Below are 56,423 nucleotides of genomic sequence, written 5' to 3'. Positions count from 1 at the left end.
CGATCTACACGGAGATCCGCGAGGGCCGCGGCTGCGGTCCCGAGGGCGACCACGTCTACCTCGACCTCACGCACCTCCCGCCGGAGCAGCTGGACGCCAAGCTGCCCGACATCACCGAGTTCGCCCGCACCTACCTGGGCATCGAGCCGTACACGGACCCGATCCCGATCCAGCCCACCGCGCACTACGCGATGGGCGGCATCCCGACGAACGTCGAGGGTGAGGTCCTGAGCGACAACACGACCGTCGTCCCCGGCCTGTACGCGGCCGGCGAGGTCGCGTGCGTGTCGGTGCACGGCGCGAACCGTCTCGGCACGAACTCCCTGCTGGACATCAACGTGTTCGGCCGCCGGGCCGGTATCGCCGCGGCGGAGTACAGCCAGAAGGCGGACTACGTCGAGCTGCCGGAGAACCCGGCGGAGCTGGTCGTCTCCCAGGTGGAGGCGCTGCGCTCCTCCACGGGTACCGAGCGGGTGGCGGTCCTGCGGCGCGAGCTGCAGGAGACCATGGACGCCAACGTCATGGTGTTCCGCACCGAGCAGACGATCAAGACGGCCGTCGAGAAGATCGCCGAGCTGCGCGAGCGCTACAAGAACGTGTCGATCCAGGACAAGGGCCGTCGCTTCAACACGGACCTGCTGGAGGCCATCGAGCTCGGCAACCTGCTTGACCTCGCCGAGGTCATGGCGGTCTCCGCGCTGGCCCGCAAGGAGTCCCGCGGCGGTCACTACCGCGAGGACTACCCCAACCGCGACGACGTCAACTTCATGCGCCACACCATGGCGTACCGCGAGGTGGGCGACGACGGCACCGAGTCCATCCGTCTCGACTACAAGCCGGTCGTCCAGACCCGCTACCAGCCGATGGAGCGTAAGTACTGATGGCAACCCCGACTCTGGAGAAGGCGGACGCGGCCGGAGCGCCCGAGCCCGGCTTCGCCGACTCCCCGTACATCACGGTCACCTTTCGCATCCGCCGCTTCAACTCCGAGGTCTCGGCGGAGGCGGTCTGGGAAGACTTCCAGCTGGAGATCGACCCGAGGGAACGCGTCCTCGACGGCCTCCACAAGATCAAGTGGGACCTGGACGGCACGCTGACCTTCCGCCGCTCCTGCGCCCACGGCATCTGCGGATCCGACGCCATGCGCATCAACGGCAAGAACCGCCTCGCCTGCAAGACCCTCATCAAGGACATCAACCCCGAGAAGCCGATCACGGTCGAGCCCATCAAGGGCCTCACGGTCTTGAAGGACCTCGTGGTCGACATGGAGCCGTTCTTCCAGGCGTACCGGGACGTCATGCCCTTCCTCATCACGAAGGACACGAACGAGCCGACGCGGGAACGCCTCCAGACGGCGGAGGACCGCGAGCGCTTCGACGACACCACGAAGTGCATCCTCTGCGCCGCGTGCACGTCCTCGTGCCCGGTCTTCTGGAACGACGGCCAGTACTTCGGCCCGGCCGCCATCGTCAACGCGCACCGCTTCATCTTCGACTCGCGTGACGAGGCGGGCGAGCAGCGCCTGGAGATCCTCAACGACCGCGACGGCGTCTGGCGCTGCCGCACCACCTTCAACTGCACGGACGCCTGCCCCCGCGGCATCGAGGTCACAAAGGCGATCCAGGAAGTGAAGAGGGCACTGATCACCCGCCGCTTCTGACCGCCCCCTCGCTTCACCTCAGGGCCCTGTTTCCGTCACTTCGGAAACGGGGCCCTCCGGCGTCCTAGAGCTGGCTCAGAATCGTACGATCCGTGATCTTCAGGTCGTTCGCCAGCAGCAGCGCCTTGCTCAGGATCACCCCCAGCATCCGGTCGCCCTCGTACGGCAGGTAACCCGTCTGTGGGGCGGTTGGGTTGGAGGCGGGGACGATGCACAGGTACTGGTCGTTCGGGGTCATCAGGATGTTGCCGGAGCCCAGGTGGATCTTGTAGGTGTGGCGTTCGCCCTTCACGTGCAGGAAGCGGCCCTCGACGGAGCAGCGGTCGGCTATCGCGAGGCGGGGTATCAGGCGTTCGAGCAGGGCCCTGCGGGTCTCCGCGCTCTGGCCCAGCGCGCCGAAGCTGTAGCCCGACCAGTACTCGCGGAAGCGGCCGCCGGGGCCGCCGTCCTGCCAGGTCGGGTCGTTGCCGACGCTGGCCACTCCGACGAACAGGTCGACGTCGCGCAGGACTTCGGACAGGACGAGGGGTGGGATGGCGGTGAGGGGAAGGGCGTCGACGGGATCGGCGCCGTCCCGCAGCCACATGCGGTACTCGCCGCCGCAGCAGTGCGCCCAGTTCTGCGGCGCGTCGAGGGGGTAGAAGCGGACCTGGTCGGTGCGCAGGCGCAGGAAGCTTCCGGACCCGTGGGTGATGTCGTCGCTGTTCTCGCCGTCGCCCTCGATCCAGTACTCGGCGCGCAGCCCCCACCGCGGCAGCTCGCGGATGGCCGGCGGCAGCTCGTCGTCGACCATCAGGCGCAGCCTGTTGCGCCAACCACGGATCGCGGCCAGTGAGTTGAACTGATGCTGGCGCAGGATGTGCGCGGCGAAGCGGTTCGAGTACGTGCCTGTCGCGCGCTCGGCGTCCGTGAGGAGGTACACCTCACGGTGGGCCTGCTTGAACGGCTGGGTGATGCCGTGCCGCTCCAGCCAGTCCCGCCAGGCGACGATCTCGGCGGGCTCATGGCCCACGGGATGCCAGAGCCGGACCTCGGCCCCTTCGGTGACGGGGTCGTCGGTGAGCGTGCGCAGAGCGCCGTCCGCGTATCCGACGGTCCTGTCGTCGACCGTCCACAGGAGGCGGCGGGCGAGTGTGCCGACCAGGGGATGGTCCAGGTAGCGCTCGCGCCAGGTGTCGTAGGACCAGGTGCGGTCGGCGAGGAACTGGCGGTCCAGCCGTTCGCTCTGCGCCGAGAGCATCTTGTCGATGTCCTTGACGGCGGCCTTGAGCTCCTTGAGCTCCTCCGGGTGGTCGCGGCGGACGGCCGCGGGGACGCTCTTCAGGGTCTTGCCGGCCGCGCCGCGCCAGCCCAGCAGGCACCTCGTGCCGTCGATCCCGAGGACGGCGGTGACGTCCCCGAGCCGGTGCTCGGCACGGCCGACCTCCGTCAACCCGTAGGCGGGGACGGCGAGTTCCTCGATCTCCTCGCGGCCGAGGCCGAGGGCGGCGGCCCGGTTCTCCAGAGCCGTGTCGACGAGCTTCGCGGTGGCCTTGTACGTCAACCGGGTGCCGAGGCGCGCGAGTTCGGCGAGGGCGGCCTCGCCGTCCAACCAGGAGAGCGCGAGCACGGCGGCGTTGGCGACCTTCGGGTTGCGCGGGCCCACACCGGGGACCTTCCGAAGGGAGGTCTCGACGAGGACGCCCAGGGCGCGGGCGGTGTCGGGGTGCGGCGGGAGGAGGGAGACCAGCCAGGCGAGGCCGCGCAGCGCGTTGGCGTTGTACGGGTCGTAGGTGTGGTTGACCGGGTCCGACTCGTACCCCTCCTCCAGGGGGAAGGTCCTGGGGCGGCCGACGAGCGCGAGCCAGGGCAGGGCGGTGGCGCGGACGCGGTCGGCGCCGAGCGCCTCCACGAGGGTGCGGGCCCGCTGGTCCCACTTGGGGCTGGGCTTGGAGGCGGTGGCGGTGACGAGGTGGGCGAGCAGGGCCTGCCAGTCCGCTCCGACGGCGTCGCCGAGAGCCTGTTCGGCCCACTGCTCGCCGACGTTGAGGACGGGCTCGGTGAGCTTCTTCGACAGCAGGACCACCGGGTCGTCGCGGTCGAGGTACGCGTCCAGGGCGGCCCGGCGGTAGAAGGCGACGACGGCGGGCGCCAGGGGGCGGCCGACGGCCAGTTCGCCCTCGGCGAGAAGGGCGGAGTGCGAGCCGTACCAGTGGCCGTGCTGTCGCGAGAGCCGGTCGAGGGCCTTGAGCCGCTCCGTGGAGAGGCGGTCCTCGGGCAGTCCGCGGGCCAGGATGCCGACGAGCGTCAGGGCACGGTCCCTGGCCGGCGACTCCTCGCTCAGCGAATGGTGGAGCGCCACGAGGGCGTCGGCGAGCGGTCCCCGGACCTCGGCCGGCAGTTGGCGCAGGCGGTCGAGCACTCCGGCCCACAGGCCGTTCCAGTGGCCGTCGTTGGCGGCCGCCGCCTTGAGCATGTCGACGGCCAGCTCGCCCAGCTCACCGTCGGCGACCCGCCGCCCGATCAGGTCCTTGTACTTCTGGATCTCCCCCACCGTCATCCCCCCACCAGCGGTACCAGCTTGAGAAACGTGACCTCGGTGCCCGGCGCGAGCTCGATCTCCTCGTCGAGCTCGGTGGTCTGGCGGTCGCCGACCAGCACCAGGAATCCGTTCCCGGCGAAGGCCCGCAGCGCCAGCTCCGTCTGGGTCTCGGGGTCTATGCGGCGCGGCGTCCGCAGCGCGTACCCGTTCAGCACGCGCTCCGCGTCCTCGGGCTGCACCAGCCCCTGGAACACGCCCGGTGTGCGCGCGTTGTACTCGGCGACCTCCTGGAACACCCGGCGCCGGATCAGCTCACGCACGGCGAGCCGCTCCTCGGCGACCTCGAGCTCCCAGCCCGTGCCCCGCTCCCCCGCAGTCGTCTCGTCGACGAACGTCACGATTGCCATGCCGACGACAGTACGGGCCGCCACTGACAATCACGGGTTCCGGGTGACTCGGCACCTATTCTGACGGTATGTCAGATGACGAGTCGTACGAACTGCTCGGGTTCGACAACCTGCTGCTGCCCGTCGGCGACCTCGGCGAGGCCGTCGGGTTCTACGAGCGGGCCGGGTTCACGGTGGGATTCCGCTTCGACGAGGCCGGGATCGCCCTGCTGAAGGTCGGGGCCGAGACGCCGGGCGTCCTCCTGCGACAGGAGGACGGGCTGGGGCACCGGCCGCCGCCCTGGCCCTCCCCACGCCTGTGGATCGAGGTCCCCGACGCGCGGACTGCGGCCAGGGCGCTCGCGGCGGCGGGCATCACCCCCCTCGACGAACCCTTCCCCGCGGCCACCGGCTGGACGGTCGAGATCGCCGATCCATGGGGGAACGTCCTCGGCTTCACGGACTACACCAAACGGCCGGAGCTGGGGCGCCGCCCCTGAGGAGACGCCGGGGAGCGCGACAGGGAGCGCAACGGGGAGCGCGCGACAGAGCGCGCCGACCTCTTGGTTGAACACGTTCAAAAATAGGTCTAGAGTCATCCCTGTCAGCGTTTTGAACGCGTTCAAGAAGGGGTGGGGCATGGACCGCACGGTCATCGCCTACGTCATCTACCTGCTGGTCAGCATCAGTCTGACCATCTGGGTGGCCCGCACGCTCAGCCGCAACGGACGGGTCTTCCTCTCCGACGTCCTGCGCGGCAACGAACAGCTCGCCGACGCCGTCAACCACCTTCTGGTCGTCGGCTTCTACCTCGTCAACCTCGGCTTCGTCGCCCTGTACCTGAGCGGCGACCAGACGATCGAGGACACCCGCGGCATCTTCGAGGCCCTGTCGACCAAGCTCGGCGTGGTGCTGCTGGTGCTCGGTGTGATGCACCTGGGCAATGTGTACGTCCTCAACAAGATCCGCCGGCGCGGTGTCATGGAGCGCGAGCAGATGCCGCCGGTCGGCCCGCAGGACTGGGTCGCCCCGCAGGCGGGGGCGTGAGCGGGGGTACGGCGGACCGGGTCCCGATGGTCCCGGTCCGCCGGCTCACCGTCCTCTACGACGCCGACTGCTCGCTCTGCGCCTTCCTGCGCGACTGGCTGACGCGGCAGCCGCAGCTGGTGCCGCTGGAGTTCGTCCCCGCGGCGTCGGAGCGGGCCCGGCAGCGCTTCCCGGCTCTCGACCACCGGGCCACCCTGGACGACATCACCGTCGTGGGTGACTCGGGGCAGGTGTACCGGGGCACCGCCGCCTGGATCGTCACCCTGTGGGCCCTGCGCGAGCACCGGCCGCTCGCCCACCGGCTGAGCACGCCGGCGGGGGCGCCCTTCGCCAAGGGGGCGCTGCTGGCGGCGGCGAAGTGGCGGGGCGCGCAGCAGAAACAGAGGCAGCGTCAGTGGGGCGGGAAGGGGTACCGGCGGGCGGACGGATGGTCGTACGACCCCGCCCATGGCTGGACCTACACCGCCCCGGGCTGCGGCGACGGCGCCTGCGTCACCCCGTAGGCTCTCTGTCCGTGTCCGCAAAGAACGAGCCCCCCGACGAAGGCACCTCGCCGTCCACGAAGTCCGAGCAGACTCGCGCGCTGATCCTGGAGACGGCCATGAGGCTGTTCCAGGAGCGGGGTTACGACAAGACCACCATGCGGGCCATCGCCCAGGAGGCCGGGGTCTCCGTCGGCAACGCGTACTACTACTTCGCCGGCAAGGAACACCTGATCCAGGGCTTCTACGACCGTCTCGCCGCCGAGCACCGGGTGGCGATCCGGGAGGTCCTGGACCGGGAGACCGAGCTGGAGGCGCGGCTGGCGGGCGTGCTGAAGGTGTGGCTGGACATCGCGACGCCGTACCACGAGTTCGCCGTCCAGTTCTTCAAGAACGCCGCCGACCCGGACAGCCCCCTCAGCCCCTTCTCCCCCGAGTCGGAGCACGCGCGCGTGGAGGCCATCTCCGTCCACCGCGAGGTCCTCGCGGGTGCGACCAAGACCAAGGTCCCGGAGGAACTGCGCGACATCCTCCCCGAGTTGATGTGGCTCTCCCAGATGGGCCTCGTCCTGTACTGGATCTTCGACCGGACCGAGGGACGGGAGCGCAGCTACCGGCTGGCCGAGCGCGGGGCGCGGATCACCGCGCGCGGGGTGTCCCTGGCCCGCTTCCGGGTGCTACGGCCCCTGGTGCGGGAGGTGCACGAGCTGTTCACGGACTTCCTGCCGGGGATGACCAGGGTGCTGCCCACCCCCGGCAAGTCCTAGGGCGACACGCCCTGGCGCCGCGGCATCAGTTCACGGCGTCCACCTCGTCCTCGGCGAGCTCGACGTCGTACACCAGGGGCGCGTCCGCGACGACCACTTGGGTGGCCTTCGAGCCGTACGAGGCCGCGCTCGTCGCCAGCAGGTACGTGCCCGGGCCCGGCACCGACACGATGTACGAGCCGTCCGCCAGTGAGGTCACGCGGTCCAGCTGACGCCCGCCCTTCGTCCGCAGGGTCACCGAGGCGCCCTCCACCGGGTCGCCGTCGACGGTGCGGATGAAGCCGTGGACGACGGAGGAGGGACCGTCCGAGCCAAGCGGTTCCGCGTCCTCCTTGGGCTCCACCGCGAGGTGCGGGAGCCGCTGCTCCAGCCAGCCCGGCAGCCACCAGTTGGACTTGCCCAGCAGATGCATCGCGGCCGGCACCAGGGCCGTACGGAGGATGAAGGCGTCCAGCGCCACCGCGGCGGCGAGGCCCACGCCCGCCACCGCCCCGCCCGAGTCGCCGCTGAGGACGAACGCCATGAACACGCACACCATGATCAGGGCCGCGGAGTTGATGACCCGGCTGGTCTCCGCGAGGCCGACGCGCACCGCGCGCGCGTTGTCCCGTGTGTGCACCCATTCCTCGTGCATCCGGCTCACCAGGAAGACCTGGTAGTCCATCGAGAGGCCGAAGAGCAGGGACAGCATGATGACCGGCAGGAAGGCGTTGATCGGGCCCTCCTTGCCGAGGCCCAGGAGGCTGAGGCCCCAGCCCCACTGGAAGATCGCGACCAGGACGCCGAAGGACGCCGCGGCGGCGATCAGGTTCATCAGGGCCGCCGTCAGCGGGACGACCAGGGAGCGGAAGGCGATGAGCAGGAGCAGGAAGCCCAGGCCGATGATCGTCGCTATGAAGAGGGGCAGACGGTCGCCGGTGACCGACGCGAAGTCCTTGGAGACGGCTGTCACACCGCCCACGTGGGCCTCCGCCCCGGCCTTGGGGATCACCTTGTCGCGCAGGGTGTCGATCAGGTCGTCGGTCTGCTTCGACTGGGGTGACGTCGTCGGGACGACCTGGATCACCGTCACGCCCTGCGCGGGCGGCAGCGCGGCCACGCGCGCGACGCCGGGTGTCGACTCGATCTCCTTGACCAGCGGGGCCGTGTCGCCGCCCGCGGTGACCACCTGGAGCGGGCCGTTGAAGCCCGGGCCGAAGCCCTCGGCGAGGAGGTCGTACGCCTTCCTGGTGGTCGTCGAGGCGTTGTCGTTGCCCTGGTCGGTGGCGCCGAGGCGGAGCGAGAGCACCGGGATGGCGAGGACGGCCATGACCACCAGGGCGAGGGCGGCGATCCGGCGCGGGCGCTTCTGGACGTTCTGCGACCAGCGGGCCGCGAGACCGCTCACATGCTCCGTCTCGGGGCCGTCGGCCGCGAGACGCCGGCGCTGACGGCGGCTGAGGACCCGCGGGCCCAGGAAGCCCAGGAGCGCCGGGAGAAGCGTCGTGGCCGCCAGGACGCTGAGCACCACCGTCAGGGACGCACCGATGACCACGCCGTCCAGGAAGCGCAGCCGGGTGACCAGCATGCCGGCGAGGGCGATGCAGACCGTGCCGCCCGCGAACAGGACCGCGCGGCCCGAGGTGTTGAGGGCGGTGACCGCCGATTCCTCCGGGTCCAGGCCGCGCAGGATGCCCTTGCGGTGCCGGGTCACGATGAAGAGCGCGTAGTCGATGCCGACGCCCAGGCCGATCAGGGAGGCGAGCAGGGGGGCGATGTCGGGGATGTCGGTGGTGTGGCTGAGCAACTGGGTGGAGAACAGGCCCATGCCGACGCCGAAGACGGCGATGGCGATCGGCAGCAGCATCGCGAACAACGAGCCGAAGGCCAGGAACAGCACGACCGCCGCCGCGACGATGCCGACCATCTCCGACAGGCCCTGCGGCGGCTCCTGGACGCGCTGGATGGCCTGGCCGCCCAACTCGATCTGCAGACCGCTCCGCTCAGCGCCCTGGGCGGTGTCCACCACGTTCTGGACGAGCTCCTTGGGCAGTTCGTTGGCGCGCTTGACGAAAGTCAGCTGGGCGTACGCGATCTTTCCGTCGCGGCTGACCTGCGCCGATCCCCGGGCGCCCGCGTAGGGGCTGGTGACCGCGCCGACACCCTTCATCTTCGCGATCCTGTCCAGCGCGGGCTGGACGCGGTCCTTCACCGCCTGGTCCTTCACCGAGCCCCGGTCGACCTTCCAGACCACCGTGTCGGTGTCCCCCGAGGTGTTGGGGAAGGCCTTCTCCATCAGGTCGTACGCGCTCTTGGAGTCCGTGTCGGGGAGGGAGAAGACGTTCGCGTAGTTCGTCCCCGCCGTCGAGGCCGAGAACCCCAGGCCGAACAGTGCCCCCACCCACAGCAACAGGACCACCAGCCGGTGCCGATAGCACCACCGTGCCAATGCCGCCACGTTCAACGCTCCTTCGTCGGTAATCGGTCGTCGGTCGGTCCCCCAGGTCCTGGGCAACAGGATCGGGACCGTCACGCGCGCGTGGAGCGAACACGTCATGACTCTCAAGGAACTCCAAAGACCGATCCGGCCCGACTGTCAGTGGCCCGTCCGATACTGGGGGGCATGACGACGGCTCCAGGCACCGTGCTGGTGGTGGAGGACGAGCCGAGCATCGCGGACGTCCTCGCCATCGCCCTGCGCTACCACCGCTTCGAGGTGATGGTCGCGGGCACCGTCCGCGAGGCCCTCGCGCTCGCCGAGCGCACCCGGCCGGACGCGGCACTGCTCGACGTCATGCTCCCGGACGGCGACGGCCGGGCGCTGGGCCGCGAACTGCGCGCCAGGCAGCCCGACCTGGCGCTGGTCTTCCTCACCGCACGCGACTCGCCCGCCGAGATCGTCGGCGCCCTCGGCTTCGGCGACGACTACATCACCAAGCCGTTCAACATCGACGAGGTGGTCGCCCGGATCACGGCGGTGCTGCGGCGGACCCGGCCGGCCGACGTCCTTCCGCAGCGGCCACCGCTGCGCTACGGCGACCTGGAGCTGGACGACACGACGTACAGCGTCCACCGCGCGGGCCGCAGCGTCGAGCTCACCCCCACCGAGTACGCGCTGCTGCGCTTCCTGGTCCGCAACGGCGGCCGGATCGTGCCCAAGGAGCAACTCCTGCGCCACGTCTGGCAGTACGAGCACACCCCGCCCGAGTCGACCGTCGTGGAGACCTACATCAGCTATCTGCGCCGCAAACTGGACGCCCTGGGGCCGCCGGTGATCACCACACGGCGTGGCGTGGGATACGGCCTGGCATGAGGGGGCTCCGGTGGCTCCACTGCGAGCGCGGCATCCACTCGCTGCGCGCCAAGCTGACCTACGCGAACGTGGCGCTGCTCGCGCTCGGCATCGTCGCGGCCACCGCGGTCAGCCTGATGGGCATGCGGTACTACCTGCTCGGCCAGGTCGACAACCAGCTCACCAAGACCCGTGACTCGCTGGGCAGCACCCAGCTCACCCTGCGGCAGATCGACTCGCTGAGCGTGGTGAGCTTCGTCCGCGACCGGCTCGCCCCGGAACACGTCGACGAGCGTTCGGCGCCCGACTCGATCTACTCGGCCGTCGACGGCGGGGGCAGGACGGTCGGCCTGCTCGGCTTCAAGCCGACCGAGGCCCAGCGCGGCCTCGCGGACGCGGTCGGCGACCCGCGCCCCCTGGTGAAGGACGCCGACCCGCACGACGTCACCGTGCACGGCGCCAAGTACCGGGTGACGGCGACCCGCCTCCCCGACGGCACCTACATCCTGCTCGCCACCTCCACCGAGGCCCTGCACCAGGGCATGTTCAAGGCCCTCAAGCTCGACCTCGCCATCGGCGGCCTGCTGCTGACGCTGCTGGCCTGTCTGACGATGATGAGCGTCAGCCGCCGGATGCGGCCGCTGGAGGACATGGTGGAGACCTCGTCGGCGATCGCCGAGGGCGACCTGACCCGGCGGGTGCCGTCCAGCCACCACCCCACCCAGGAGGTCGAGCAGCTGCGCCTCGCCCTCAACTCCATGCTCCACCAGGTGGAGTCGGCGTACCGCACCCGCGAGCGCACCGCGGCCCAGCTGCGCCGCTTCGTCGGCGACGCCTCGCACGAGCTGCGCACCCCTCTGTCCGCGATACGCGGCTACCTCCAGCTCTACGACAAGGGCATGCTCAGCGACCCGGACGAGCGGAAGCGGGCCTGGGAGCGGGTGCTGGCCGAGACCGACCGTATGGGACGCCTGGTGGACGAGCTGCTCACCCTCGCCCGCCTCGACCAGCAGCCCGAACTGCGCTTCCGTAACGTCGACCTGAGCCGTCTGGTGCGGGACGCGGCCGAGGACCTGCGGGTGCAGCAGCCGGGCCGGCCGATCAGGGTGGCCGCCGACGGTTCCCTGCTGGTGCACGCCGACGAGTCGGGCCTCAGACAGGTCCTGGGCAACCTGGTGGGCAACGTCCGCACGCACACGCCCGCCGAGGTGCCGGTGCGGCTCGGTGTGGAGCGGGAGGACGGGGTCGTACGGCTGTGTGTCGAGGACGACGGGCCGGGACTGTGCGACGAGGACGCCGCGCGGGTCTTCGACCGGTTCTTCCGGGCCGGCGGGGGCGCGGGCAGCGGGCTGGGGCTGGCGATCGTGCAGGGTGTCGTTCAGGCGCACGGGGGTGAGGTGGCGGTGCGTACGGCGCCGGGCGAGGGGCTGGCGGTGACGGTCACCCTGCCGGCGCGGACGGCGGCCGTGGCGTCGTGACCGTCCGTGCTCGTTCAGGCGTCGGCGATGACGAGGGCCCAGACGGTCTTGCCGTGGTGGCCTCTGCTCCATACGCCCCAGGCGGCCGCTATGTTCTCCACCAGGTGCAGTCCGCGGCCCGACTCCTCCCATTCACCGACGAGCCTGAGCCGGGGCTCCGGACGGCCCTCGTCGGAGACCTCGATGAGACAGGAGCCGTCGGCGAGCGCGGTCACCGCCACCTCGAACTCCCGCTCCAGGAGCGGGCCATGCCGTACGACATTGGTCGCCAGCTCGGACACCAGCAGGACCGCGTCGGCCAGCGCCTGGTCATCCGGCCCGTGCCCCCAGTCGGCGAGATGGTCCCGGACCCGGTGCCGGGCGAGACCGACGGAAGCCGGATGCCGGGGCAGCCGGAAGGAGTTGCGTCTCAACACGTCTGCTCCTCACCCCACGCACACCTCCGTCACATGGTCCTTCGTTGGGTGAGTACCCGGCGTCACTGCGGCGAATGTCAGGACCGCGGGATCACGTCGGATCCCGTGCGGGCTCCACGTCAGATCCAGTTCAGGCTCCACAGCCGGTAGACACCCGTGCCGTCGTCCAGATACTGGCTGCCGCCGACGTCCTCGCTGCTGAGGACGTATTGCTTGCCCTGCCAGAGCGGGATCACCGGCACATCGCGGGCGATGTCATGCTGGAGCGTCTGGAAGTCGGAGGAGGCGTCGCCCCGGTCGGCGAACTGCTGGCTGTCCTGGATCAGATAGTCCACGGCCTTGTTGCTGTAGCCGGTGTTCATGGTCGCGCCGGTGCCGATGAGCTGGGAGCCGAAGGTGTCCGCGTCGGGGTAGTCGGCGACCCAGCCGACGGCGTACGCGTCGAGCTTGCCGGTCGCCCACTGCTTCTGGAAGTCGGTCCACTCGTAACCCTTGAGGGTCACCTTGAACAGTCCGCCGCTCTCCAGCTGCTTCTTGAGGTCGGCCGCCTCGGCCGTCGCGGAGCCGCTGCTCTTGCCGTAACCGTAGGTGAAGTGGACCGGCAGCGACACGCCCGCTGCGGTCAGCAGGGCCTTCGCCTTCTTCACGTCCTGGTCGGGGTAGGCGTCGAAGAAGGAGGTGGTGTGGCCGGTGATACCGGTCGGGATCAGCGAGTACAGCGGGTCTACGGTCCCCTTGTAGACGGTGGCGGCCAGCTGTTCGCGGTTGATCAGCCAGGCCATGGCCTTGCGGACCTGCACATCGTGCAGCGGCTTGCCCGTACGGGTGTTGAGGTAGAGGTTGCGGGTCTCGGAGCTGTCGGACTCGGAGACCCGCTGGTCGGGGTCGCTCGGCGAGAGCTTGGACAGCACCTCGGGCGGCATCTGGCGGCTCGCGACGTCGAGCTCCTTCGCCGTCCACGCCTTGTCCAGGGCGTTCGCGTCGGCGTAGTAGCGCAGCTCGACGGGGCGTCCGGTCTTGTCGATGGCGCCCTTGTAGTGCGAGTTCGGGGTGAGGACCGCCTTCTTGCCCTTCGAGTACGACGACAGCTCGTACGGCCCCGTGCCGTCGACGCCGAGGTCGGTGCGCAGGCCGTTCGCCGGGTACTTCTCCCGGTCGACGATCGAGCCCGCGCCGGTGGCCACCTTGAACGGGAAGGTCGCGTCGGGCGAGGTCAGGTGGAAGGTGACGGTCAGCCCGCTCGCGTCGACGGAGCGGAGCGTGCTGAACAGCGAGGACGGGCCGACGTCCGACTTGATCTTCTTGACCCGGTCGAAGGAGAACTTGACGTCCTCGGCGGTCATCGCGCGGCCGCTGGGGAAGGAGATGCCCTTGCGCAGCGTGCAGCGGTACGTCGTCAGATGGCTGTCGCTGAAGTCGCACTTGTCGGCCGCGTCCGGCACGGGTGCGGTGCCGCCCGCCTCGAAGGTCAGCAGGGACTGGAAGACGTTGCTGAACAACGCCCACGAACCCGCGTCATAGGCGCCCGCCGGGTCCAGCGACGTGACAGCGTCCGTCGTACCCGCCGTGATCGCCTTGCCGGTGCTCCCCTGCGACGGCAGCAGCTGCCAGCCGCCGACTCCCACGCCCGCCAGCACGAGCAGCGTCGCGAGAATCCGCATGCGAACCGAACGCATCGGTTGCCCTCCCCAGGCCCCACCCGGGCCCCAGTACACACGCCACTCCCCTAGCGGCGCGGCTCACCTAATCACAGGTGTTTCAACTCGGGGAAGAGGGATCTGGGGAGTTTGGAAAGCCGTTACCGCAACAAGTTTCAGCCATGTTTCACAGTGTCCGCACAGGATCCGCCGCGAACGGTCTCCCTCAGGTCCGCAGGCTCCGCGCCACGCCTCACGCGCGCGTGGAGGCGAGTTCGATCACCGTGATGTCCGACGGCGCGCCCACGCGCGTGGGCGGGCCCCAGGCGCCGGCACCCCGGCTGACGTACAGCTGGGTGTCGCCGTAGCGGTCCAGGCCCGCCAGAGTCGGGTTGGCCGCCGCCGCGATGAAGTTGCCCGGCCAGAGCTGGCCGCCGTGGGTGTGGCCGGACAGCTGGAGGTCGACGTGGTGCCTGACCGCCTCGTGGATCTGGACGGGCTGATGGGCGAGGAGCACGCACGCGCGTGCCGTGTCCCGGTCGCCGAGCGCCCTGCCGAAGTCGGGGCCCCGCCCCTCGCTCTCACCCGCGATGTCGTTGACTCCGGCCAGGTCGAAGTAAGGCAGTTCGGTACGGGCGTTCTCCAGCGGGCGCAGCCCGAGCCGCCGTACCTCCTCGACCCACTGCTCGGCACCCGAGAAGTACTCGTGGTTGCCGGTGACGAAGTAGGAGGGCGCCTCCAACTGCCGCAGCGGTGCCGCGGCCGGACCCAGATCCTTCACGCTGCCGTCCACCAGGTCGCCGACGACCGCGACGATGTCCGGCTGAGTGGAGTTGATCGTGTCGACGACCTTCTGGGCGAAGGCGCGCCCCAGGATCGGGCCCAGGTGGATGTCGCTGACGACCGCGATCCGGTAACCGTGCGCCGCCCTCGGCAGCTTGTCCAGGGCGACGGTGACCCGTTTCACACGTGGCCCGCGCAGCACGCCGTAGGTGCCGTACCCGACGGTCCCGACGGCGACGGCCGCGGCGGCCCCGGCGAGGGCACGGGAGACGAAGAGACGGCGGGAGGGATCGGGGGTGGGGGCCGGTTCCGGCAGGGGGGTGGGCTCCGGGACGGGGGTCGGGGCGGGCTCCGTGGCGGCTGGAGGCTCCGCCGCGGGTGCGGGGCCCGGGCCGGCCGAAGAGTCGACGGCGGGCGAGAGCTCCGGAGCGGGCGTGGACGCGGGTGCCGGCTCCTGGCTCCCTACGGCTCCCGTGGAGGGCGCCCGGCGCTCCAGCACACGCCGCAGCAGGGGCCGTACGGCCTCTCCCGCGACCACTGCCAGCAGCAGGTAGATCGACAGGGCCAGCCACAGGAAGCCCGGCCAGGCCAGTGTCTGCTGGAGCCAGAACGGGGCACCGGCGCGCTCCGTCACGATCGCGCCGATCGCCAGGGCCCAGCCGCCCGCGATCACCACCGCGCCGACGCGGCGCACTGGGCCCGGGCGGCGGGTCGTGTCGCGGAACAGACGCCGCCACACGTACCAGTTGGCTCCCACGAGAACGCCGAGCGCGAGCAGCGCGAAGACGATGACCACCGTGCCGTATACCCTCGCTGTCGGTTCTGCTGCCTTTTGGCCGGTTATGAAGTACGGCGCAATGCGCGCAGTCCGCGCAACCCGATGCCGCCGATGACCGTCCCCAATACGAACGAGACGACGGCCAGGGTCAGGTGCACCCAGAAGTAGGCCGTCGGGTGACCGTCGTCGAACGCGAGCCCGCTGCTGTCCTTGACAAGGTTTTTGACGAAAGTGACCCAGATGACCCAGCTCCACACCCCGAAGGCGAGCAGGAACCAGGAGACGGGGCGGCTGAGCTTCATGCGTCCAGTATCACCGCCGTCCCTCCGGCTCCGTCCCCGGGGTGGGGTGGTCGGCGGGACTTCACGGCGTGTGGCATGTACGTTTCCGTCCGTGCCCGCATGCAAGAAGACCACCAGGCGATCCCTGCTGGTCACCTCCGCCGTCCTGACGTCGCTCGCGCTGACCGCGCCCGTCGCCCTCGCGGCCCCCGATCCGTCCACGAGCCCGTCCGCCGGCCCGTCGGCCACTCCCCCGGCGACGATGTCCGGTGTCGGCGGCGCCCGCCTCGGGCTGGCCGGGACACAGGTCGACCTGGGCAGCGGCGCCCCGGTGCTCCCCAAGGACATCACCGCGCGCTCCTGGATCGTCGCCGACGCCGAGTCGGGCGAGGTGCTCGCCGCGCACAACGCGCACTGGCGGCTGCCCCCGGCGTCCACCATGAAGATGCTGTTCGCGGACACGGTGCTGCCGAAGTTCCCGCGGACCGAGAAGCACAAGGTGGTGCCCACCGACCTGGCCGGCATGGGTGCGGGCTCCAGCATGGTCGGGATAAAGGAGGGCGAGACCTACACCGTCCGCGACCTGTGGCTGGGCGTCTTCCTGCGCTCCGGCAACGACGCCGTGCACGTCCTGTCGGCGATGAACGGCGGCGTCGACAACACCGTCGAGGAGATGAACCAGCACGCCGAGGAGCTCCAGGCCCTCGACACGCACGTGGTCACCCCCGACGGCTACGACGCCCCCAAGCAGGTCTCCTCCGCCTACGACCTGACCCTGTTCGCCCGCTCCGGGCTGCAGAAGAAGGACTTCCGCGAGTACTGCTCGACGGTCCGCGCCGAGTTCCCGGGCGAGACCAAGAAGAAGAAGGGCAAGACGACCCGCGAGTCCTTCGAGATCCAGAACACCAACCGGCTGCTGGCCGGCGACTCCGACATCTCCGTCTACCAGGGCATCGCGGGCGTCAAGAACGGCAACACCACCAACGCGGGCGCGACCTTCACCGGCGTCGCCGAGCGCGACGGCCGGGTGCTGCTGGTGACCGTCATGCACCCGGAGAAGGAAGAGCACAACGAGGTCTACAAGGAGACCGCGAAACTCTTCGACTGGGGTTTCAAGGCGGCCGGGAAGGCGCGGGCGGTGGGTGAGCTGGTGCCTCCCAGGAGCGCCACCCAGGCGAGCGCCCAGCCGGGTGCCAACCCGTCGGGCCAGGCGGGCGGGGCCGGGGACACCTCCGCCACACCGCTCGCGAGCCACACGACCGAGGGTCGCTCCGGTGGCATGGGGATCGCGCTCGCGATCACGGGCGGGGTGCTGGTGCTGCTCGCCGCCGCCGCGTTCCTGGTCAACCGCCGCTGGCCGCTGCCTGATCTGGTACGTCGCCGCTCTCGCCCCTGACCTTGACGTCCTCCGCACTGGCCGGGGCCGTGGTCGTGGCCTTGGCCTTGGTCGTGACCTTGGTCGTGGCCTTGAGGTCTCTGTCCGCGGCCTCGGCTTTGACGTCCTTGTCCCTGACCCTGGCCTTGAGGGCCTCGGCCTTGAGGTCCTTGGTCTCGACCTCGGCGTCCTCGTCCCTGACCTTGCGGACGACACCTTCCCGCTCCTCGCGTTCCTCCTCGCGGATCTCCTGTTCCTGGCTCTGCGTCGCCGTCCACGCGGCGCAGAACAGGACCAGTTTCGAGGTGAAGTTGATCCACAGCAGGAGGGCGACGGGGACGCCGAAAGCGCCGTACATGCTCTTCGCAGCCACGCCCTGCATATAGCCGCTGAGCAGGGTCTTCAGCAGCTCGAAGCCGACCGCGCCGGTCAGCGCGGCGACGGCCAGGCGGCGGCGCGGCGGTTCCACGCCGGGCAGCAGTGTGAGGACGTACAGGAGCAGCAGGAAGTCGGCGAACACGGCGACGGCGAACGCGGCGACGTAGAGCAGGAAGCCGCCCCAGCCGCCCTTCTCGACACCGAGCTGCTTGGTGATCCAGCCGACCATCGCGGAGGCCACGGTGGAGGCGGCGAGGGTGATGAGGACGGCGCCGCCGAGGCCTACCAGGATGCCGAGGTCCTTGGCCTTGCGCAGAAGGAAGTTCTCCTCCGCGTCGGGCAGCTCCCACACGGCCCTGAGGCACTCGCGCATCGAGCCGGCCCAGCCGATGCCGGTGAACACCAGCACGGCACCGGCGATGAGGCCCACGGTGCCCGCGTTCTGCACCAGGCCCTCGATGTTCAGCTGGTCGGAGATGCCGGGCACCTGCTCGGCGATCTTGTCCTGGAGGTCGTTCTGCTGCTGCTTGCTGAGCGTCGCCGCGGCGATCGCGGCGGCGACGGTGAGCAGCGGAAACAGCGCGACGAAACTCGTGAACGTCATCGCGGCGGCCAGCCGGGCCCACTTCACACGGTCCAGGCGCTCGAACGACCGCCACGCGTGCGTGGCCATCAGCCGGGCCATCAGGGGCCCGATGACGGGGAGCTTCTTCAGCCAGTCCATGCTCCGACCTTGCCCTCGGTGCGGAAGACCCATGCGATGTGGAAGGGCCATGCGATGTGGAAGGCCCATGTCCTGCGGAAGACCCATGCCGTGCGGAAGACCTCTGTGCGAGTACCCCGAAAGCGCGGGACAGTGGCGAACAGTATGCCGATTCCCGCGCCGGACGCGGCGCCCGCGCCGATGACCTCGCGCCGGGTGTCTACCAATTCGCCACCGCCAGCCCGTACATCGCGAGCCAGAGCAAGCCGATGAGGGCGAGGGCTCGGTCGCCCAGGACGACGTCCTCGGGCTCGCCGGCGGTGCCCCGGTCGGCGAAGACGGCGTACCGCAGGATGCCGAGGATGAACGCCACCATGGACAGCTGGCGCCAGGGCAGCACGCTGGTGTGCGGGACACCGCCCTCCTCCAGCGCCCACAGGCAGTAGCCGAGGACGGCGACGCCGGCCGCCAGCTGCCAGACGAAGCGCAGGTAGCCGGTGGTGTACTCGGTGAGCAACGCGCGCGTGGCTCCCGGTTTCCCGGCCATCTGCACGGCTTCCGAGTAGCGCTTGGCCGACACCATGAACAGCGCTCCGAAGCCGGTCGTGATCAGGAACCAGCGGGACAGCGGGATGCCGAGCGCGAGCCCGCCGACCGTCGCCCGCATCAGGAACCCGGTCGTGACGACCACGAGGTCCACCACCAGGACGTGCTTGAGGCTGACGCAGTACGCCAGTTGCATACCGAGATACGCCGTCAGCAGCGCGGCGACGACCGGCGACACCAGCCAGGCCGCGAGCACCGGCGCGAGCACACCGAGTGCGCCCCCGACTGCGTACGCGGCCGGCACGGGGACCTGGCCCGCCGCGACCGGGCGGCGCCGCTTGGTGGGGTGGGCCCGGTCGGCCTCGGCGTCACGGGCGTCGTTGATCAGGTAGACGGCGGCGGCGCAGGCGGTGAACAGGCCGAAGACGACGGTGAGTCGGAGGGCCGCGTGCCGGCTGAAGAGCTCACCGGCCGCCGCGGGCGCGGCGACGACCAGGAGGTTCTTGATCCACTGCCTGGGACGTGCGGTTCTGAACAGGCCGAGGACGAGGGCGCCGGGAGTGCGGTCGGGGGTGTGGCCTGGAGTACGGCCAGGGCGCGGGCCAGGGGTGTGGTCGGGGGTAGGCGGTGGAGTGGCGGGCCGATGGGGCGTGCGCTGCTCGAGAAGCGCCGTGTCCTGCGGGTGTGCGCCGCTCGACAGGGGCGCTGCCTCAGTCATGCGCGCCCCCTCTCACCCAGCGCGAGCCGATGCGCGCCGTGAGCGCCCCCAGTGCCGCGCCCGCCGCCACGTCCGACGGGTAGTGCACGCCGACGACCAGGCGGGAGACGCACATCGCGGCGGCCAGGGGCGGAATCGCGTACGCGCCGAGCGCGCCGTAGGCGACGGCGGCGGCCGTGGCGGAGGTCGCGTGGGAGCTGGGGAAGGAGTGTCGGCCGAGGGTGCGCGCGAGGGGGTTCGCATGCGCCGGGCGCGGGCGCCGCACCACCCTCTTCACGACCATGCTGGCGGCGTGCGCGCCTGCGGTGAGCGCCGTCGCGCGCAACCAGGCGCCGCGTTGCGCGCCGTTCACGGCGGCCGAGGCGAGGCCCGCCGCGAGCCACAACGCACCGTGCTCACCGGCCCACGAGAGGGTGCGCGCGGCGGCCGCGACGCGCGGGTCGGTGCCGTACCCGCGACAAGCGGACAGAATGCGGTGATCCAGATGGTCCAGGCGGTCGGGGCTGCCCAAGGCGTCCAAGTCGTCCATGTGGATCCACTGTTCATGCCGACATCGCTGGAACTAAGACAATATTGAGCGACATCCCATTAATCACCCATTTCGGGGAGAGATGTCATGTTTCAAAAACAATCGCTCACATAAGGGCGATACGGTCGCCGACATGCCTGCCAGCACCGTTCCCGGCACCGCCCCCGCCCGCACCACCGTGACCGGATGGGGCCGCACCGCGCCCACCGCGGCCCGTGTGGTCCGTCCACGGACGTACGAGGAGGCCGTGGTCGCCGTCCGTGGCTGCGGGGAGCGCGGGGGCATCCCCAGGGGCCTGGGGCGGGCGTACGGGGACGCGGCGCAGAACGCCGGCGGGTTCGTGCTCGACATGACGGGTCTCGACCGGATCCACGCGATCGACGCCGACGGCGGCACCGTCCTGTGCGACGCGGGTGTCTCCCTGCACCGGCTGATGGAAGTGCTGCTGCCGCTGGGCTGGTTCGTGCCGGTGACGCCCGGTACGCGACAGGTGACCGTCGGCGGCGCGATCGGCGCGGACATCCACGGCAAGAACCACCATGTCTCCGGCTCCTTCTCGCGGCACGTCCTCTCCCTCGAACTCCTCACCGCCGACGGTGAGATCCGCACCGTGGGACGTGGCACGCCGCTGTTCGACGCGACCGCCGGCGGTATGGGCCTGACCGGCGTGATCCTCACCGCCACCGTACGGCTGCTGCCGGTGGAGACCTCCTTGATGGCGGTCGACACGGAGCGGGCGACCGACCTCGACGACCTGATGGCCCGTCTGACCGCGACCGACGACCGTTACCGCTACTCGGTCGCCTGGATCGACCTGCTGGCTCGTGGCGCGGCGAGGGGGCGCGCGGTACTGACCCGTGGCGACCACGCACCCCTGGACGCACTGCCGGCACGCGCGCGCAGACGGCCGTTGGAGTTCCTGACCCCGCGGTTCCCGGCGGCGCCCGCGTTCCTCCCGGAGGGCCTGCTCAGCCGCACGACCGTGGGGCTCTTCAACGAGCTCTGGTACCGGAAGGCGCCGCACGCGCGTACCGGCGAACTGCAGAAGATCTCCTCCTTCTTCCACCCCCTCGACGGCGTCCCGCACTGGAACCGCGTCTACGGCCGGGGCGGCTTCGTGCAGTACCAGTTCGTCGTCGGGTACGGCCGGGAGGAGGCCCTGCGGCGGATCGTGCGGCGCATCTCCGAGCACCGCTGCCCGTCCTTCCTGGCCGTCCTCAAGCGCTTCGGGCGGGCCGACCCGGGCTGGCTCTCCTTCCCGCTGCCCGGCTGGACGCTCGCCCTGGACATCCCGGCGTCGCTGCCCGGCCTCGGGGCCTTCCTGGACCAGCTCGACGAGGAGGTCGCCGCGGCCGGTGGACGCGTCTACCTCGCCAAGGACGCCCGGCTGCGCCCCGAACTCCTCGCCGCGATGTACCCGCGCCTCGACGACTTCCGCGCCCTGCGCGCGGAGACCGACCCGCGCGGGGTCTTCGTGTCGGACCTGTCCCGCCGTCTCGCCCTCTAGGAGCTGCTGTCGTGAAGGACGCCTTCGGTCTCCCCCAGTCCCTGCTCGTCCTCGGCGGTACGTCCGAGATCGCGCTCGCCACCGCGCGCCGGCTGGTCGCGCGCCGCACACGCGTGGTGTGGCTCGCCGGGCGCCCCTCGCCCGCCCTGGAGACGGCGGCCGAGCAACTGCGCGCGGTCGGTGCCGACGTGCACACCGTCGGCTTCGACGCGCTCGACCCCGACTCCCACGAGGCCGTCCTCGGCAAGGTCTTCGCCGAGGGCGACATCGACCTGGTGCTGCTGGCCTTCGGGGTCCTCGGCGACCAGGCGCACGACGAGCGCGACCCGGCCGCCGCGGTACGGGTCGCGCAGACCAACTACACGGGCGCGGTGTCGGCGGCTCTGGTGAGCGCACGCGCGCTGCAGACGCAGGGGCACGGTTCCCTGGTGGTGCTGTCGTCCGTCGCCGGTGAGCGGGCGCGCCGCGCCAACTTCATCTACGGCTCCAGCAAGGCGGGCCTGGACGCGTTCACACAGGGCCTGGGCGACGCGCTGTACGGCACCGGCGTGCACGTCATGGTCGTGCGCCCCGGGTTCGTACGGAGCAAGATGACGGCCGGGCTTCCGGAGACACCGCTCGCGACGACCCCGGAGGCGGTGGCGACGGCGATCGAACTCGGCCTCAGGCGGCGCTCGGAGACGGTGTGGGTACCGGGCACGCTGCGCCTGGTGATGTCGGCGCTGCGGCACGTCCCGCGCGCGCTGTTCCGACGGCTGCCCCTCTAGCGGGCGGCCGCCCCGCGGCTAGCGGGTCGGCAGGGAGCCGCGCTCCACATGGCCGACCTGCGGGGGCACCACGGTGCCTCCGAAGGTGAACTCCCGCAGCTTGCGCCACACGCCGTCCGCGCCCTGCTCGTAGAGGGCGAAACCGGTGCAGGGCCAGTCGGCCTGGTAGTCGGCGAGTTCCTCGAAGGCGCGGTCCATCGACTCCTCGTCGATGCCGTGCGCGACGGTCACATGCGGGTGGTACGGGAACGCCAGTTCGCGGGGCACCGGGCCGGAGGCGTCGCGGACCTGCTTCTGCAGCCGGCTGCAGGCCTCGGCGCCTTCGGCGACCCTGACGTACACGACGGGCGACAGGGGCCGGAAGGTGCCGGTGCCGCAGAGGCGCATCGGGAAGGGCCGGCCGGCCGCGGCGACCTCGGTCAGATGCGCCTCGACGGCGGGCAGGTCGGCGCCGTCGACCTCGGTCGGCGGCAGCAGGGTGACATGCGTGGGGATACCGTGAGCCGCGGCGTCGCCGAAGCCCGCGCGCAGCTGCTGGAGCTGGCTGCCGTGTGGCTCCGGGACCGCGATCGACACGCCGATCGTTACGGTCCCCACGTCGTCTCCTGTCGTCGTGACGGGTTGGTCTGTCAGCCGTCGGCTATCGACTCTACGGCCACGGCTGTGTTGCGGGCAGGCGCAACCGTAGTGATGTGCAGCGCTCTGCCGGTGGTACGTGTGTTCAGTGGTGTACGTCAGTGCTTGGCGGGCAGGAAGCCGACCTTGTCGTACGCCTGGGAGAGCGTCTCCGCCGCGACGGCGCGTGCCTTCTCCGCGCCCTTGGCCAGGATCGAGTCCAGCGTCTCCGAGTCGTCCAGGTACTGCTGGGTGCGCTCCTTGAAGGGCGTCACGAACTCGACCATGACCTCGGCGAGATCCGTCTTGAGGGCGCCGTACATCTTGCCCTCGTACTCCTGCTCCAGCTCGGCGATCGACTTGCCGGTGAGGGTCGAGTAGATGGTGAGCAGGTTGCTGACGCCCGGCTTGTTCTCGGCGTCGTAGCGGATGACGGTGTCGGTGTCGGTGACGGCGCTCTTGACCTTCTTGGCGGTGGCCTTCGGGTCGTCGAGGAGGTTGATGAGGCCCTTCGGCGTGGACGCCGACTTGCTCATCTTGATCGACGGGTCCTGCAGGTCGTAGATCTTCGCCGTCTCCTTGAGGATGTACGGCTTCGGGATCGTGAAGGTGTCGCCGTACCGGCCGTTGAAGCGGGTGGCGAGGTCGCGGGTCAGCTCGACGTGCTGGCGCTGGTCCTCGCCGACGGGGACCTCGTGGGCCTGGTAGAGCAGGATGTCGGCGACCTGGAGGATCGGGTACGTGAACAGGCCGACGGACGCGCGGTCGGCGCCCTGCTTGGCGGACTTGTCCTTGAACTGGGTCATACGGCTCGCCTCGCCGAAGCCGGTGAGGCAGTTCATGACCCAGGCGAGCTGGGCGTGCTCGGGGACATGGCTCTGGACGAACAGCGTGCAGCGCTCGGGGTCGAGACCGGCCGCGAGGAGCTGGGCGGCGGCGAGCCGGGTGTTGGCCCGCAGCTCGGCGGGGTCCTGCGGGATCGTGATCGCGTGCAGGTCGACGACCATGTAGAACGCGTCGTGGGTCTCCTGCAGGGCCACCCACTGACGGACGGCGCCGAGGTAGTTGCCGAGGTGGAACGAGCCTGCGGTGGGCTGGATTCCGGAGAGCACGCGGGGTCGATCAGAGGTCATGTTCACCATTCTCTCAGGTGTCGGGGCCCGATCCGGAACTGGTCGGAAACAGATGGGAACCGATCCGTCTTCCGCGGTGTAACAAGAGTGTGAGAACGCGGGAGGGGGGCCGCATCGTCGATGAGGCCGCGGTGATCGCCCGCGTGCGCGCCGGAGATCCGGAGGCGTACGCGGAGCTGGTGCGGGCCCATACGGGCATCGCGCTCAGGGCGGCCGCGGCGCTCGGGGCGGGTGCGGACGCGGAGGACGTGGTGCAGCAGGCCTTCGTGAAGGCGTACTGCGCGCTGGGCAGGTTCCGGGACGGCTCGGCCTTCAAGCCGTGGCTGCTGTCGATCGTCGCCAATGAGACGAGGAACACAGTGCGCACGGCGGCGCGGCAGCGCACGCTCGCCGGCCGGGAGGCGGCGTTCGCGGAGGCGGAGCCGCTGATACCGGATTCGGCGGACCCGGCGGTGGCGACGCTGGAGACGGAGCGCCGGGCAGCGCTGCTGTGTGCTCTGGAGAAGCTGAGCGAGGAGCACCGCCTGGTCGTCACCTACCGCTTTCTGCTGGAGATGGACGAGTCGGAGACGGCCCAGGCCCTGGGCTGGCCGCGCGGCACGGTCAAGTCCCGGCTGAACCGCGCGCTGCGCAAGATGGGCCGGCTGCTGCCGGATTTCGAGCCTCGGGAAGGGGGTGACGGCAGTGAGTGAGGGACGGGACGCGTACGGCGGCGAGGGCGGCCGTCCTGGCGGCACGGGTCGCCAGGACCCCCGCGGGCGTGGCGGTGACCGCGGTCCGGGATCGGGTTCTGGTGGGGGTCCGCAGGAGCGTGCCCGTGAGCGGACGCAGGAAGGCGGCGCCTCCCGGCTGCCGGACGAGCTGCGCGCGCTCGGCCGGTCGCTGGACGCGCCGGAGGTCGACGGTGCCGGCTCCCTCGGCTCCGAGACGATGGTGGAGCGGGTACTGGGACAGATACTCGCCGAACATCTCGCGGTGCCGGTGGCCGAGCCCCGGGGCCCGCGCGAGCGGCTGCGCGCGGTGCGGCGCTGGGCGCGGCTGAGATGGCGCTCGCTGAGCGTGACGCTGTGTGGGCTGCTGACGGTCCTCGCGCTCACGCCGCCGGTGCGGGCTGCGGTCATGGACTGGTTCGACTTCGGCTTCGGCGGGGTCGAGGTGCGCTACGACCCCTCGGCCGTGCCCTCGCCGGGTGCCGAGGTGCCCGGCTGCGGCAGGTCGGTGTCGCTCGGCCAGGCCGGGCACCGGGCCGGGTTCGAGCCACTGGTGCCGGACGGGCTCGGCGCTCCCGACACGGTGGCGGTGACGGACGAGCCGCGGGGCCGCTTCTTGGTCAGCCTGTGCTGGCGGGAGAGCGGCCGTACGGTGCGGCTGGACGAGTTCCCCGAGCGGCTCGACCCCGCTTTCACCAAGACCCTGCGGGAACAGCCGGAGTGGATCCCGCTGGGTGGGAGCCCGTCGGCCGGCGGTGTGCGGGACTACGCGCTGTGGTTCCCGCGTCCGCATCTGCTGGGTTTCTGGCTGGTCGACACGGACGGGAACCGTTTCACACGCGAGGAGCGGACCGCCGGGCCGACGCTGCTGTGGACCCGTCGGTCGGGCGGGGAGGACGTGACGCTGCGGCTGGAGGGCGTCGCGTCGAAGGATCGTGCGGTGGGGATCGCGAACTCCCTCGAGAAGCCGTCCGGGAAGCCCTCGAAATAGTCGGCGGAGGGTGGGAACCCCCGCGGCTCGGGCGGTGTACCAGAAGTGACACGCGGCTCGCGGGAGGGCCGCAGGGGATCGACCGGTGGGGGAAGAGATGCGTGGACTGAGGAGCAGGTCTCGTGAACTGGGCGCGCTGTCGGGGGCGTTGACCGTGACGCTCGGGCTGGTGGTGTGCGGTGCGTCCTCGGCTTCGGCCGGCGAAGATGAGGCAGCGTCGGGGGTGCGGGCCCAGGGTCCGGATGTCCCCGACGTGGCGATGATCGTCGCCGGTGGCACCGGTCAGACGGAGGTGGTGCGGTCCGGACAGCCCGCCTTCGCCCGTCTGCGACACCTGCTGCGGCCCGCATACACGGGGACCGAGCGCGGACCGCAGGCCTGGACCGACGGCCGCTGCCCGCCCGTGGCCATCACCGTGGTCTGGGGGCTGACAGGCGTCGGAGGCTGGCCGCAGACGGACCGGGCACCGGGTGGGGACGTGGCCGTCGAACGACAGGACCAGCTGTTCGTGGCGGGCGACGGCACCCCCTGGATACGGACCGATCCAGCACCCGCCGTCCAGGACGACGACATCCGCTGGCATCGGGCACCGCGCTCGGTGTTCGTGCAGTTGGAGAGGGAGAAGGTGCTCAGCCGGAAGGTGCTCAGCGGGCTGGGCGACGGGGCGAGCGGTGCCCAGCCAGGCGCGGACGGCACCTCCGGGGGCGGGACCACCTCGCAGAGGCTCACCGTCGGTGAGGCCGGTCATGATCGGGGAAGTGTCTGGTGGGCGGTTCCCGGGCTGGCCGTAGGACTCGCGGCCGGGGCCGGGGGCACGTCCCTGATACGCCGCGCGGCGGCCCGGCAAGGTGCCGGACCGCCGCGGGAGGAGCCACGCCAGGAACTCATCGACCTCTGAGCCGGTCGCTCACCGGTCTGGGAAGCCGCCTGCCTCAGCCAGCCATCGATCTTCGTGAGTCACCGGTCTTTGACAACTCAAGAGTGGATGTTCGCCCAAGGGGGCGTCAGCCCGGGAGACGGCCTTCAGCCCAGGTCGATCTCCGGGTACAGCGGGAAGCCGGCCACCAGGTCCGTCGCGCGGCGGGCGATCTCGTCCGCGATCTTCGCGTCGAGGACGTGCTGGGCCTTGGAGGGGGCTCCCGACTTGGTGGTGCCCGGCTCGGCGGTGGTCAGGACGCGGTCGATCAGGCCCGCCACCTCGTCCATCTCCGCCGTGCCCAGACCGCGCGTGGTCAGGGCGGGGGTGCCGATGCGGATGCCGGAGGTGTACCAGGCACCGTTCGGGTCGGCGGGGATGGCGTTGCGGTTGGTGACGATGCCGGACTCGAGGAGCGCGGCCTCGGCCTGGCGGCCGGTGAGGCCGTAGGAGGTGGCGACGTCGATCAGGTTCAGGTGGTTGTCCGTGCCGCCGGTGACCAGGGTCGCACCCCGGCGCATCAGGCCCTCCGCCAGCGCCCGCGAGTTGTCCACGATGCGCTGGGCGTAGTCCTGGAAGGAGGGCTGACGCGCCTCGGCCAGGGCGACGGCCTTGGCGGCCATGACGTGCGGGAGCGGACCGCCGAGGACCATCGGGCAGCCGCGGTCGACCTGGTCCTTGAGGGAGTCGTCGCACAGGACCATGCCGCCGCGCGGGCCGCGCAGCGACTTGTGGGTGGTGGTGGTGACGATCTGGGCGTGCGGCACCGGGTCGAAGTCGCCGGTCAGCACCTTGCCCGCGACCAGGCCGGCGAAGTGCGCCATGTCCACCATCAGGGTCGCCCCGACCTCGTCGGCGATCTCACGCATGATGCGGAAGTTCACCAGGCGCGGGTAGGCGGAGTAGCCGGCGACGATGATCAGCGGCTTGAACTCGCGGGCGGAGACCCGCAGCGCCTCGTAGTCGATGAGGCCGGTCGCCGGGTCGGTGCCGTAGGAGCGCTGGTCGAACATCTTGCCCGAGATGTTCGGACGGAAGCCGTGGGTGAGGTGACCGCCGGCGTCCAGGGACATGCCGAGCATGCGCTGGTTGCCGAAGGCCTGGCGGAGCTCGGCCCAGTCGGCGTCGGTGAGGTCGTTGACTTGGCGGGCGCCGGCCTTCTCCAGGAAGGGGACCTCCACGCGGTCGGCGAGTACGGCCCAGAACGCCACGAGGTTGGCGTCGATGCCGGAGTGCGGCTGGACGTAGGCGTGGCGGGCGCCGAAGAGCTCCTTGGCGTGCTCGGCGGCGAGGGACTCGACGGTGTCGACGTTGCGACAGCCGGCGTAGAAACGACGGCCGACGGTGCCCTCGGCGTACTTGTCGCTGAACCAGTTGCCCATTGCGAGGAGGGTGGCCGGGGAGGCGTAGTTCTCCGAGGCGATCAGCTTGAGCATCTCGCGCTGGTCGGCGACCTCCTGGCCGATGGCGTCCGCCACGCGTGGCTCGACGGCGCGGATCACATCGAGGGCGGCGCGGAAGGCGGTGGACTCGGTGGAGAGGGACTCGGCTGACATGAGGGACCTCCGGACGTTGGCGTTCAGCGTTCACGGTACGGCCCAGGCGCACGGCACTGTCTCTGCTCGGGCCGCTCCCCGATGGTCGGTCCCATCCCAGCGCGCCAGTCACGGCCCGTCGGTCAGCCTACCGGGCCCGCTCAACGGGGCAGGGCCCGCGTCCACCATGCGAGCGACGATAGGAACAGGGGGATCCTCACCCCGGGAGGCGCCGTGACCGCGATGGAAAACCTGATCGCCGCCGCCGACGCGCACAGTGCGCACACCTATCACCCGCTGCCCGTGGTCGTCGCCACCGCCGACGGCGCCTGGATGACGGACGTGGAGGGGAGGCGGTATCTGGACCTGCTGGCCGGTTACTCGGCCCTCAACTTCGGCCACCGCAACCGACGGCTGGTGGCGGCGGCGAAGGCGCAGCTGGACCGGGTGACGCTGACGTCGCGGGCGTTCCACCACGACCGGTTCGCGGCGTTCTGCTCCGAGCTCGCCGAGCTGTGCGGGATGGAGATGGTGCTGCCGATGAACACGGGCGCGGAGGCGGTGGAGACCGCGGTGAAGACGGCCCGGAAGTGGGGGTACAAGGTCAAGGGCGTACCCGCGGAGATGGCGAAGATCGTGGTCGCCGGGAACAACTTCCATGGGCGTACGACGACGCTGATCAGCTTCTCCACGGACTCGGACGCGCGCGCGGACTTCGGGCCGTACACACCGGGCTTCGAGATCGTGCCGTACGGCGATCTGACGGCGATGCGTTCGGCGGTCACGGAGAACACGGTGGCCGTGCTGCTGGAGCCGATCCAGGGCGAGGCGGGAGTGCTGGTGCCGCCGGGCGGTTATCTGCCGGCGGTGCGGGAGCTGACCCGGGAGCGGGAGGTCCTGTTCGTCGCGGACGAGATCCAGTCGGGGCTGGGGCGGACGGGAAGGACCTTCGCATGCGAGCACGAGGACGTGGTGCCCGATGTGTATGTGCTCGGCAAGGCGCTGGGCGGCGGGATCGTCCCGGTGTCGGCGGTGGTGTCGAGTGCCGCCGTGCTCGGGGTGTTCCTTCCCGGGGAACACGGGTCCACCTTCGGCGGCAATCCCCTGGCCTGCGCGGTGGCCCTGGAGGTGATCGCGATGCTGCGGACGGGTGAGTTCCAGGCGCGGGCGGCGGAGCTCGGGGCGCATCTGCACCGGGGGTTGCGGGGGCTGGCCGATGCGGGGCGGGTCACGGCGGTCCGGGGGCGCGGGCTGTGGGCGGGGGTCGACATCCATCCGCGGTACGGCACGGGACGGGAGGTGTCCGAGAAGCTGATGGACCGCGGAGTGCTGGTGAAGGACACCCACGGCCCGACGATCCGCCTCGCACCGCCCCTCGTCGTCGAAAAGGAGGATCTGGACTGGGGACTGACCCAACTGCGGGCTGTACTGGACCTTTAGCCACCACCACCGCGCGCCAGGGGACCACCGGCCGCCGTGCGCCAAGGGGACACTCAGGAACCGCGCGTCACCGGATCAGATGCGGCAGGAAGCGTGCGTACTCGTCCGTGACCAGCCCGGAGGATTCTCGGATGCCCAGGCCCGCCGACTCGTTCTCGACCACCCACGCGCCGAGCACGACGCGGTTGCCGTCGAAGTCGGGCAGCGGGGCCAACCCCTGGTAGCAGCAGGCCTCTTCGCGCGGGACCGGGTCGCTGCCGGGCTCATGGACGGTGACGCCGGCTCCCTCGCGGCCCAGCAGGGGCTTGGCGACGTAACCGGTGGTCGAGGCGAGCTCGCGGGGACCGTCCAGATAGGCGGGGAGAAGGTTGGGATGGCCCGGGTACAGCTCCCAGAGGACGGCGAGCAGCGCCTTGTTGCTGAGCAGCATCTTCCAGGCGGGCTCGATCCACAGGGTGGTGCCGGTGCCGCCGCCGTTGTCGAGGGTGTCGAGGACATGGCCGGCGAAGCGGTCGGTGGTGAGCCACTCCCACGGGTACAGCTTGAAGCAGCTGCGGATGAAGCGGAGTTGGCTGTCGACGAAGCGGCCGGAGAGACGGTCCCAGCCGATCTCCTCCATGGAGATCCAGTCGGTGTCCAGACCCGCCTGTTCGGCGGTCTCCTTCAGATAGGCGACGGTCATCAGGTCCTCGCCGAGTTCGTCGTCCGAGGAGTGCGCGAAGTAGAGGGGACTGCCCGGCGGGAGGAGGGTGGCCTGTCGCTTCCAGGCGGCGACGAGGCGTTCGTGGAGGGAGTTCCACTGGTCGGCGCCCGGGAAGCGGTCCTCCATCCAGAACCACTGGGGGGAGGCGGCCTCGACCAGGGAGGTCGGGGTGTCGGCGTTGTACTCCAGGAGCTTCGCCGGGCCCGTGCCGTCGTGGCGGAGGTCGAAGCGGCCGTAGAGGGAGGGGAGTTCGGCGCGACGCTGCCAGGCCTCGGCGACCGCCTGGGCCACGCGCGGGTCGGTGATGCCCAGGTCGGAGAAGCGGTCGCCCGTGACGATGTGCTCGGCGGCGGCCAGGCACATGCGGTGGAGTTCCTCGACGGTCTCCTCCAGTGCCTCGACCTCGTCAAGGGTGAAGGAGTAGTAGGCGCTCTCGTCCCAGTAGGGGCGCAGGGAGCCGTCGGGGTGACGGGTCAGGGGGTAGACGAGGCCCTGCTCCTCGACGGTCCGCTGCCAGCCGGGGCGGGGGGTGAGGGTGTGTCGCCGCATGGGTGGTTCAGCCGCCGGAACTGCCCTTGCCGCCGCCGAAACCGCCCCGGGAGACCCCGTGGCCGGAACCGCCGGAGGACTTGCCGGGCTTGCTGAAGGAACCGCCGTCGACCCAGCCGTCCTCCTTCTTGCCCTGGTAGTACCAGATGCCGTGGACGGAGGTGCTGCTGGACTTGCAGTTCTTGTCGGCGACGACCTTGTAGCCCTTGGTCAGGTTGTAGCTGTCGCGGTCCACGCAGCGCTTGTCGGGTTCGGAGGAGCAGGCGGTGAGGGCGGCGGCGAGAAGGCCCATGCCGCCGAGTACGACCGTGCCCGAGCGTAGTTGTCGGCGTGCGTCCGCCATCTTCTTGTCTCCCCGTTCGCTGTGGCTGTCCCGCGTGGCTGGCCCGTGGCCGTCCGGCTTGTTCGGACCACAGCCTAAAGAGAGGTAAGAGCGCGGCTCCCGGCGCCCCCGCCCAACGAGCCTCTCCCCTACAGTCACTTTGTGATCTTTGGGATGGTGTGCGCTCTCGGTGCGGCGGTCTGCTTCGGTACGGCGACGGTGTTGCAGGCGGTGGCCGCGCGGGCGGCGACCGAGGGAGGCGGCGGGGAGGCGGCGCTGCTGCTGCGGGCGCTGCGGCAGTGGCGGTACATGGCCGGGCTCGCCCTGGACGGGCTGGGGTTCCTGCTGCAGATCGTGGCGCTGCGGTCGATCCCCATCTACGCGGTGGCCGCTGCCCTCGCCTCCAGCCTGGCGGTGACGGGCGTGGTCGCGGCCCGGCTGCTGCATGTGCGGCTCAGCGGGGTGGAGTGGGGCGCGGTGGGGGTCGTGTGCGCCGGGCTGGCGATGCTGGGGCTGGCGTCGGGGGCCGAGGGGGATCGCGCCGGGTCGGCGGCGTTGAAGTGGGCGATGCTCGCGGTCGCCGTCGCGGTGCTGCTGCTCGGGCTGCTCGGTGGGCGGTGGTCCGGGCGGGGGCGGGCGCTGGTGCTCGGGCTGGGAGCCGGGTTCGGGTTCGGGGTGGTGGAGGTGTCGGTGCGGCTGATCGACACACTCGCCCCGTCGCATCTGCTCACCAACCCGGCGACGTACGCCCTGCTCATCGGTGGAGGCGCCGCCTTCCTACTGCTGACCTCGGCGCTGCAGCGCGGCTCGGTGACCACGGCGACCGCCGGCATGGTGATCGGCGAGACGATCGGGCCGGCCGCGGTGGGGGTGGTATGGCTCGGGGACCGTACCCGGGAGGGCCTGACCTGGCTCGCGGTGCTGGGCTTCATGATCGCGGTGGCGGGGGCGCTGGCGCTGGCACGGTTCGGGGAGGCGCCGGTGGAGGGGGAGACATCGGTGGAGCCGGCGTGACGACTCGGCGCCCCGCAACGCTCGGTCCTTTGGCGACCGTCGCGGCGGCCACGCAGCGCGGGCCGGTCCCGGCGGGCTTCTCGGGCCCACCTCACGCACCCCACCCTTCAAGCCACCACCCGCTCCCGAAGCCGCCCGCCTCAAGCCACCGCCCGCTCCCGAAGCAGCACGCCTCAAGCCACCGTCCGCGCCCAAAGCTTCCCTCTCCCCCCGCCGTTCTCACCCCATCGCCTCTGTGATCCCGTCCCACAGGCGTGACCGGGCCTCCAGGGCGAGGGTGGCCGTTTCGACGGCCTCTTCCCAGCGGGTGTCGTCGGTGCCGCAGAGGTCGGCGACCATCTGGAGGGCCATGGGGGTGTGTTCCTCGCCGTCGACCTCGATGTGGCGGGCGAGGTAGTCGCGGAAGAGGGGGAAGTGTTCGGTCCCCTCCTTGCTGATGACCTGGTCGAACATGTCGGGGATCAGGTCCTCGCGGGAGAAGGCGAAGGCGGCCGCCCGGCAGTGCAGGGGCCGGTCCTCGATGATGGCGAAGGTCGTGCGGACGAACTCCGACGCGGGGAGCGGGACTTGCGCGCCGCGCAGGGCGGCCGGGACGCCGTGGCCCTCGGTGAGGAGGGCGAGGAACGTGTCGAGGCGGGCCGTCTCCGCGCCCGCTTCGGCCATGGCGGCGCGGTAGAGCTCGAAGTGGCTGGTGAAGCCGCCGTTGAGCTCGTCGCTCTCCTCGACGAGGACGATGTCGTTGATGAGCCGCCGGCTCACCTCCGTGCCGCGGGGGACCCAGGGGACGTCGACGCAGGTGAGGTCCCGTTGGAGGGACTTGAGGAGGGACATGAAGTCCCACACCGCGAAGACATGGTGCTCCATGAACGTCGCCAGATCGGCGCGATCGTCAATCCGCTGATAAATGGGATGGGCGGTGACTTCCTTCCGTGCGGGCTCGATCACGGAACGGGCCCGGTCTATTCCCTCGTGGTTCATATCCCAGTCGTACCTGGACATGTTTCTCCTTCGATCCGGAAAAGCCGGAAGGCTCGGGGAAAGCGATCGTGCAACTTTGACAAGCCAACCGGCAAGCGCTTCCCCGAATTCGGGAAAAGTTACCTCGAGTACAGCCCCACAGAGCACGTCAAGGTGACCGAAAGGCCGATAAAAGAGCACGATACGGACAGCTGGAAAAACATCGTTGAAGATTTGAACGTGCTGTGGAGTTTCCGCGTACTGGACGGCGTGACCAGTAATCCCGTCACCGTCACCGTGGCCTATCACGTGACTCCTGGCCGCGAGTCCGACTTCCACTCGTGGGGGTGGGCGATGCTCGGCGCGAGCGCACAGCAGCCGGGCTTCATGGGGGGTGGCGTCCTTGTCGACCGAGAGGCGGAGTGGCATGTCGTCTATCGCTTCGCCAGCGACGGGACGGCCCGAGCCTGGGAGGACTCGACCGAACGGACGCAGTGGGACATCCGTACGGCGGGCTTCGCCCGGGAGACGGAGCGCCGGAGCGTGCAGGGCTCCAAGGTGTGGTTCGACTCCCAGACCACCACACCGAAGGCGCCGACCCCGCCGCCGAAATGGAAGCTCTGGTTCATCAACATGAGTGCGGTTTTTCCGCCGGTACTCCTGTTCAATATCATTGTCATTCCTTATCTCGGCGGACTCAATCCGCTCGTCCGCACGCTGTTCTTGTGCCTGTGTGTCACGGCAATCGTCACCTGGATTCTGATGCCCCGGCTCCAGCGTTTCTTCAAGAAATGGCTGTATCCGCCTCTCCAGGCACTTCGCGGACGGCACAAAAGACGGACCGCATAGGCCCGCAACGAACCAAGGGAGGTGGGCGGGTGAAGACCCTGCTCATCGACAATTACGACTCGTACACCTACAACCTGTTCCAGCTGATCGCCGAGGTCAACGGCGAGGAACCGGTTGTGGTCCTGAACGACGCCGACGACATCCCCAGCAGAATTCCCGATCTTGTGGAATACCTCGGGCAATTCGACAATGTCGTGGTGTCGCCGGGGCCGGGGCACCCGGCCGAGGCCCGTGACTTCGGGCTCAGTGCCGTGGTGCTCGCCGAGTCGACCGTCCCCGTCCTCGGCGTCTGCCTGGGGCACCAGGGCATCGCGCTCGGGGAACAGGGCGTGGTGGCGCCCGCACCGCAGCCCCGGCACGGGCATCTGTCCACGGTCCGGCACGACGGACGGGACCTGTTCCAGGGACTCCCGCAGGACTTCACCGCCGTCCGCTACCACTCGCTGGCGGTGCGCGAGCCGCTGCCGGAGATGCTGGAGGCCACCGCCTGGGCGGAGGACGGGGTGCTGATGGGGATCAGGCACCGCGGCCGGCCGCTGTGGGGGGTGCAGTTCCATCCGGAGTCGGTGCTCACCGAGTACGGGCACCGGATGCTGGTCAACTTCCGCAATCTCACGGCGAAGCGGGCCCGCAGACTGCGGACCAAGAACACCGCGGTCACCCCGGACGCGGCGGCGATCCCGGCCTCCGTGACGGCGATCCCGCGTCCTCGCCGGGCATCCGGGGCCGCCCCCGCCTACCGGCTGCACTCCCGCCGGATCGCCGGCGCGGTCGACACGGAGGCCGCCTTCACCCGGATGTACGGGGCGTCCCGGCGGTCGTTCTGGCTGGACAGCGCCCTGGTCGAGGAGGGGCGGTCGCGGTTCTCGTTCTTCGGTGACGACAGCGGGCCGCTCGCGGAGTATGTGCGCTACGACGTCGAGAGCGGACGGTGCGAGGTCGAGCGGGCGGGGCGGCCGACACGGAAGGTCGCGGCGAGCGTCTTCGACTATCTGAGACGGCAGTTGACGAGCCGGAGGGTGGATGCGGGCGGGCTGCCGTTCGACTTCACCGGGGGCTATGTCGGCTACTTCGGCTACGAGGTGAAGGCCGACTGCGGTTCACCGAACCGGCACTCCTCCGAAGTCCCGGACGCGTGCTGGCTGTTCGCGGACCGGTTGATCGCGGTGGACCATCTGAAGGGGTTCACCTACGCGGTCTGTCTGGCCGAGGGCACCCCGCAGGGCACGCGGGAGGCCGAGGACTGGCTGGAGAGCGCGGTGGCCCAGCTGACCTTCGTCTCCGCGGATGCCGAACGTCCGCCGCCGCCCGCCGCCGTCGAGCCCGACCTCGGCGCCGCCGAGCCGTGGCTGGTGCGGGACCGGGCCGGGTACATCGCCGATATCGAGGCCTGCCGACGGGAGCTGAGGGCGGGGACGAGCTACGAGATCTGTCTCACCAACGCGGCCCGCTTACCCGCTCCGCCCGACGCGTTCGACTTCTACCGGGTGCTGCGCCGGGTCAACCCGGCCCCGTACGCGGCCTTCCTGAGGTTCGGGGACGTCGATGTGGCCGGATCCTCCCCCGAGCGGTTTCTGCGGATCACCCGGGACGGGGTGGCCGAGGCCCGGCCGATCAAGGGGACCGCGCCGCGCGGTGACGGGCCGGAGGAGGACGCCCGGCTGCGGGACGCGCTGGCGGCGGACGCCAAGACCCGGGCCGAGAACCTGATGATCGTCGACCTGCTCCGCAATGACCTGGGGCGGGTGTGCCGTACGGGTTCGGTGCGGGTGACGCGGCTGATGGCGACGGAGACGTACGCGACCGTGCATCAGCTGGTCTCCACCGTCGAGGGGCGGCTCAGGAACGGTACGGACGCGGTGGACTGCGTACGGGCCTGTTTTCCCGGCGGTTCGATGACCGGGGCGCCGAAGCTGCGGACGCTGGAGATCATCGACTCGCTGGAGACCGAGGCGCGGGGCGTGTACTCCGGGGCGCTCGGTTACCTGGGGTGCAGCGGCGGTGCGGATCTGAACATCGTCATACGGACCGCCGTGATCGCCGACGGGGTGATGCAGCTGGGCGCCGGGGGTGCGATCGTGCTCGACTCCGATCCGGTCGCCGAGTACGACGAGATGCTGCTGAAGACGGCGGCGCAGATGCGGGCGCTGCGGCTCTACACCACCGACCGCGTTCGGGAGCAGCGGGAGTTCACCACGGCCCGCGTGGATGCCCGGCATGAGCACACGGTGGCCGAGGAGTCGGTGCGATGACGACGACTCCGCAGACCGTGCCGTCCCTGGTCGAGGCCGACATGGAGACCGACACCCGGCTCGACGCCGAAGCCGGCACGCAAATGCCCGGCAATCTCGCCGCCCAGCTGGCCGATCTCGCCGAGCGCCGTGGCTGGGCCGCTCGGCCCGCCTTCCACCAGGGGCATCGTGTCTGGACCCATGGCGAGGTGCACGCGCTCGCCGCGAGGACGGCCACCGTGCTGGCCGGCCACGGGGTACGGCCCGGTGACCGGGTGGTGCTGGCGCTGCCGGACGGGATCGCCTGGGTGACGGCGTTCCTCGCCACCGCCCGGCTGGGTGCCGTGGCCGTGCTGGTGAACCCCGAACTCCCGGCGGCCGACCAGGCGTTCATGGCCGCCGACACCGGGGCCGTACTGTGCGTGACGGGCCCGGGCCTCGAGGACCGGTTCGCGGACCGCCCCCGGCTCGGCGCGGACCAGTTGCTGGCGCTCACCGCGACCGCCGGGCCGGCCTCCGCGTACCCGGTCGACGCGCACAGCCCCCTGTATGTGCAGTACACGTCCGGCACCACGGGCCGTCCCAAGGGGGTGCTGCACACACACGGCGACCCGAAGGCGTATCACGACCTCATCGGGCGCCGGCTGCTGCGGATCACACAGGACGACGTGACCCTCTCCGTGTCGAAGCTCTATTTCGCCTACGGCTTCGGCAACGCGTTCGTCTTCCCGCTGTTCTCCGGTTCGTCCGCGGTGCTGGTGGACCGGCGGCCCACCCCGGCCGCCGTGGACGAGCTGGTGGCCCGGCATCGGGTGACGCTGCTGTACTCCGTGCCCTCGGCGTACGCGGCGCTGGTGGCGGACCGAGGCAGTGGCCACGAGGCGTGCTTCGCCTCCGTACGGGCGGCCGTGTCGGCCGGCGAGGGCATGCCGGACGGGCTCGGACGGCAGGTCACCGAGCTGCTCGGGGCGCCGGTGCTCGAGCAGATCGGCTCCACCGAGGCCGGTCACGCCTTCTGCGCCAACAGCTTCGACCACAACCACCCCGGCACGGTCGGCCGCCCCGTCCCCGGGTTCGAGGTGGAGCTGCGCGACCGCGCCGGCCGCCCCGTGGAGGACGGTGCGGAGGGCGAACTCTGGGTGCGCGGGCCGACGTTGACGCCCGGCTATCTCAACCGGCCCGAGGAGACCGACCGCACCCTGGTCGGCGGCTGGCTCGCCACCCATGACCGGGCGCGCCGCGAGCACGACGGCACCTACCGGCACCTGGGCCGTGCCGACGACATGGAGATGGTCGGCGGCATCACCGTCTCCCCGCTGGAGGTGGAGGCCGTCCTGCGCGGCCACCCGGCGGTCAAGGAGGTCGCGGTGGCCGCCGTCACCGACGGGACCGGGGCGAGCAGGCTGCGCGCCTTCGTCGTACCGGCCGCCCCGGATCCGACCGGCGCCCTCCAGGAAGACCTGCTGCGTCTGGCGCGTGAGCGGCTGGCCGCCTTCAAGGTCCCCCGCAGCGTCAGCCTCGTCCCCTCCCTCCCCCGCACCCCCACCGGCAAGCTCCGCCGCCACCTGGTCCGTCAGGGCGCCTGGTGAACCCCCACCCGGCCCGAATCCCCCACCGGCCCGACCCCCACCGAATCGGTGCACCCCGACCGCCTCGCCCCGACCGCCGCACCCCCGCTCGGCGCACCCCACCGACTTGCTGAACCCCACTGAAAGGAACGGCCCCATGCGAGAGCAGCAACCCCCGTTCACCGACCGGGGGTTCTACCTCGGCCCGATGTTCCGCCGTGCGGCCGACCGCCACGGGGCCGTCTTCGTCACGCTCGACCGGCCCCTGGACACCCATCCCGAGCTCGGCGTCGACCTCACCTACGCGGCCCTGGCGGACATCGTCGAGGAGCTGTCGGGACGGCTGTGGGAGGCAGGGGTACGGCCCTCCGAGCAGGTCGTGGTCCACAAGACGGACAATGTCGACATCGTCCTGCTGACCTGCGCGGTCTCCCGGATCGGCGCGGTGCCCGTGCTGCTCTCGCCGGCCCTCGCCGGAGAGGTGGTCGGGGAGCTGGTCGAGCGGCTGCGGCAGCCGTGGCTGATCACCGACCGGACCAAGCTGGAAGGGCCGTTGAAGGGCGTGGGCCTCGCCGTGCGCGACACGCTCGCCGTCGACGACCTGGAGAGGTACGCCGGGTCCGAACGCCCGCCCGCCGTACGGCTGCACCCCCGCGAGCCCGCCCTGATCACCCACAGTTCGGGGACCACCGGTCTGCCCAAGCTCGCCGTGCACTGCGCGAACACCATGTGGAACAGGCTCGTACCGCAGAAGGCGATGGGCTGGCCCACGCGCGGGGAGACGGCGGCGCTGCACATGTCGTTCGTGCACTCGCGCTTCTACCATCTCCTCGGCGTGCTGCTGCACTTCGGCAGCCCGCTGGTGCTGATCACCGACCCGGACCCGGCCGCGGTGGGACCGCTGCTCGTGCGCCACCGGCCCGGCATCGTCGAGACCCACCCCAACACCTTCGTGCTGTGGGAGGAGCTGGCCGACGCGCCCGGGGCGCCGCTGTCGCGGGTGCGGTCGTACGGGTCGACGTTCGACGCGATCCATCCGCGGACGGTACGGCGGCTGCTGGACGCCTCGAAGCGGCGTACGCCCTGGCTGATCCAGCTGTACGGACAGAGCGAGACGGGGCCGGTCGCCTTCCAGTGGTTCACCCGGCGCAGTGCGGCGCGGGCGGACGGGCGGAGGGTCGGGACCGGGATACCCGGGTTCACCCGGGTGCGGGTCACCGGGAACGACGGACGGCCCGCCGCGCCCGGCACACCCGGCCGGATCGAGGCCCGCACCCGGGGCCGCATCCTCACCTACCTGGGCATGCAGGACCGCTACGACCGTCAGCTCAACGACGGCTGGTGGGAGATGGGCGACATGGGTTATCGGAGCCGTCTCGGCGCGCTGTATCTGATCGACCGGGAGATCGACCAGATCGACGCCGTGCACAGCAATCTGGAGGTCGAGGACGCCCTGATGGACCGGCTGGAGGAGCTGCGTGAGGTCGTCATCGTGCCGGGGGCGGACCGGGAGCCGGTGCCGGTGGTGTGCGTACGCGGGGAGGAGCCTCTCGATCCGGAGCGGTGGCGGGAGGCGACCGCCGATCTGCCGGCGATGGCCGAGCCGCGTCAGTGGCGGTTCGAGGAGCTGCCGATGACGGCGACCTGGAAGGTGAAGCGGGTGGAGATCAGCCGGCTGCTGGCGCAGGGCGCACACGCGTGAGACCGGTCGTGGTGGTGGGAGCCGGGCCCGTCGGGCTGTCGGCGGCGCTCGGGCTGCGGGCGCACGGCCTGCCGGTCGTGCTCCTGGAGGCGGAGGCGAAGGACCGGGTGCGGCCGGGCAGTCGGGCCCTGTTCGTGCACCGGGAGACCCTCGCCCTGCTGGAGGGCATGCAGCCGGGGCTGGCCGAGGAGATCACCTCCTACGGACGGACCTGGCAGACCAAGCGGACCCTCTACCGCGGCCGTGAGGTGTACTCCCGTACGTTCCCTCCCCCATCGGGGCCGCCGCCCTTCACCAGTCTGCGCCAGGTCGACACCGAGCGCTTCCTGCGGGCCGCCTGCGAGCGGTCCGGGGTGGAGTTCGAGTGGGACGCGCGGGTGACGGGCGTACGGACGACGGAGTCGGGCGTCGAACTGGCCTGTGCGGACGGGCGGGAGTGGAGCGCCGAGTTCGTCGTCGCCGCCGACGGGGCGCGGTCCGCCGTGCGCCGGGGGCTCGGGATCGCCATGGAGGGTGAGCGGGGTGAGGGGTTCCATGTCGTCGTCGACGTGGCCGAACTCCCGGACACCGAGCCGTCGTCGGAGCGCGTCTTCCACTACGAGCATCCGGGCGTCGGGCGGCGCAGTGTGATGCGGGTGCCGTTCACCGGCGGGTTCCAGATCGACCTGCAGTGCCGGGACGACGACGCGCAGGAGGACTTCGGGACACGCGAGAGCGTACGGCGGTGGCTGCCGGCGGTCGTGGGAGAGGCGTACACGGAACGGCTGCTGTGGGTGTCCACGTACCGGTTCCTGCGGATGGTCGCGGCCGAGTTCGCCGATGCGCGTCGGCGGGTGCTGCTCGTGGGTGAGGCGGCGCATCTGTTCCCGCCGTTCGGCGCGCGCGGCATGAACAGCGGGATCGCGGACGCGGCGGCGGCCGCGCGGGCGATCGCGGCGGGGACGGCGGAGGCGGTGGACGAGTTCGCCCATGTACGGCGGGCGGCCGCCCTGTACAACAGCGCCGCCGCCGGCACCGCGCTGGACCATCTGCGCCCCAAACGACGGATCGTACGGGCCCGGCAGCGTGCGGCGGCCGCGCTGGCGCCGGTGCTGCCGTGGTGCGGGGCGTGGCTGGAGCACGCGCCGTACGGGCCCCGGGGCGGGGCGCCCGCGGTGGCGGGCCGTAAGTACTGAGAGCTCTGGAGGTACGGCTGTGGCTCAACCTGTCGTCATGGAAGGCCTGTCGGCGTGGACACCCGCCGGCGGGCTGATCCCGGTCCAGGAGCGTGGCGGGCGGCTGCTCGTGGCGGACTCCTGGCTGGTGCGGGAGGGGAGGGTGCGCGGGTTCGAGCGGCATCGGGAGCGTTTCCTGCGGGCCTGCGGGGAGTGCGACGGGCCGCCGTTGCGCCGGTTGCTGGAGTTCTGGCGGGACATGACGGACGCGCTGCCACGTACGGGCGAGTGGTTTCCGCGGGTGGAACTGGGCGTGGGAGCACGGGAGTTGCGGCTACTCCTGCGGGTCGCGCCTCCGCTCGGTACGGGTGTACGGGTCTGGGCCACGGGCCAGTCCGATCCGCGGACCGTGCCTCGCCGCAAGGGGCCCGACCTGGAGACACTCGCCCGGGTCCGGCGGCGGGCCTCCGTCGAGGGGGCCGACGAGGCGGTGCTCGTGGCGCCGACCGGGATCGTGCTGGAGGCGGCCACCGCGAGCGTGCTGTGGTGGGAGGACGACACCCTGTGTCTGCCGCCGCCCCGGCTGCCCGTCCTGCCCGGGGTGACCGTCGCCCTCATCCAGGAACGGGCCCACCGTGAGGGCATCCGGGTCGCCCACCGCGAGCGGACGGTCGCGGAACTGGACGGCCTGGAGGTGTGGCTGGTGAACGCCCTGCACGGCATCCGGCCGGTGACCAGCTGGGCCGGCGAGACCGGTGAGCCCGGCGAGGCGGGTGCGGCGGAAGGGCCGATCGAGGCGGGCCCGACACTTCGCGCACCGGAATGGCGGAAATGGCTGGACGACATCATGGAGCCGCTGCCGTAATAAGCGGGAGACATAGGAGTACGGGCATCGGAATAACTCGATGCCCGTATTACACATTTCCTGTTCCGCTACTTCTTCGCCGGCTGATAGGCGCCCGGCGTCATCCGGGTCGCGATGGCGATCCGGTTGTAGGCGTTGATGACGGTGGCCGCCCAGATCAGGGCCGCGATCTGGGCCTCGTCGAAGACCTCGGCGGCCTCGGCGTAGACGGCGTCCGGTACGCGGTCGTCGGCGATGAGGGTCACGGCCTCGGTCAACGCCAGTGCGGCGCGCTCGCGTTCGGTGAAGAAGGGGGTCTCCCGCCACGCGCTCAGCGCGTAGATCCGCTGCTCGGTCTCGTCGGCCGCGCGGGCGTCCTTGGTGTGCATGTCGAGGCAGAACGAGCAGCCGTTGATCTGCGAGGCGCGGATCCTGATCAGCTCCAGGATTTCCGGTTCCACCTTGGCGTCCTGCGCCGCGGAAACGGCGGCGGCGTGCAGGGAACCCATCGCCTTGGACACATCGGGGGTGATTTTCTTCAGGGCCACACGGGATATTGAATCGCTCATGAGGTGACTCTATCCGTGCGACCTTATTCCTGAAAAGAAAACGGCCCGATCAAGACACGGTTTCCGTCTTTTCCGGCAGGTCCGGCAGGGCGGCGCACAGTGCGTCCAGGGCACCCGACCAGGCGTGGTCCGGCGGTGTCCCGTACCCCACCACCAGGGCGTCCGGGGGCCGGGTCGTGGCCTGCGGATGGCGGTAGAGGCGCAGGCCGTGCACCGCGAGGTCCTGCCAGGCCGCCGCCCGCAGGGTCGCCTGCTCGGTGCCCGGCGGAAGGCGCAGCACGATGTGCAGACCGGCCGCGATGCCGGTGGCGTGGATGTGCGGGGCCCGCCGGGCGAGTTCGGCGACCAGGGCGTCGCGGCGGCGCCGGTAGCGCAGCCGGGCCGCGCGGACGTGGCGGTCGTAGGCGCCGGAGACGATGAACTCGGCGAGGGTCAGCTGGTCCAGGACCCCGCTGGAGTCGACGCGGCCCTTCGCCCGCAGCGCCTCGCCGAGGAGTCCCGGCGGCAGCACCAGCCAGGCCAGGCGCAGACCGGGGGCGAGGGACTTGCTGGCCGTGCCCATGTGGACGACATGGTCCGGGTCGAGGCCCTGGAGGGCCCCGACGGGCTGACGGTCGTAGCGGAACTCGCCGTCGTAGTCGTCCTCGACGACCACTCCGCCGGTGCGGCGGGCCCAGTCGACGACGGCCGCCCGGCGGTCGCGGTGCAGCACGCCGCCCATCGGGAACTGGTGTGCGGGGGTGAGCAGTACGGCCTGCTGGTCCGCCAACCGGCCGGGATCCGTGCCCCGTTCGTCGAACGGCAGGGGGACCGTGCGCAGTCCGGCGTCGGCGAGCAGGTCCCAGTGGACGTGCAGGCCGTAGGACTCCACGGCGACCGTGTCTGCGCCGCGTGCCCGCAGGACCGCCGCGAGGATGCGCAGGCCGTGCGAGATGCCGGAGCAGATCAGGACGCGGTCCGGGCCGGTGCGTACGCCACGCGCGCGGGCGAGGTAGCCGGCGAGGGCGGTGCGCAGTTCGACACGGCCGCGGGGGTCGCCGTAGTCGAAGGCCTCGTTCGGCGCGGTGGCGAGGGCGCGGCGGGCTGCCTTGAGCCACTGGGCGCGCGGGAAGGCGGCGAGGTCGGGAGTGCCGGGGATCAGGTTGTAGGCGGGGCGGCCGGAGAGGCGTGGGCCGGCCGTGACCGGCGCTCCCGCCGCAGGCACTTCCGCCCCAGGCGCCCCCACCGCAGGCACCCCCGAGGCAGGCACCCCCGCATCCGGTGCCCCCGCCGCGGCCGCTCCCCTTGCGACGCTCGTGCCCGAGCCCTGCCGGGCCGTGAGCCAGCCCTCGGCCACCAGGTCGGCGTACGCGTCGGCGACCGTGTTGCGGGCGATGCCCAGGTCGGCGGCGAGGGAGCGGGAGGAGGGCAGCCGGGTGCCCGGGGCCAGGCGGCCGGTTCGGACGGCCTCGCGCAGGGCGTCGGTGAGGCCCCGGCGGACACCTGGTCCGCTCGGTTCCAGATGCAGGTCGACGCCGAAAGTGGCCCACGATTTCGCCATGGAAATGGACCATACCCCTGGGCTGCCCGGCTTCTAGGGTCGAGGGCATGAGCACAGAGACAACCACCGACCACTCCACCGAGTACGCCACCGACCACGCCGCCGAGCGGCCCGCCCGGATGCACTGGGCCAAGCACGCCCCCGAGGTCTACAAGGCGATGGTCCGCCTCGACACGACCGCCAAGCAGGGCCTCGACCCCCGGCTGGTGGAGCTGGTGCGGCTGCGCGCCTCCGCGCTCAACCACTGCGCCTTCTGCCTCGACATGCACACCAAGGACGCGCTCGCGGCCGGCGAGAGCGTCCAGCGGATCGTGCAGCTGCCCGCGTGGGAGGAGTCACGGCACTTCTACACGCGAAAGGAGCTCGCCGCGATCGAGCTGACGGAGGCCGTCACCGTCCTGACCGACGGTTTCGTGCCCGACGAGGTGTACGAGAAGGCCGCCGAGCACTTCGAGGAGACCGAGCTGGCCCAGCTGATCGCCACCATCGCGGTGATCAACGCGTGGAACCGTTTCGGGGTGACCACGCGGGCGGTCCCGGGGCACTACCAGGCGGGCGATTTCGCATGACGGCCCGTACGCGGGTGCTCGACGGTGCGGTGGCGCAGGCGATGTCCGCGCTCAGCGCCGCCGCGAAGCGGGGACTCGGCGACCCAGCTTCGACGAACGCCAACTGGCCCATCTCATAGGCTTGTTGGTCGCCATCAACAACTGGAACCGGGTGATGGTCAGCCGCCGGATCCCGCCTGGGGGGTACACACCGTGAACAAGGTCGACGTCTTCCGTGCCCTGCACCGGCGCCGTGCGCCGGACGACCCTCTCGTCCTGCCCGGCCCCTGGGACGCGGCCAGCGCGCGGGTGTTCACGCAGACCGGGTTCCCGGCACTGGCGACGCCCAGCGCGGGGATCGCGCACTCCCTGGGGTACGAGGACGGCGCCGTACCGGCCGACGAGATGTTCGCCGCGGTGGCGCGCGTCTCCCGGGCCGTGGACGTGCCGGTGTCGGCCGACCTGGAGGGCGGGTACGGGCTGGCGCCGAAGGAGCTGGTGGAACGGCTCCTGGAGACGGGCGCCGTGGGCTGCAACCTGGAGGACTCCGGCGGAGGCGTCCTCAAGGATCCGCACCAGCACGCCGAGTGGCTGGCCGAGGTGCGCCACGCGGCCGGGGCCGCCCTCTTAGTCAACGCCCGTGTCGACGTCTTCGCGTACGGCGACGGAAACCCCGAACGTGCCATCGAGCGGGCCGCGTTGTACGTCGCCGCCGGCGCCGACTGCGTCTATCCGATCGGCGCCCCGACGGGCGTACTCCCGCTGCTGCGGTCCGGGATCCAGGGGCCGATCAATGTGCACGGCAGGCTCGACGGCGGTGGCCCGATCCCCGCCGAACTCGGTGAACTCGGGGCCACCCGTGTCACGTTCGGGCCCGGACTGCTGCGCTGGGCCTCGCTGGCGCTGGAGGGGATGGCCGGGGAGCTGATGAAGCGGCCGTGATCACGGCAGCCACGCCTGCCACGTGGAGGGATGGCTGTCCACCCACTTCTTCGCCGCCTGCTCGGGAGTGAGCTTCTGGTCGGCGATCATCAGGGAGACCTCGTTCTGGTCCTCCGTCGTCCACCTGAAATTCTTCAGGAAGGCCGCCGCCTTGCCGCCCTTCTTCGCGAAGTCGGCGTTGAGGTACTTCTGCAGCGGGGTGTGCGGGTAGGCGCAGGCGACCTTCGCCGCGTCGGCGTCGCAGCCCTCCTTGTAGGGCGGCAGCTTCACCTCGGTCATCGGGACCTTCTTGAACAGCCACTGCGGGGCGTACCAGTACGTCAGGAAGGGCTTCTTCTCCTTGGCGAACTGTTTCATCTGGGTGATCTGCGCGGCCTCCGAACCGGCGAACACCACCTGGTAGTCCAGCTTCAGGTTCCTCACCAGCGCCTTGTCGTTGGTGACGTACGACGGCGAGCCGTCCATCAGCTGCCCCTTGCCGCCGCTCTCCGGGGTGCGGAAGAGGGAGGCGTACTTGTCGAGGTTCTTCCAGTCGGTGATGTCGGGGTGCTGCTCGACCAGGTACGTCGGCACGAACCAGCCGATGTGCCCGGTGACCCCGAGACCGCCGGCGCGCGCGATGGTCTTCTTGTCGTCGACGTACCGCTTCTCCTGGTCGGGGTGGCCCCAGTCCTCCAGGATCGCGTCGACCCGGCCCTGGCTGAGCGCGTCCCACGCGGGGACCTCGTCGACCTGCACGGTGTCGACGCGGTAGCCGAGCTTGTGCTCCAGGAGGTACTGGGCGACGGCGACATTGGCCTGGGCGCCGACCCAGGACTGGACGGAGAGGGTCACGCTCCTCGCGCCCCCCGCGTTGGCGAAGGGCGAGGCCTGCTTGGTCATGTCGGCGGCGCCGCAACCGGTCAGCAGCAGGACGGACGCCACCGCGGCGGTCGTACGGACTCGCATGTCACGCTCCCTTCTTCGTACGGCGTTCCGTCGGCTGCGTCACCCGGTCCAGCATCAGGCCCAGGCAGACGATCGCTCCGCCGGCCACCAGGCCCGTCGCCAGATCGCCCTGTGCCAGCCCGAACACCACGTCGTAGCCGAGGGCGCCGCCGCCGACCAGTCCGCCGATGATGACGACGGCGAGGACGAGGACGACCCCCTGGTTGACGGCCAGCAGCAGCGCGGGCCGGGCGAGCGGGAGCTGGACCTGCCGCAGCTGCTGCACGGGGGTCGCGCCGAGGGAGCGCGCCGACTCCAGGGCGGCCGGGTCGACCTGGCGCAGCCCCTGGGTGGTGATGCGTACGACGGCGGGCAGCGCGTAGACGACGGCCGCGGCGACCGCCGGCGCGCGGCCGACACCGAACAGTGCGACGACCGGGATCAGGTACACGAACTGCGGCATGGTCTGGAAGACGTCCAGCACGGGCCGCAGCAGACGCTCGACGCGGTCGCTGCGGGCCGCGGCGATGCCGGTGGCGAGGCCCAGGACCAGGGTGACGGCGACGGCGGCGAGGACCTGGGAGAGCGTGTCGAGAGACGGCTTCCACACACCCAGCACGCCGATCCCCGCCATCGCCAGGACCGCGGTGAGCGCGGTGCGCCAGGTGCCGATCAGCCAGGCGAGGGTGGCGACCAGCAGCAGCACCGACCACCAGGGCAGCCACTGGAGGCCGCCCCGGACCGGGTCCAGGACCCAGGTGGTGAAGTGGCCCGCCCAGTCGGCGGTACCGCCCACGACGGGGACGCCGGAGTAGAGGTGGGCGGTCATCCAGTCGACGGCGCGGTTGACCGGGCCGGCGATGTTCAGGGTCCAGGCCTCGGGCCAGTCGAGGCGGCCCGCGAGACGTCCGGCGACAGCGGTCGCCACGGCGGCGACGGCCGCGTACAGCCAGCGCCGCCGGGTGTTCCCGTGCTCCTCTCCGGCGTGTTCGCCCGCCGCGCCGGTGACCCGGTCCAGGACGACGGCCAGCAGCACGATCGGGATACCGGCCGCGAGGGCCGCGCCCACGTCGACCGAGGCGAGGGCCTGGTAGACGCGGTCACCGAGGCCGGCGGCGCCGATGACGGACGCGATGACCGCCATGGAGAGGGCCATCATGATCGTCTGGTTGAGGCCGAGGAGGAGTTCCTTGCGGGCCAGCGGGATACGGGCGGTCAGCAGGCGCTGGCGCGCGGTGGCGCCGAGGGAGTCGACCGCCTCCAGGACCTCCTTGTCCGCGCCGCGCAGACCGAGGGAGGTGAGGCGGGCCATCGGCGGGGCGGCGTAGACGACGGTGGCGAGGACGGCCGCGGGGACGCCGATGCCGAAGACCAGGACGACCGGGAGGAGGTAGGCGAAGGCCGGGAGCACCTGCATGGTGTCCAGGACCGGGCGCAGGGCCCGGTCGAGGCGGTCGGAGAGCCCGGCGGCGAGGCCGAGCAGTGCGCCCACGATCACCGAGGCGAGCACGGCCACGACCATCAGGGCCAGCGTCTGCATGGTCGGCACCCACATGCCGAGCAGCCCGCAGGCCAGGAAGGCGGCCGCGGTGCCGAGGGCGAGCCGGACACCGGCCACCCGCCAGGCGACCAGCGCGCCGACGGCCGTGACACCGGCCCAGCCGGCGGCGAGCAGGACCAGATAGACGGCGCGTACGGAGATCACGACCGCGTTGCTGACGTAGCCGAAGCCGTAGAGGAAGAGGGGGTGGGTGTCGCGGTTGTCGATGATCCAGTTGCTGGCGCCGGTGAGGGGTTTGGAGAGGTCGACGGTGAGGGCCTCGGGCCAACTGCCGCTGGCCCACCGGGCGTTGGCCAGGGGGACGAGGACGGCGGCGACGAGGGCGAGGAGCAGGAGCTTCCGCGCGGCCCGGTGTTTGAGGAGGCCGCTGGGGAGCGTGCGGGGAGCGGACGCGGTGACCGTCGCCATCAGACGGCCTCCTTCCGCGGCTCCGTTCCGGCGACGACGCCGAGGAGCCTTTCGTGGTCGACCACGCCGAGACAGCGCCCGTCCTCCACGACACAGGCCGCCCTGCCGCTGCGCGCGACGACCTTGATCGCGTCGGCCACGACCTCGTCCGGGCCGAGTGCGCCGGGATGTTCCGGGCCGTCGCACCCGCCGGGTCGCATGGCCGTCCGTACCGTCATCACCTGCTCGCGCGGTACGTCCCGGACGAACTCGCGTACGTAGTCGTCGGCCGGGCTGCCCACGATCTCCTCCGGGGTGCCCAGCTGGACGACCCGTCCGTCGCGCATCAGGGCGATACGGTCGCCCAGCTTCAGTGCCTCGCTCAGGTCATGGGTGATGAAGACCATCGTCCGGCCCTCCTCACGGTGCAGACGGACCACCTCCTCCTGCATGTCCCGGCGGATGAGGGGATCGAGGGCGCTGAACGGCTCGTCGAAGAGGAGGACTTCGGGGTCGACGGCCAACGCCCTTGCCAGGCCGACGCGTTGGCGCTGACCGCCGGACAGCTGGGCCGGGCGGCGCTGTTCCATGCCCTCCAGGCCGACCTTGGCGACGACCTCGGCCGCCCGCTTCCGCCGCTCCGCCTTGCCCACGCCCTGGATCTCCAGGCCGTACGCCACGTTGTCGAGGACCGTGCGGTGCGGGAGGAGGCCGAAGTGCTGGAAGACCATCGCGGCGCGGTGGCGGCGCAGTTCGCGCAGCCGGGACCGGTCCATGGCGCGCACGTCCTCGCCGTCGATGGCGATGGTGCCGGCGGTGGGCTCGATGAGCCGGGTCAGACAGCGGACCAGGGTGGACTTGCCCGAGCCGGACAGGCCCATCACCACGAAGACCTCGCCCTTGCGCACATCGAAGGAGACGTCACGGACGGCGGCCGTACAGCCTGTGCGGGAGCGGAGTTCGGCGGGTTCCAGGGTGGTCAGCTCGGGGTCGGCGGGGATGCGGTCCGCCTTCGGGCCGAAGACCTTCCACAGGCCTTCGACGGCGAACACCGGCTGCTGCGTGGTCGTGCTCTGCTGCGTGTTTGTGCTCTGCTGCGTGCTCGTGGTCGCCTTGGGCGTCGTCGTATCCATCACGCACCACCTCCGATCAGGTCGACCGCCTTCTCGCCGACCATCAGCACCCCGATCATCGGGTTCACGGCGGTCATCGTCGGGAAGACGGAGGCGTCCGCGACGCGGATGCCGTCCAGGCCACGGATCCTCAACTCGGGATCCACGACGGCGAGTTCGTCATCGGCGGCGCCCATGCGACAGGTTCCGGCCGGGTGGTACACGGTGTGCGCGACACTGCGGGCGTACACGCTCAGCTCCTCGTCGCCGGTGATGTCCGGCCCCGGGCACACCTCGCGCTTCAGCCAGCTCGCCAGCGGTTCGGTGCGCGCGATCTCGCGGGCGATACGGATGCCGTCGACCAGGGTGCGGCCGTCGTAGTCGTCCTCGTCGGTGAAGTAGCGGAAGTCGAGGGCCGGTTTGACCGACGGGTCCGCGCTCGTCAGGTACAGACGGCCGCGGCTCTTCGGCTTGGGGATGTTGGGGGTCATCGAGACGCCGTGGGCGGGGCGCTCGTAGCCCAGCCGCTCCGGGTTGTCCGTGAACGGCACCTGGTAGAAGTGGAACATCAGGTCCGGGCCCGGGTGTTCGGGGTCGCGGCGCACGAACAGGCCGGCGTCGCTGTCCATCGCGGAGTTGTCCGGGATGGGGCCGTTCGTCTCCCAGACGATCACCGACTCCGGGTGGTCGAGGAGGTTCTCGCCGACGCCGGGCAGGTCGTGGACGACGGGGATGCCGAGGGCTTCGAGGTCCTTCGCCGGTCCGATGCCCGAATGCAGCAGCAGCCGCGGGGAGTCGACGGCGCCGGCGCACAGGACGACCTCGCGGCGGGCCCGTATCAGCAGTTCCTCGCCGTCCTCGGTACGGACGTGGACGCCCTCGGCGCGGGTGCCGTCGAGCTCCAGCCGGTACGCCCAGGTCTCCAGCAGGATCGTCAGGTTGGGGCGTTCGTCCATCACCGGGTGGAGATACGCCACCGACGCCGACGAGCGCTTGTTGTTCTCGGGGTGGTAGGCCAGGTCGAAGAAGCCGGCGCCGTCGGTGAACGGCTCCTTGTTGAAGCCCTCGATCAGGGGGACGTCCGTCGCCTTCCGCGCCGCGTCGACGAAGTCGCGGGCGATGGCGTTCCGGTCCTTCTCGTCGACCGGCACGATGTTGTTCCTCAGCCGGGCGTAGTACGCCTCCATCGGCACCGGGCCCCAGCCCTTGGCGCCGGCCGCCTCCCACTCGTCCCAGTCGGAGGGCAGCGGCTTGAAGGCGATGAGGGTGTTGTGGGAGGAACAGCCGCCGAGGACACGGGCGCGGCTGTGCCGGATGTGGGAGTTGCCGCGTGGCTGCTCGGTGGTGGGGTAGTCGTAGTCGAGTTCGCCGCCCAGCAGGCCCATCCAGCGGCGCAGGGTCAGCACGTCCTCGCGGCCGACGTCGCTGGGGCCGCCCTCGATGACGGCGACGGTGACGCCGGGGTCCTCGGTCAGACGGGAGGCTATGACGGAGCCTGCCGTGCCGCCGCCGATGACGACGTAGTCGTAGAGATGGGGGGTCTCGGGCATGAGGGGGTCGCTCCAAGGTGCGGGGGACGTACGGGAGTCGGGGGCTTCGCACGGGAGTGGGGGCGTACGGAGGCCGCTGTGTCGTACGGGAGTGGGGGGCGGACGGAGGTCGCTGAGCCGTGCGGAAGTCGCGGGTGGGTGCGAAAGCCGCGGGTGGGTACGGAAGCCGGTGTTCAGCCCGCGAACCAGCGGACCGGCTTCGGCGCCAGGTTCTGGTAGACGTGCTTGGTCTCGCGGTACTCGGCGAGGCCGGCCGGCCCCAGCTCGCGGCCGACGCCGCTCTTGCCGAAGCCGCCCCACTCCGCCTGGGGGAGGTAGGGGTGGAAGTCGTTGATCCAGACGGTGCCGTGCCGCAGCCGGCCGGCCACCCGACGGGCGCGGCCGGCGTCGGCGGTCCAGACGGCGCCGGCGAGGCCGTACTCGGTGTCGTTGGCCAGTGCCACGGCCTCGTCCTCGGTGCGGAAGGTCTCGACGGTGAGGACCGGCCCGAACACCTCTTCGCGTACGACGCTCATCGCGCGATGGCACTGGTCGAGGACCGTCGGCTCGTAGAAGTAGCCGGTGGCGGGGCGTTCCGGCGCGGGGTCGGGGCGCCGGCCGCCGGAGCGCAGCACCGCGCCCTCCGCGAGCGCCGAGGCGACGTAGTTCTCGACCTTGGCGCGCTGCTGCTCGGAGACGAGCGGGCCGCACTCGACGCCGTCCTCGGTGCCGCGGCCGAGGCGGATCCGTCCGGCGCGGCGGGCGAGTTCGGCGACGAAGCGCTCGCGCAGCGGCTCCTCGACGATGAGACGGGCGCCGGCCGAGCAGACCTGGCCGCTGTGGATGAAGGCGGCGTTGAGGGCCTGGTCGACGGCGGTGTCGAAGCCCTCCTCGGTGGCGCAGGCGTCGGCGAAGACGACGTTGGGGTTCTTGCCGCCGAGTTCGAGGGCGACCTTCTTCACGGTCGGGGCGGCGGCCTGGGCGACCTTGGTGCCGCTGACCAGGCCGCCGGTGAAGGAGACCAGGTCGACGTCCGGGTGCTCGGCGAGCCGGGCGCCGACCGACTGACCGGGGCCGGTGACGACACCGGCGACGCCCGCGGGGAGACCGGCCTCGGTGAGCAGGTCGATGAGGGCGACCGTGGTGAGCGGGGTGATCTCGCTGGGCTTGACGACGAAGGTGTTGCCGGCGGCGAGGGCGGGGGCGATCTTCCAACTGGCCTGGAGGAGCGGGTAGTTCCAGGGCGTGATCAGCGCACAGACACCCACCGGCTCATGTACGACGACGCTGTGGACGTCGGCCGAGCCCGCGTCGACGACCCGGCCGGGGGCCTCCCCGGCCACCAGGTCGGCGAAGTAGCGGAAGGCGTCGGCGACACAGTCGATGTCGACGCGCCCCTCCTCCACGGTCTTGCCGGCGTCACGGCTCTCCAGCCGACCGAGGCGTTCGCGGTCGCGTACGAGAAGATCGGCGACGCGGCGGAGTACGGCGGCACGTTCGGCGACGGGCTTGCGCGGCCAGTCGCCGCGGTCGAAAGCGTGCCGGGCCGCGGCGACCGCCAGGTCCGCGTCCTTCTCGTCACCTTCCGCGACCAGAGCGAAGGCCTGGCCGTCGGCGGGGTCGAGGATCTCGCGCGTGGCTCCGGAGAGGGCCTCTCGCCATTCTCCGGACACGTGGATGGTCGCCTGCGCGTCGAGCCCCAGGGCCGCTTCTGCTCTGTCCGACATGATCCGTGTTGCCTTCCGTTCCTGTTCCGCGCCTCTGCGTGACACGGGTGTCACTCACGAGGACCGTGAGCACATGCCCTCCGCCCCTGATTGCATGCGCAATCGGACGCGGAAAGTGCGCTGTGTCACTGGACATGCGGGCAAATCGTGCGAAATCTACGCTGGGATGACGTGGAGCGCGGAGCCGCGGATCGTGGTTGGCGCGGATCGTGGAGGTGACCGCCATGGCCGGGAGAGCGGTGGGGCCGAAGGGGCTCGTCTGTGCGGTCGCGGGCGCGGGTCTGGCCCTTTCGCCGGCTCTGGTGCCAGGTCTGGTTCCGGCTCTTGTTCCGGCGCCGGCCGTGGCGGACGACGGAGGTGGCGCCTCGGCGCAGCAGCTGGCGCAGGAGGCGAAGAAGAACCTCCTCGACGCCAAGTCCGTCAGGCTGAAGCTGACGGACCACAGTGCCGGTACCGCGGCGAGCAGGACGCAGCCGGTCTTCATGGACCTGGCCCTGGACCAGCACGGGAACTGCGCCGGGATCATGCGGATGGCTGCGAAGGGCGGCTCGGTCGAGCTGATCAAACGGGGCGAGCAGGTGTGGATGAAGCCGGACACCGCGTTCTGGAAGGCGCAGGTGCCCGGGAGCCAGGGCGCCGCGGTGGCCGAGCTGTTCAAGAACCGCTACATCCACGGCTCGACGAAGGACGCGCTGCTCAAGGGGCTGGCCGACACCTGTGACCTGTCCGCCTTCCAGAAGCAGGTCGACACCGGGTCGTCGGCGCACGACAGAACGCTGACGAAGGGCGCGGAGACGACCATCGACGGCACCAAGGTCGTTCCGCTGAAGGGCACGGAGGCCGGCAGGCGGTCGGTCCTCTACGTCACCTCGAAGGCCCCGCACCGGCTGGTGCGGGCGGCACAGCGAGGTGGCGGCACCGATATGACGCTGGACTTCACGGACTACGGCAAGCCGGTGCCGTCCAAGACGCCGCCCGCGAGCCAGTCGGTGGACATCGGGAAGCTCCAGCAGGAGTTGCAGAACACCTGAGGGGCAACGGGGGCGGCGTTCGGCTGGGATGGCCGGTCGGTGCTGACGAAACCCTTGTCCGGACGGGCCCTCAGGTGCACTCCGTTCCCGTCGGGCAGAAGTACCGGATCGCCATCCGCAGCGGCGCCCGCACCTGCTCGGGGTCGAGGCTCGCGGGACCGCTGGAGCGGATCGCGTAGAGCGTGCCGTCGGCGGCCTCGAAGCGGTGGTCGATGACCTGCCGGGTGCCCTTCTCCTTGTCGTCGTAGCGGTACGACAGCTCGGCCCAGGTGTCGCCGTGGTCCCGCTCGACGACCTGGAAGCCCGGCTGCTGTGCGAAGCCGTAGCCGGGGTCGGTCTCGGCGAGGGTCAGGGAGTCGTACGGCGTGGACTCGGTGACCTCGAAGATCTGCAGCTGGCGGCCGTCCGAGGGGGAGTCGTAGTACACGATCGGCGCGAGCTTGCCCTGCTCCTCGCGGCGGGACCAGCCCTGCGGGACGTCGATCGAGTAGCCGACGGGGTCCGAGGTGCGGCGGTAGCCGGCGGACGGGGAGTTGAGGAGTGAGGCCGACGGGGTCGCGGTGGCCGTGTCCGACGGGGTGCTCTGCGCGGGCGGACTCGGTGTGGTGGAGGCGGGGGCGGAGACGGAGACGCCGGCGCCGCTGGCCACGGGACCGGCTCCGGTTCCCGTCCCATGGCCCCGGATGAGATACCAGGTCCCGGCACCGGCCCCCACACCGACCACGACGGTGAGCACGGCCGCAGCGAGCAGCCGCCCGACGTGCCGCCGAGGGGCGGGCGGCGTGTACGCGGAGGTGGTGTACGGCGGCGCGGCATGCGGGGCGTACCCGGCACCGGACGGATCGGGGTAACCGGAAGGCACGGCACCGGACATGGAGGGAGCCGGGTAACCGGAAGGCACAGGACCCGGCGCGGACGAGGCCGGGTAACCAGAAGGCACAGGACCCGGCGTGGGCGGGGCCGGGTGACCGGAGGACGAAGAGCCCGGTGCGGCAGGGTGGCTCGACCCCGGCGGGGGCGGCACCCACGCCGGGGGCAGCATGCCGCCGGCCTGCGTCGGCGCCGAGGCCCAGTCCGGCACCGCCGCTCCGCCCGCCTGACCGGGGGGCGTGTTGCCGCCCGCCGGAGGGGAGGGCGTGCTGCCGCCAGGAGGAGGCGGCGCGCCCTCGCCCCCAGCAGCCGGCGAGTCACCTCCGGCCGGACCAGGCAGCGTGCTGCCGCCCGCCGACACGGACGGTGCCGCGCCCCAAGCGGGAGCAGCCGGTGCGCTTCCACCGGCGGGAGCAGCCGGTGCGCTTCCACCGGCGGGAGCGGACGGTGTGCCTGCGCCGGCCGAATCAGACGGCGCGACTCCCCCGACCGGAGCAGACGGTGTGCTTCCACCGGCCGGACCACCGGGTGTGTACGCGCCCACCGGAGCAGACGGTGTGCCGGCGTCGGCCGGAGCAAACGGCGTGGCCCCACCGGCCGGAGCAGACGGCGTGGCCCCACCGGCCGGAGCAGACGGTGTGGCCCCACCAGCCGGTGCAGGCGGTGTGGCGGCGTCGGTCGGTGCAGGCGGTGTGTCTGCGTCGGTCGGGGTGTCCGGTGTCGTGGTGTTGTAGCCGGGTGGGGGCCAGATGCCCGCGCCGCTTGCTGCCGCCTGTGTCGGGGCCGACGCCCACGGCGGTGCCGTCTCGCCGGTTGAGTCGGACCACGCGGCCCGGCCTCTCTCCTCGCTCGGTTCACGGTCCGGGTCGGAGCCCGGTGCCGCGTCGTACTCGTCCCATCCGCTCATCGCGAACCCCCCGAATCGCCCCTGGTGGTACCGCCTTAGACGGTAGCGGCGAAAACGGGCGCGGGCCCCGTTCCGACCGAAACCGGAACAGGGCCCGTGCGGGCTCGTGACGAAACGAGGAAACGGAGACCGTCAGACGGCGACCGTCAGATGAGACCCAGGGAACGGACCGCCTCGCGCTCCTCCTCGAGCTCCTTGACGGAGGCGTCGATACGGGCGCGGGAGAACTCGTTGATGTCCAGGCCCTGGACGATCTCGTACTGACCGTCCTTGGTGGTGACGGGGAAGGAGGAGATCAGGCCCTCCGGGACGCCGTAGGAACCGTCCGACGGGATGCCCATGGAGGTCCAGTCGCCGTCCGCGGTGCCGTTGACCCAGGTGTACACGTGGTCGATGGCGGCGTTGGCGGCCGACGCGGCGGAAGACGCGCCACGGGCCTCGATGATGGCGGCGCCACGCTTGGCGACGGTCGGGATGAACTCCTCGGCCAGCCACTTCTCGTCGTTGACGGTCTCCGCGGCGTTCTTGCCGGCGACCGTGGCGTGGAAGATGTCGGGGTACTGGGTGGCGGAGTGGTTGCCCCAGATGGTCAGACGCTTGATGTCGGCGACCGTGGTGCCCGTCTTCTTCGCGAGCTGGGTCAGCGCGCGGTTGTGGTCGAGGCGGGTCATCGCGGTGAAGCGCTCGGCCGGTACGTCCGGCGCGGCGGCCTGCGCGATGAGCGCGTTGGTGTTGGCCGGGTTGCCGACGACGAGGACCTTGATGTCGTCCGCGGCGTGGTCGTTGATGGCCTTGCCCTGCGGCTTGAAGATGCCGCCGTTGGCGGAGAGCAGGTCGCCGCGCTCCATGCCCTTGGTGCGGGGGCGGGCGCCGACGAGGAGGGCCACGTTCGCGCCGTCGAAGGCGACGTTCGGGTCGTCGGTGATGTCGATGCCCTGGAGCAGCGGGAACGCGCAGTCGTCCAGCTCCATGGCCGTGCCCTCGGCGGCCTTCAGCGCGGGCGTGATCTCCAGGAGGCGCAGCTTGACCGGCACGTCCGCGCCGAGCAGCTGGCCGGAGGCGATGCGGAAGAGGAGGGCGTAACCGATCTGGCCGGCCGCGCCGGTGACGGTGACGTTCACGGGAGTGCGGGTCATGGCGTTCTCCGTAGGACAGCTGGCGGTCGTGACGTCCGGTGGGACGTACAAATGATCGATCTCTTGCCCGCGGCGGAGCCGCAAATTGGTAGGCAAGAGAGATCCACCGATCAGGCTATCGCGCATCCGGGATCCCCGACCGCCGGGTCCATGTGGCCCACCCCACAGAATGAAGCGGCACGGAAAAAAATGAGGGGCGGCAGGATTGCCCGCCCCCATCCCGGGCACGCGAACCGTACCCCCACGGGAGTCCGGCACGGTCGGTCCCCCCATGGGCGGCCGCCCCAGTCCCCCCCTCTCCCGGACCGGGCGGCCGCCCCCCTTTCTTCCCTCGCCTACGGGGTGCAGCCCCTCACCCCGGTCGCCAGCGTCGC

The 56,423-nt window shown here is 71.1% G+C and carries 50 protein-coding genes, 2 pseudogenes and 1 riboswitch (2 of these 53 cut by a window edge); of the genes and pseudogenes, 26 read left to right on the top strand and 26 right to left on the bottom strand.

Going from position 1 to position 56,423, the window contains the following annotated elements; translation table 11 throughout:
* A protein-coding gene (gene sdhA, locus ABZT17_RS02370; protein ID WP_356342625.1) for a succinate dehydrogenase flavoprotein subunit crosses the window boundary here: on the top strand, positions 1–881 show its 3' portion. It extends 874 nt beyond the left edge of the window; only the last 881 of its 1,755 coding nucleotides appear in the window; its start codon lies beyond the left edge, outside the window; it ends in the stop codon at positions 879–881.
* Positions 881–1,660, top strand: a complete 780-nt coding sequence (locus ABZT17_RS02365) for a succinate dehydrogenase iron-sulfur subunit (RefSeq protein WP_356342623.1) — start codon at positions 881–883, stop codon at positions 1,658–1,660. The genes sdhA and ABZT17_RS02365 overlap by 1 nt, the downstream gene beginning before the upstream one ends.
* Positions 1,661–1,724: 64 nt before the next feature.
* On the opposite strand, the gene ABZT17_RS02360 is transcribed toward ABZT17_RS02365, so the two are convergent.
* Positions 1,725–4,199: a DUF4132 domain-containing protein gene (locus ABZT17_RS02360; protein WP_356342620.1), complete on the bottom strand. Its 2,475-nt coding sequence runs from the start codon at positions 4,197–4,199 to the stop codon at positions 1,725–1,727.
* Positions 4,196–4,588, bottom strand: coding sequence for a hypothetical protein (locus ABZT17_RS02355; protein ID WP_356342618.1), 393 nt, complete (start codon positions 4,586–4,588; stop codon positions 4,196–4,198). Before ABZT17_RS02355 ends, ABZT17_RS02360 begins: the two co-directional genes overlap by 4 nt.
* A 68-nt stretch (positions 4,589–4,656) precedes the next feature.
* Here ABZT17_RS02355 and ABZT17_RS02350 point away from each other — a divergent pair, with 68 nt between their 5' ends.
* The 4 genes from ABZT17_RS02350 (at position 4,657) to ABZT17_RS02335 (ending at position 6,863) form a co-directional block, all read left to right on the top strand.
* Positions 4,657–5,067, top strand: a complete 411-nt coding sequence (locus ABZT17_RS02350; RefSeq protein WP_356342616.1) for a VOC family protein — start codon at positions 4,657–4,659, stop codon at positions 5,065–5,067.
* Between the two features lie 139 nt (positions 5,068–5,206).
* A complete protein-coding gene (locus ABZT17_RS02345; RefSeq protein ID WP_356342614.1) occupies positions 5,207–5,614 on the top strand; it encodes a hypothetical protein in 408 nt (135 codons plus the stop codon).
* A 26-nt stretch (positions 5,615–5,640) separates the two neighbouring features.
* Positions 5,641–6,117, top strand: coding sequence for a DCC1-like thiol-disulfide oxidoreductase family protein (locus ABZT17_RS02340; RefSeq protein ID WP_356342671.1), 477 nt, complete (start codon positions 5,641–5,643; stop codon positions 6,115–6,117).
* An 11-nt stretch (positions 6,118–6,128) separates the two neighbouring features.
* On the top strand, positions 6,129–6,863 hold the full coding sequence (locus ABZT17_RS02335) for a TetR family transcriptional regulator (RefSeq protein WP_356342612.1): 735 nt from the start codon (positions 6,129–6,131) through the stop codon (positions 6,861–6,863).
* Between the two features lie 25 nt (positions 6,864–6,888).
* Here the strand turns inward: ABZT17_RS02335 and ABZT17_RS02330 are convergent, their stop codons facing one another.
* The gene (locus ABZT17_RS02330; RefSeq protein ID WP_356342669.1) at positions 6,889–9,291 is read right to left on the bottom strand and encodes an MMPL family transporter; all 2,403 of its coding nucleotides are present in this window, start codon (positions 9,289–9,291) and stop codon (positions 6,889–6,891) included.
* A 174-nt stretch (positions 9,292–9,465) separates the two neighbouring features.
* On the opposite strand from ABZT17_RS02330, the gene ABZT17_RS02325 reads away from it, so the two are divergent.
* Together ABZT17_RS02325 and ABZT17_RS02320 are read left to right on the top strand one after the other, a co-directional pair.
* Positions 9,466–10,155, top strand: a complete 690-nt coding sequence (locus ABZT17_RS02325; protein WP_356342610.1) for a response regulator transcription factor — start codon at positions 9,466–9,468, stop codon at positions 10,153–10,155.
* Positions 10,152–11,612, top strand: coding sequence for a HAMP domain-containing sensor histidine kinase (locus tag ABZT17_RS02320; RefSeq protein WP_356342607.1), 1,461 nt, complete (start codon positions 10,152–10,154; stop codon positions 11,610–11,612). Before ABZT17_RS02325 ends, ABZT17_RS02320 begins: the two co-directional genes overlap by 4 nt.
* 14 nt (positions 11,613–11,626) lie before the next feature.
* Here the strand turns inward: ABZT17_RS02320 and ABZT17_RS02315 are convergent, their stop codons facing one another.
* From ABZT17_RS02315 to ABZT17_RS02300, 4 genes are all read right to left on the bottom strand, one after another.
* Entirely contained in the window at positions 11,627–12,028 is a 402-nt protein-coding gene (locus ABZT17_RS02315; protein WP_356342605.1) for an ATP-binding protein, read from the bottom strand.
* A gap of 119 nt (positions 12,029–12,147) precedes the next feature.
* Complete coding sequence (locus tag ABZT17_RS02310; RefSeq protein WP_356342603.1) at positions 12,148–13,704, bottom strand: ABC transporter substrate-binding protein; 1,557 nt, start codon at positions 13,702–13,704, stop codon at positions 12,148–12,150.
* A gap of 214 nt (positions 13,705–13,918) precedes the next feature.
* Positions 13,919–15,244, bottom strand: coding sequence for a metallophosphoesterase (locus ABZT17_RS02305; protein WP_356342601.1), 1,326 nt, complete (start codon positions 15,242–15,244; stop codon positions 13,919–13,921).
* A 44-nt stretch (positions 15,245–15,288) separates the two neighbouring features.
* The gene (locus ABZT17_RS02300; protein ID WP_200701776.1) at positions 15,289–15,528 is read right to left on the bottom strand and encodes an SCO4848 family membrane protein; all 240 of its coding nucleotides are present in this window, start codon (positions 15,526–15,528) and stop codon (positions 15,289–15,291) included.
* Between the two features lie 91 nt (positions 15,529–15,619).
* On the opposite strand from ABZT17_RS02300, the gene ABZT17_RS02295 reads away from it, so the two are divergent.
* Positions 15,620–16,903, top strand: coding sequence for a D-alanyl-D-alanine carboxypeptidase (locus tag ABZT17_RS02295; RefSeq protein WP_356342597.1), 1,284 nt, complete (start codon positions 15,620–15,622; stop codon positions 16,901–16,903).
* A 226-nt stretch (positions 16,904–17,129) separates the two neighbouring features.
* Here ABZT17_RS02295 and ABZT17_RS02290 read toward each other — a convergent pair.
* The 3 genes and pseudogenes from ABZT17_RS02290 to ABZT17_RS02280 all read right to left on the bottom strand — a co-directional run.
* Positions 17,130–17,984, bottom strand: a pseudogene (locus tag ABZT17_RS02290) (YihY/virulence factor BrkB family protein); the annotation flags it as partial.
* A 199-nt stretch (positions 17,985–18,183) separates the two neighbouring features.
* Entirely contained in the window at positions 18,184–19,227 is a 1,044-nt protein-coding gene (locus ABZT17_RS02285; RefSeq protein WP_356342595.1) for a decaprenyl-phosphate phosphoribosyltransferase, read from the bottom strand.
* Positions 19,220–19,756 carry a phosphatase PAP2 family protein gene (locus ABZT17_RS02280; protein ID WP_356342593.1) on the bottom strand — a complete coding sequence of 179 codons (537 nt, stop codon included), beginning with the start codon at positions 19,754–19,756 and terminating at the stop codon, positions 19,220–19,222. Before ABZT17_RS02280 ends, ABZT17_RS02285 begins: the two co-directional genes overlap by 8 nt.
* Before the next feature lie 133 nt (positions 19,757–19,889).
* Between ABZT17_RS02280 and ABZT17_RS02275 the strand changes: the two genes are divergently transcribed.
* Both ABZT17_RS02275 and ABZT17_RS02270 read left to right on the top strand, forming a co-directional pair.
* Positions 19,890–21,263 (top strand): FAD-binding oxidoreductase, encoded by a 1,374-nt coding sequence (locus tag ABZT17_RS02275; protein WP_356342590.1) that lies wholly within the window; start codon positions 19,890–19,892, stop codon positions 21,261–21,263.
* Between the two features lie 11 nt (positions 21,264–21,274).
* Positions 21,275–22,030 (top strand): decaprenylphospho-beta-D-erythro-pentofuranosid-2-ulose 2-reductase, encoded by a 756-nt coding sequence (locus tag ABZT17_RS02270; protein WP_356342588.1) that lies wholly within the window; start codon positions 21,275–21,277, stop codon positions 22,028–22,030.
* Between the two features lie 18 nt (positions 22,031–22,048).
* Here ABZT17_RS02270 and ABZT17_RS02265 read toward each other — a convergent pair whose 3' ends face one another.
* Positions 22,049–22,627, bottom strand: coding sequence for a 2'-5' RNA ligase family protein (locus ABZT17_RS02265; protein ID WP_356342585.1), 579 nt, complete (start codon positions 22,625–22,627; stop codon positions 22,049–22,051).
* A 137-nt stretch (positions 22,628–22,764) separates the two neighbouring features.
* Positions 22,765–23,778: a tryptophan--tRNA ligase gene (gene trpS, locus ABZT17_RS02260; RefSeq protein WP_356342583.1), complete on the bottom strand. Its 1,014-nt coding sequence runs from the start codon at positions 23,776–23,778 to the stop codon at positions 22,765–22,767.
* A gap of 131 nt (positions 23,779–23,909) precedes the next feature.
* On the opposite strand from trpS, the gene ABZT17_RS02255 reads away from it, so the two are divergent.
* From ABZT17_RS02255 to ABZT17_RS02245, 3 genes are all read left to right on the top strand, one after another.
* Positions 23,910–24,470, top strand: coding sequence for an RNA polymerase sigma factor (locus ABZT17_RS02255; RefSeq protein WP_356342580.1), 561 nt, complete (start codon positions 23,910–23,912; stop codon positions 24,468–24,470).
* 169 nt (positions 24,471–24,639) lie between these two features.
* On the top strand, positions 24,640–25,479 hold the full coding sequence (locus tag ABZT17_RS02250; protein WP_356342666.1) for a hypothetical protein: 840 nt from the start codon (positions 24,640–24,642) through the stop codon (positions 25,477–25,479).
* Between the two features lie 97 nt (positions 25,480–25,576).
* Positions 25,577–26,377 carry a hypothetical protein gene (locus ABZT17_RS02245; RefSeq protein WP_356342578.1) on the top strand — a complete coding sequence of 267 codons (801 nt, stop codon included), beginning with the start codon at positions 25,577–25,579 and terminating at the stop codon, positions 26,375–26,377.
* A 125-nt stretch (positions 26,378–26,502) separates the two neighbouring features.
* Here ABZT17_RS02245 and ABZT17_RS02240 read toward each other — a convergent pair whose 3' ends face one another.
* Complete coding sequence (locus tag ABZT17_RS02240; protein WP_356342575.1) at positions 26,503–27,951, bottom strand: glycine hydroxymethyltransferase; 1,449 nt, start codon at positions 27,949–27,951, stop codon at positions 26,503–26,505.
* Between the two features lie 33 nt (positions 27,952–27,984).
* Positions 27,985–28,073: riboswitch (ZMP/ZTP riboswitch) on the bottom strand.
* 91 nt (positions 28,074–28,164) lie between these two features.
* On the opposite strand from ABZT17_RS02240, the gene rocD reads away from it, so the two are divergent.
* Positions 28,165–29,370, top strand: a complete 1,206-nt coding sequence (gene rocD / locus ABZT17_RS02235; protein WP_356342573.1) for an ornithine--oxo-acid transaminase — start codon at positions 28,165–28,167, stop codon at positions 29,368–29,370.
* A gap of 67 nt (positions 29,371–29,437) precedes the next feature.
* Here the strand turns inward: rocD and ABZT17_RS02230 are convergent, their stop codons facing one another.
* Entirely contained in the window at positions 29,438–30,622 is a 1,185-nt protein-coding gene (locus ABZT17_RS02230) for a glutathionylspermidine synthase family protein (protein WP_356342569.1), read from the bottom strand.
* Between the two features lie 7 nt (positions 30,623–30,629).
* On the bottom strand, positions 30,630–30,965 hold the full coding sequence (locus ABZT17_RS02225; protein ID WP_356342567.1) for a hypothetical protein: 336 nt from the start codon (positions 30,963–30,965) through the stop codon (positions 30,630–30,632).
* A gap of 153 nt (positions 30,966–31,118) precedes the next feature.
* Between ABZT17_RS02225 and ABZT17_RS02220 the strand changes: the two genes are divergently transcribed.
* The gene (locus ABZT17_RS02220; RefSeq protein WP_356342664.1) at positions 31,119–31,958 is read left to right on the top strand and encodes a DMT family transporter; all 840 of its coding nucleotides are present in this window, start codon (positions 31,119–31,121) and stop codon (positions 31,956–31,958) included.
* Between the two features lie 219 nt (positions 31,959–32,177).
* On the opposite strand, the gene ABZT17_RS02215 is transcribed toward ABZT17_RS02220, so the two are convergent.
* Positions 32,178–32,822 (bottom strand): DUF3050 domain-containing protein, encoded by a 645-nt coding sequence (locus ABZT17_RS02215; protein WP_356342565.1) that lies wholly within the window; start codon positions 32,820–32,822, stop codon positions 32,178–32,180.
* 363 nt (positions 32,823–33,185) lie between these two features.
* Between ABZT17_RS02215 and ABZT17_RS02210 the strand changes: the two genes are divergently transcribed.
* The 6 genes from ABZT17_RS02210 to ABZT17_RS02185 all read left to right on the top strand — a co-directional run bounded on the left by ABZT17_RS02210 (position 33,186) and on the right by ABZT17_RS02185 (position 41,284).
* A complete protein-coding gene (locus ABZT17_RS02210; RefSeq protein ID WP_356342662.1) occupies positions 33,186–33,764 on the top strand; it encodes a hypothetical protein in 579 nt (192 codons plus the stop codon).
* Between the two features lie 29 nt (positions 33,765–33,793).
* Positions 33,794–36,016, top strand: a complete 2,223-nt coding sequence (pabB, locus tag ABZT17_RS02205) for an aminodeoxychorismate synthase component I (protein WP_356342562.1) — start codon at positions 33,794–33,796, stop codon at positions 36,014–36,016.
* A gap of 41 nt (positions 36,017–36,057) precedes the next feature.
* Complete coding sequence (locus ABZT17_RS02200; protein ID WP_356342660.1) at positions 36,058–37,584, top strand: benzoate-CoA ligase family protein; 1,527 nt, start codon at positions 36,058–36,060, stop codon at positions 37,582–37,584.
* A gap of 136 nt (positions 37,585–37,720) precedes the next feature.
* Entirely contained in the window at positions 37,721–39,265 is a 1,545-nt protein-coding gene (locus tag ABZT17_RS02195; RefSeq protein ID WP_356342559.1) for an AMP-binding protein, read from the top strand.
* Complete coding sequence (locus ABZT17_RS02190; RefSeq protein ID WP_356342557.1) at positions 39,262–40,440, top strand: FAD-dependent monooxygenase; 1,179 nt, start codon at positions 39,262–39,264, stop codon at positions 40,438–40,440. Before ABZT17_RS02195 ends, ABZT17_RS02190 begins: the two co-directional genes overlap by 4 nt.
* A gap of 19 nt (positions 40,441–40,459) precedes the next feature.
* Positions 40,460–41,284, top strand: coding sequence for an aminotransferase class IV (locus ABZT17_RS02185; RefSeq protein WP_356342555.1), 825 nt, complete (start codon positions 40,460–40,462; stop codon positions 41,282–41,284).
* A gap of 68 nt (positions 41,285–41,352) precedes the next feature.
* On the opposite strand, the gene ABZT17_RS02180 is transcribed toward ABZT17_RS02185, so the two are convergent.
* Both ABZT17_RS02180 and ABZT17_RS02175 read right to left on the bottom strand, forming a co-directional pair.
* On the bottom strand, positions 41,353–41,832 hold the full coding sequence (locus ABZT17_RS02180; RefSeq protein ID WP_356342553.1) for a carboxymuconolactone decarboxylase family protein: 480 nt from the start codon (positions 41,830–41,832) through the stop codon (positions 41,353–41,355).
* Between the two features lie 49 nt (positions 41,833–41,881).
* Complete coding sequence (locus ABZT17_RS02175; protein ID WP_356342551.1) at positions 41,882–43,372, bottom strand: PLP-dependent aminotransferase family protein; 1,491 nt, start codon at positions 43,370–43,372, stop codon at positions 41,882–41,884.
* 47 nt (positions 43,373–43,419) lie between these two features.
* Between ABZT17_RS02175 and ABZT17_RS02170 the strand changes: the two genes are divergently transcribed.
* The 3 genes and pseudogenes from ABZT17_RS02170 to ABZT17_RS02160 all read left to right on the top strand — a co-directional run bounded on the left by ABZT17_RS02170 (position 43,420) and on the right by ABZT17_RS02160 (position 44,862).
* The gene (locus ABZT17_RS02170; RefSeq protein WP_356342548.1) at positions 43,420–43,941 is read left to right on the top strand and encodes a carboxymuconolactone decarboxylase family protein; all 522 of its coding nucleotides are present in this window, start codon (positions 43,420–43,422) and stop codon (positions 43,939–43,941) included.
* A pseudogene (locus ABZT17_RS02165) lies at positions 43,938–44,137 on the top strand (hypothetical protein). Before ABZT17_RS02170 ends, ABZT17_RS02165 begins: the two are co-directional and overlap by 4 nt.
* Complete coding sequence (locus ABZT17_RS02160; protein WP_356342546.1) at positions 44,134–44,862, top strand: isocitrate lyase/phosphoenolpyruvate mutase family protein; 729 nt, start codon at positions 44,134–44,136, stop codon at positions 44,860–44,862. Before ABZT17_RS02165 ends, ABZT17_RS02160 begins: the two are co-directional and overlap by 4 nt.
* Here ABZT17_RS02160 and ABZT17_RS02155 read toward each other — a convergent pair whose 3' ends face one another.
* From ABZT17_RS02155 to ABZT17_RS02135, 5 genes are all read right to left on the bottom strand, one after another.
* Positions 44,863–45,810, bottom strand: a complete 948-nt coding sequence (locus tag ABZT17_RS02155) for an ABC transporter substrate-binding protein (RefSeq protein WP_356342544.1) — start codon at positions 45,808–45,810, stop codon at positions 44,863–44,865.
* 1 nt (position 45,811) lies between these two features.
* A complete protein-coding gene (locus tag ABZT17_RS02150; protein ID WP_356342542.1) occupies positions 45,812–47,758 on the bottom strand; it encodes an ABC transporter permease subunit in 1,947 nt (648 codons plus the stop codon).
* Positions 47,758–48,870, bottom strand: a complete 1,113-nt coding sequence (locus ABZT17_RS02145; protein ID WP_356342540.1) for a glycine betaine/L-proline ABC transporter ATP-binding protein — start codon at positions 48,868–48,870, stop codon at positions 47,758–47,760. Before ABZT17_RS02145 ends, ABZT17_RS02150 begins: the two co-directional genes overlap by 1 nt.
* Positions 48,870–50,399, bottom strand: coding sequence for a GMC oxidoreductase (locus tag ABZT17_RS02140; RefSeq protein ID WP_356342538.1), 1,530 nt, complete (start codon positions 50,397–50,399; stop codon positions 48,870–48,872). Before ABZT17_RS02140 ends, ABZT17_RS02145 begins: the two co-directional genes overlap by 1 nt.
* Positions 50,400–50,572: 173 nt before the next feature.
* Entirely contained in the window at positions 50,573–52,105 is a 1,533-nt protein-coding gene (locus ABZT17_RS02135; RefSeq protein WP_356342536.1) for an aldehyde dehydrogenase family protein, read from the bottom strand.
* Positions 52,106–52,329: 224 nt separating this feature from the next.
* Here ABZT17_RS02135 and ABZT17_RS02130 point away from each other — a divergent pair, with 224 nt between their 5' ends.
* Positions 52,330–53,136: a hypothetical protein gene (locus ABZT17_RS02130; protein WP_356342533.1), complete on the top strand. Its 807-nt coding sequence runs from the start codon at positions 52,330–52,332 to the stop codon at positions 53,134–53,136.
* Positions 53,137–53,206: 70 nt separating this feature from the next.
* On the opposite strand, the gene ABZT17_RS02125 is transcribed toward ABZT17_RS02130, so the two are convergent.
* The 3 genes from ABZT17_RS02125 to ABZT17_RS02115 all read right to left on the bottom strand — a co-directional run.
* The gene (locus tag ABZT17_RS02125; RefSeq protein ID WP_356342531.1) at positions 53,207–54,010 is read right to left on the bottom strand and encodes a hypothetical protein; all 804 of its coding nucleotides are present in this window, start codon (positions 54,008–54,010) and stop codon (positions 53,207–53,209) included.
* 1,049 nt (positions 54,011–55,059) lie between these two features.
* Complete coding sequence (locus ABZT17_RS02120; protein ID WP_356342529.1) at positions 55,060–56,049, bottom strand: malate dehydrogenase; 990 nt, start codon at positions 56,047–56,049, stop codon at positions 55,060–55,062.
* A gap of 335 nt (positions 56,050–56,384) precedes the next feature.
* Positions 56,385–56,423, bottom strand: partial view of a DUF2690 domain-containing protein gene (locus ABZT17_RS02115; RefSeq protein WP_356342527.1) — the end only. The gene runs 1,269 nt beyond the window's last position; the window shows 39 of its 1,308 coding nt (coding positions 1,270–1,308); its start codon lies beyond the right edge, outside the window; its stop codon occupies positions 56,385–56,387.

The organism is Streptomyces sp. NPDC005648 (genome assembly GCF_040605395.1).
In the GTDB taxonomy this organism is placed as follows: Bacteria; Actinomycetota; Actinomycetes; order Streptomycetales; family Streptomycetaceae; genus Streptomyces.
This window is presented reverse-complemented; position numbering and strand designations above follow the sequence as displayed.

Bases quoted from the DNA above. Each gene is read 5' to 3' on its own strand.
- ABZT17_RS02365 (WP_356342623.1), top strand. From the start codon at position 881: ATGGCAACCCCGACTCTGGAGAAGGCGGACGCGGCCGGAGCGCCCGAG.
- ABZT17_RS02360 (WP_356342620.1), bottom strand. From the start codon at position 4,199: ATGACGGTGGGGGAGATCCAGAAGTACAAGGACCTGATCGGGCGGCGG.
- ABZT17_RS02355 (WP_356342618.1), bottom strand. From the start codon at position 4,588: ATGGCAATCGTGACGTTCGTCGACGAGACGACTGCGGGGGAGCGGGGC.
- ABZT17_RS02350 (WP_356342616.1), top strand. From the start codon at position 4,657: ATGTCAGATGACGAGTCGTACGAACTGCTCGGGTTCGACAACCTGCTG.
- ABZT17_RS02345 (WP_356342614.1), top strand. From the start codon at position 5,207: ATGGACCGCACGGTCATCGCCTACGTCATCTACCTGCTGGTCAGCATC.
- ABZT17_RS02340 (WP_356342671.1), top strand. From the start codon at position 5,641: ATGGTCCCGGTCCGCCGGCTCACCGTCCTCTACGACGCCGACTGCTCG.
- ABZT17_RS02325 (WP_356342610.1), top strand. From the start codon at position 9,466: ATGACGACGGCTCCAGGCACCGTGCTGGTGGTGGAGGACGAGCCGAGC.
- ABZT17_RS02320 (WP_356342607.1), top strand. From the start codon at position 10,152: ATGAGGGGGCTCCGGTGGCTCCACTGCGAGCGCGGCATCCACTCGCTG.
- ABZT17_RS02310 (WP_356342603.1), bottom strand. From the start codon at position 13,704: ATGCGTTCGGTTCGCATGCGGATTCTCGCGACGCTGCTCGTGCTGGCG.
- ABZT17_RS02300 (WP_200701776.1), bottom strand. From the start codon at position 15,528: ATGAAGCTCAGCCGCCCCGTCTCCTGGTTCCTGCTCGCCTTCGGGGTG.
- ABZT17_RS02285 (WP_356342595.1), bottom strand. From the start codon at position 19,227: ATGACTGAGGCAGCGCCCCTGTCGAGCGGCGCACACCCGCAGGACACG.
- ABZT17_RS02280 (WP_356342593.1), bottom strand. From the start codon at position 19,756: ATGGACGACTTGGACGCCTTGGGCAGCCCCGACCGCCTGGACCATCTG.
- ABZT17_RS02275 (WP_356342590.1), top strand. From the start codon at position 19,890: ATGCCTGCCAGCACCGTTCCCGGCACCGCCCCCGCCCGCACCACCGTG.
- trpS (WP_356342583.1), bottom strand. From the start codon at position 23,778: ATGACCTCTGATCGACCCCGCGTGCTCTCCGGAATCCAGCCCACCGCA.
- ABZT17_RS02245 (WP_356342578.1), top strand. From the start codon at position 25,577: ATGCGTGGACTGAGGAGCAGGTCTCGTGAACTGGGCGCGCTGTCGGGG.
- ABZT17_RS02240 (WP_356342575.1), bottom strand. From the start codon at position 27,951: ATGTCAGCCGAGTCCCTCTCCACCGAGTCCACCGCCTTCCGCGCCGCC.
- ABZT17_RS02230 (WP_356342569.1), bottom strand. From the start codon at position 30,622: ATGCGGCGACACACCCTCACCCCCCGCCCCGGCTGGCAGCGGACCGTC.
- ABZT17_RS02225 (WP_356342567.1), bottom strand. From the start codon at position 30,965: ATGGCGGACGCACGCCGACAACTACGCTCGGGCACGGTCGTACTCGGC.
- ABZT17_RS02220 (WP_356342664.1), top strand. From the start codon at position 31,119: ATGGTGTGCGCTCTCGGTGCGGCGGTCTGCTTCGGTACGGCGACGGTG.
- ABZT17_RS02215 (WP_356342565.1), bottom strand. From the start codon at position 32,822: ATGGAGCACCATGTCTTCGCGGTGTGGGACTTCATGTCCCTCCTCAAG.
- ABZT17_RS02200 (WP_356342660.1), top strand. From the start codon at position 36,058: ATGGAGACCGACACCCGGCTCGACGCCGAAGCCGGCACGCAAATGCCC.
- ABZT17_RS02195 (WP_356342559.1), top strand. From the start codon at position 37,721: ATGCGAGAGCAGCAACCCCCGTTCACCGACCGGGGGTTCTACCTCGGC.
- ABZT17_RS02180 (WP_356342553.1), bottom strand. From the start codon at position 41,832: ATGAGCGATTCAATATCCCGTGTGGCCCTGAAGAAAATCACCCCCGAT.
- ABZT17_RS02175 (WP_356342551.1), bottom strand. From the start codon at position 43,372: ATGGCGAAATCGTGGGCCACTTTCGGCGTCGACCTGCATCTGGAACCG.
- ABZT17_RS02170 (WP_356342548.1), top strand. From the start codon at position 43,420: ATGAGCACAGAGACAACCACCGACCACTCCACCGAGTACGCCACCGAC.
- ABZT17_RS02155 (WP_356342544.1), bottom strand. From the start codon at position 45,810: ATGCGAGTCCGTACGACCGCCGCGGTGGCGTCCGTCCTGCTGCTGACC.
- ABZT17_RS02150 (WP_356342542.1), bottom strand. From the start codon at position 47,758: ATGGCGACGGTCACCGCGTCCGCTCCCCGCACGCTCCCCAGCGGCCTC.
- ABZT17_RS02145 (WP_356342540.1), bottom strand. From the start codon at position 48,870: ATGGATACGACGACGCCCAAGGCGACCACGAGCACGCAGCAGAGCACA.
- ABZT17_RS02140 (WP_356342538.1), bottom strand. From the start codon at position 50,399: ATGCCCGAGACCCCCCATCTCTACGACTACGTCGTCATCGGCGGCGGC.
- ABZT17_RS02135 (WP_356342536.1), bottom strand. From the start codon at position 52,105: ATGTCGGACAGAGCAGAAGCGGCCCTGGGGCTCGACGCGCAGGCGACC.
- ABZT17_RS02130 (WP_356342533.1), top strand. From the start codon at position 52,330: ATGGCCGGGAGAGCGGTGGGGCCGAAGGGGCTCGTCTGTGCGGTCGCG.
- ABZT17_RS02125 (WP_356342531.1), bottom strand. From the start codon at position 54,010: ATGTCCGGTGCCGTGCCTTCCGGTTACCCCGATCCGTCCGGTGCCGGG.
- ABZT17_RS02120 (WP_356342529.1), bottom strand. From the start codon at position 56,049: ATGACCCGCACTCCCGTGAACGTCACCGTCACCGGCGCGGCCGGCCAG.